Genomic DNA, 56,035 nt, shown 5'->3' with positions numbered 1-56,035 from the left:
CCGCCGCCGGAGTGCCGGTGCTGCGCTCCGACCGCCCGATGGCCGCCGCGGCGGTGGCCGCGGGCCCCCGCATCGTGGTCCTGGCCACGGTGGAGAGCACGCTCGGCCCCACGACGTCCCTGATCGAGGAGGAGGCGCAGCGCGCCGGACGCGAGGTCCGCGTACGGACCCGGCTCGTCGAGGGCGCCTGGGAACGCTTCGCATCCGGCGACACCGACGGCTGCGCCCGCCTCGTCGCCGCCGCGATCGGCACGGTCACGGACGCCGACGCGATCGTCCTGGCCCAGGGGTCCATGGCCCCGGCCGCACGCCTGGCGACGACCGCGGTGCCGGTCCTGTCGAGCCCCCGGCCGGGCCTGGCCGCGGCCGCGGAGGCGGCACGCATCGGCTGACGGCAGGCCCACTTGGGGCCCTCACCGTCCTACGGGCGGGTGAGTGGGGAGACGGGCGTCGGGTACGCGGGGGATTAGTCGAGAGCCGACGTCGACCGACTGGCCGGAGGACCCCATGACCGACCCTTACCCCGAGCCCGTTCCCCCGGGACCCACGCCCGGCGGCCCGGACCCGCAGCCCCCCGACCCGTACCCCTCACCGGTCCCGACCCCGCAGCCTCCCGGCCCGGAGCCCACTCCGCCGCCGCAGCCGCCCTCACCCCCGGCCCCGACCCCGCCGCCGGACCCCTCCCCGTCCCCGGTCCCACCGGGCCCCGAGCCGGTCCCGAACCCGGAGCCGGGCCCACCCCTGAGGTAGCCGGCCGGGAACGAGAAAGCGGTGGGCGGCGTACGAACACCGCCCACCGCAACGCCCTTTCAGGGGCGCGGGGAACCGCGCGACCAGCGACCGACGGCCGTCACTCGCGCAATCACGAACCGCTCCACCCCACTAGGCGGAAACCTCGGACCGATCCCCACCCCACAGCGTGTGGAAGGACCCGTCCTGGTCCACCCTCCGATACGTGTGCGCCCCGAAGAAGTCCCGCTGCCCCTGCGTCAGCGCCGCAGGCAGCCGCTCGGCACGCAGCGCGTCGTAGTACGCCAGCGCCGCGGCGAAGCCCGGCGTCGGCACGCCCTGGCGGGTCGCCGCGATCAGCACCTCGCGCCAGTCGTCCTGCGCGTCCGCGATCTCCTGGGCGAAGGTGTCGTCGGAGAGCAGGCTGGGCAGGTCCGCGCGGGCGTCGTACGCGGCGCGGATGCGGTCCAGGAAGGCCGCGCGGATGATGCAGCCGCCGCGCCAGATCGCGGAGACGGCGCCCAGGTCGATGTCCCAGTCGTACTCCTCGTGGGCCGCCGCGATCTCGTGGAAGCCCTGGGTGTAGGAGACGATCTTCGACGCGTACAGCGCCTGCTCGACGCGGTCGGCGAAGGCCGCCGCCTCGGACTCGGAGAGCGGGGTCGCCTTGGGGCCGGCCAGGCCGCGGGACGCCTCGCGCAGGGCCGCGTGCCCGGACAGCGAGCGGGCGAAGACCGCCTCCGCGATGCCGGAGACCGGGACGCCGAGGTCCAGGGCGATCTGGACGGTCCAGCGGCCGGTGCCCTTCTGCTCCGCCTGGTCCACCACGACGTCCACGAACGGCTTGCCGGTCGCGGCGTCCACGTGGGACAGCACCTCGGCGGTGATCTCGATCAGGTAGGAGTCGAGCCGGCCCGTGTTCCAGGTGCGGAAGATCTCGGCGATCTGGGCGGGGGAGTACCCGGCGACGTCGCGCAGCAGCTGGTACGCCTCGCCGATCAGCTGCATGTCGGCGTACTCGATGCCGTTGTGGACCATCTTGACGAAGTGGCCGGCGCCGTCGGGACCGACGTGCGTCACGCAGGGTGAGCCGTCCTTGGCCTTCGCCGAGATCTTCTCCAGCATCGGGCCGAGCGAGTCGTAGGACTCCTTGGGGCCGCCCGGCATGATGCTCGGGCCGTTGAGCGCGCCCTCCTCGCCGCCGGAGACGCCCATGCCGACGAAGTGGATGCCCTGCTCGCGCAGTTCGCGCTCCCGGCGCCGGGTGTCGGCGAAGTGCGCGTTGCCACCGTCGATGATCATGTCGCCGGGCTCCAGCAGCGGCGCGAACTCGTGGATCACCGCGTCGGTGGGCTCACCGGCCTTGACCATGATGACCAGGCGCCGCGGCCGCTCCAGCGCCGCCACGAACTCCTTGGCGGTCTCGGCCGCGATGAAGTCGCCCTCGTTCCCGAACTCCTCCACCAGGGCGTGCGTGCGCGCCGCCGTCCGGTTGTGCAAGGCGACCGTGTAGCCGTTGCGCGCGAAGTTACGGGCGAGATTGCGGCCCATGACCGCGAGTCCCGTGACGCCGATCTGGGCTGAAGTGCTCATTCGGTTTGGCTCCTAAGGATCCGTTATCGGTGCTGCCGGTCGTGCCCGTCAGTATCGCCCCACCGACCATCCTGACTTGCCGGTACGCCGGGCGCATGTCCGGGGTGCCCGACCTGCCGCAGCCAGATACGCACCATGGACCCCACCCGCCTCAGCCGGTGTGCAACTGGCGTGAATACCTGGGTGCTTGTGTGTTCAGAGCGGCCGATTGCCGCCTTGTCATGGCCTGTTCGCGGCGCTTACTTTTGGCCCTCCTGACGCATGTCGAGGGGGATCTCCATGGCCCTACGCGGCCGGCACCGCCGGTATCAGCCGAACAGGATCAACCGCGCCTCACTCACCGTCACCGCCGGCAGCGCGGGCATGGCGATCCCGCTGATCGGCACCGGCACCGCCCATGCCGCCGACGTGTCCACCTGGAACAAGGTCGCCGCCTGCGAGTCGACCAGCGACTGGAGCATCAACACCGGCAACGGCTTCTACGGCGGACTCCAGTTCACCCAGTCCACCTGGGAGGCGTACGGCGGCGCGAAGTACGCGGCACGCGCGGATCTGGCCACCAAGGACCAGCAGATCGCGGTGGCCGAGAAGGTCCTGGACGGACAGGGGCCGCGCGCCTGGCCGGTGTGCTCCGCGAAGGCGGGGCTGACCCGGGGCGGCGACACCGCCGACATCCACCCCGACGGGAGCGCCCGCAGCACCGGCGGCAGCGCCAGGAAGACCTCGGTGCGGGACGTGCAGCCCGAGCGGACGCCCCAGTCGCGGGCGGGCAGCGCCGAGATGTACACCGTGGTGCGCGGCGACAGCCTCTCCGAGATCGCCGAGACCGAGCACGTGAGCGGCGGCTGGCACCGGCTGTACGCCGCCAACCGCGGCACCATCGGCAAGGACCCCGACCTGATCCTGCCGGGCCAGCGGCTGAACCTGCACGGCAAGGCCACCACCACGCACACGACCGGGACGAGCGACACCTCGTCCACGCACTCCACGCACTCCAAGCGGCACAAGACCAAGACGGAGAAGGCGTCCTCGGCCGGCGAGAAGAAGGCCGACAGCGGCAGCCACTCGCTCGTCGCCCCGGTCGCCGGCCCCACCGGAACCCCGTACCACGAGGCCGGCTCCTCCTGGTCGAAGGGCTACCACACCGGCGTCGACTTCCCCGTGGCCACCGGCACCACCGTCAAGGCGATCGCCGCGGGGCGGGTGGTCTCCGCCGGCTGGGGCGGCTCCTACGGCTACCAGGTCGTCATCCGGCACGCCGACGGCCGCTACAGCCAGTACGCCCATCTGTCGGCGATCTCCGTGAAGGCCGGCCAGGGCGTCGGCGGCGGGCAGCGCATCGGCCGCTCCGGCGCGACCGGGAACGCCACGGGCCCGCATCTGCACTTCGAGGTGCGGACGGGGCCCGGTTTCGGTTCCGACATCGACCCTGTCGCCTATCTCAGGGCCGGAGGCGTCAGGATTTGACGCGTTCGCGGTGCCGGTCGAGGTCCGGCATCGGGACGTACGAGCCGCCGTAGAAGGGGCCGTAGAAGCGGTAGCGGGCCGGGTCGCCCGCCGGGGCGTCGTCCGCTTCGTAGGCCACGGCCAGGACGGTCGGGCCCACCTGGGTGGGGACCAGCGTCTCCTCGTGCGGCACGTCCGCGGGCTGCTCCGGGATCGTGGCGAGCAGCTCCTCCACGGACGTCGGCTCGCCCGCGGGTCCGGCGGCCGCCGGCTCCGGCACGGCCTGGGGCTCGGGCGCGGCGGCGGTGCGCGCGATGCGCTCCGTCGTCAGCAGGATCAGACCGCCGGCCGCCACCACGCCGCAGCTCAGCGCGAGCGCGGTGCCCGTGGTGCCGTAGCGGAAGGTCTCGCCGAACATCGTGATGCCGACGGCCGCCGCGACCACCGGGTTCACGACGGTCAGCGTGGCCAGCGGGGCCGCGAGGCCGGCGCCGCGGTAGGAGGCCTGGGACAGCAGCATGCCGGCCGTGGCGAAGACGCCGATCACGGCCAGGAAGGGCAGGTCCGCCGCGGACACGCCGCCGGTCCAGTCGACCGCGACGGTCTTGGTGAACACCGAGGACATGCCGAACGCTATGCCGGACGCGGTGGCGAGCAGCATGCTGCGCACCGCCGGGTGCCGGTGGGCGGCCCGGCCGGCGACCATCAGCGCCACGACCACACCGCCGGAGACGACCGCCACCGCGACCCGCTGGGCCGTGGACAGCGACTGCGACTCGGAGGAACCCACCAGGGACAGCAGACCGGCCAGGCCCACCGTCGCCATGATCGCGCCCCGCCAGGCGGTCGCCCCGGCCTTGCGGCCGACGAACAGCGCCGCCATCGGCAGCGCGAACACGATCGTCAGGGCGCCGAGCGGCTGCACCAGGCTGAGCGGGCCGTAGGCCAGCGCCACCACGTGCAGCAGACCGCCCAGGCCGTTGAGCGCCACCGCGGCCCACCAGGTCGGCCGGCGCAGCGGCGCGTACTGCTGGTCGGGGGAGGACACCGCCACGTGCTCCTGCACGATCGCCCCGCCCGCGTACGCCACGGCGGAGACGAGCGACAGGAGAACGGACAACGCGAGGGCACTCATGAGCTGCTCCTCTGCGTGTGGCGGGGGCGGTGCGCCCCGCGCGACGAACGGTCGGCCTTCATAACCAACACGATGCCGTGTCGATCTCTTCCCGTCGTCGTCCCTGAGCAGTCAATGGGTCCTACTGCCGATGGAGTACGAATCGGGCGCCGTCCTCCCCAAGGTGGGCGACAACGGGTGGAGACCCCCCAATGGGAACCCTTAGGGCCCCCGGGGATCCACTGCTTTTCGCGGATCGGGTACTACTGCCCTTCGTGGAGCTCGACCAGGATCTCGCCGCCCTCGAACCGCTCGGCGGCTTCTTCGTACTGCGCACCGGCGGGGCGCCGCGGGGGCCGATGACGGCGCTCGCCCGCGCGTACGGGAACCGGACTTCCGACGCTGGAGTAAATCCTATTACTTTTCGGGTCGAAAAGGTCGCCCGAACCCTGAACGCCCCCGAGCCGCGGATCGCGGCCTCGGTGGCCCAGCAGGGCCTCGCGGCCCGCCTGTGGTCGGTCGCGCTGGGCTCAGCCGCCCTCTACGACGCCGTCCCGGACCTCGACCCGGCCCTGCTGCACTGGGACCCCGACGCCGCAGCCCCCGACGACCTGTGGCTGTCCGAGGTCCGTGCGCGGCCCGCGCACGCCGCGAGCGTCGCGGACGTCGTGCTGCTCGGCCACCTCGAGCCGCTGGCGGCGGCCCTGCGCGCCCGCCACCGCATCGCGCCGGGCCTGCTGCGGGGCAACGCGGCCTCGGCGCTGGCGGGCGCCGCCCGGCAGCTGGACCGGTGGGCGGTCGCGCACGGCCGCGGCGAGGCCGCCGCCCACGGCCGCGCGCTCACCGCGGAGCTCCTCGCGCACCCCCTGCTGTCCGCCACCGGCACCCTCACCGGCACCGCCTTCCGGCGCCGCAGCTGCTGCCTCTACTACCACGTACCCGGCGGTGGCGTGTGCGGCGACTGTTGCTTCCTACGCCCGCCGCGCTCTTCCGCACGCGACGCATCTGGGTGACCATGAGGGAACCGGTCGCCGAGAGCTGGGGGTTGCGGGTGCGAGTGGGACTGCTGACCCGGGAGTACCCGCCGGACGTCTACGGCGGCGCGGGCGTCCATGTGGAGTTCCTCGCCCGGGAGTTGAGCTCCCTGGTCGACCTCGAGGTGCACTGCTGGGGCGAGGGCCGCGGCGTCGGCGTCGTACGCCACCGCCCGTGGGCCGCACTGGACACCGCCAACGACGCGCTGCGCACCTTCTCCGTCGACCTCGCGATGACCGCGGGGGTCGAGGGCCGCGAGCTCGTGCACTCCCACACCTGGTACGCCAACCTCGGCGGCCACCTCGCCAAGATGCTCTACGGCATCCCGCACGTGATGACCGCGCACTCCCTGGAGCCCCTGCGGCCCTGGAAGGCCGAGCAGCTCGGCGGCGGATACGCCCTGTCCAGCTGGGCCGAGCGCACCGCGATCGAGTCCGCCGACGCGGTGATCGCCGTCTCCGGAGCCATGCGCGAGGACATCCTCGACTGCTACCCGGCGCTGGACCCCGCCCGGGTCCACATCGTGCACAACGGCATCGACACCACCCTGTACCGCCCCGACCACGGCACCGACGTGCTGGAGCGCATCGGCCTGGACACCAAGCGCCCCTTCGTGCTGTTCGTCGGCCGCATCACCCGGCAGAAGGGCGTGCCCCATCTGCTGCGGGCGGTGCGGGACATCGACCCGTCGGCGCAGGTCGTGCTGTGCGCGGGGGCGCCCGACACACCGGAGATCGACCGGGAGTTCCGCGACCTGTACGAGGACCTGAGCCGCACGCGCGAGGGCGTGCACTGGATCCCGCAGATGCTGCCGCGCCCCGAGGTGATCCAGCTGCTGACACACGCGGCGGCGTTCGTCTGCCCGTCGGTCTACGAACCGCTCGGCATCGTCAACCTGGAGGCCATGGCCTGCGGGACGCCCGTCGTGGCCTCCCGGGTCGGCGGCATCCCCGAGGTCGTCGACGACGGCCGCACCGGTCTGCTCGTCGACGTGGACGACGGCTTCGAGGCGTCCCTCGCGCAGGCCCTGGACTCGGTGATCGGCGACCCGGAGACCGCCCGGCGGATGGGCGAGGCGGGCAGGGAGCGCGCGGTGGAGGAGTTCGGCTGGGACGCGGTGGCCCGCCGCACGGTCCGGCTGTACGAGGAGACCCTCAAACAGGAGCTGAAGTGACCCTCGCCCGGGAACAGAGGTGACCGCCGCACAGGAGTAGATGAACAGAACGGCGGTAGTTGTTCGAACAGGCTTACACCGCCCTGGGCAGGGGCAAGCATGGATCATCCACGGTGAGGGGAGCGGTCATGCGTCGTGGCGGACCTTCGGTGCTCGGGATCGTGCTGGCGGGCGGAGAAGGCAAACGCCTGATGCCCCTGACCGCGGACCGGGCCAAACCAGCGGTCACCTTCGGCGGCACGTACCGCCTCGTCGACTTCGTCCTGTCCAACCTGGTCAACGGCGACATCCTGCGCGTCTGCGTCCTCACGCAGTACAAGTCGCACTCGCTGGACCGGCACATCACCACCACCTGGCGGATGTCCAGCCTGCTCGGCAACTACGTCACGCCGGTCCCGGCCCAGCAGCGGCTCGGCCCGCGCTGGTACCTGGGCAGCGCGGACGCCATCCTGCAGTCCCTGAACCTCGTCTACGACGAAGGCCCCGAGTACGTGGCGGTGTTCGGCGCCGACCACGTGTACCGCATGGACCCGCGCCAGATGCTCGCCCAGCACATCGAGAGCGGCGCGGGCGTCACGGTCGCCGGCATCCGGGTCCCGCGCTCGGAGTCGTCGCAGTTCGGCGTGATCTCCCCGGGCACGGACGGCCTGTCGGTCGAGCGCTTCCTGGAGAAGCCCGCCGACCCGCCGGGTCTGGCGGACGACCCGGACTGCGTCTTCGCCTCCATGGGCAACTACATCTTCACCACCAAGGCGCTCATCGAGGCGCTCCAGCGGGATGCCGAGGACGAGCACTCCGTGCACGACATGGGTGGCTCGATCCTGCCCCAGCTCACCGACCGCGGGGAGGCGCAGCTCTACGACTTCAGCGCCAACCACGTGCCCGGCGAGACCACCCGCGACCAGGGCTACTGGCGCGACGTGGGCACGATGGACGCGTACTACGACGCCCACATGGACCTGATCGCCGAGCGGCCCGCCTTCAACCTCTTCAACCGGCAGTGGCCCATCTACACCCACTCCAACCAGCTCTCCCCGGCCCGCTTCAACGCGGGCGGGATGGCCAGCGAGTCCATCATCAGCGCGGGCTGTCTCATCCGCGGCCAGGTCACCCGCTCCGTCCTCTCGCCGGGCGTCAGGGTCGACCCCGGAGCGGTCGTCCAGGGCTCGATCCTGCACGACAACGTCCACATCGGGCGCGGCGCGGTGGTGCGCGGAGCGGTCCTGGACAAGAACGTCGAGGTGCCCCCGGGCGCGACGATCGGCGTCAACCCGGAGCGGGACGCGGAGCTCTACACCGTCTCCAAGGGCGGGGTGATCTCACTCGGCAAGGGACAGGTGGTGTCGTAGGCGCCGGACCGGTCAGACCCCGGCCGACAGCGACTGGACGTTGTTCATGATCACCTCGCTGGTCCGCCGCAGCTCGTCGGCCGGGCTGAACTGCAGGTGCTCCGTGCCCGGCTCGGTGTGCAGCGGCACGTGGCCGGCCTCGGCGCAGAAGGCGTCTCCTGCCTCGTACGTCTCCTCCCGGTCCGCGTAGCGGAAGACGAGCCTGCCCTGGAACGCATGGCCCCAGTGCGGGCATTGGCAGCGGTCGTCGGGCAGTCCCTTGAGCAGTGGGCCGTGGTCCCCGCCCTGTGCGGCCGATTCCCTGGAAACCTTGGGCATCGCTCTCGCCATCTCCCCGCAGAGGGGGCCCTGTCTTCATTGTCCGCGGGGGCGGCGGCCCGGCCGGCCGACAGTCTTGTCATGTCCCTGGACGCACGCCGGAATCCGTGCTGTCATGCCAACTGCTCTCCGTGACAACGTTGTTATCGGTCATTGACAACGTTGTCCACGCACCCGCACACCCACCTGACGGAGGTCTCCCCGTATGAGATGGACCCGGCGCCTGCGCCTGGGCCTCGCGGGGACGGTGGCAGCGTCCGCGCTGTTCACCGTTCCCGCCGCCCAGGCCGCCGAGCCGAGCGGCACCCACCTCACCGATCTGGTGAACCCGTTCATCGGAACGCAGAACGAGGGCAACACCTACCCCGGCGCGGCCGTGCCCTTCGGCATGGTGCAGTTCTCGCCCGACACGGGCCACAACACCGGTTACGACTACGCGCAGAACCACGTCCGCGGCTTCTCCCTGGTCCATCTGTCCGGCGTCGGCTGCGGCCTGGGCGGAGACCTGCCGGTGCTGCCGACGACGGGCGATGTCACGCAGACGGACTACGCCAAGTACGCGGCCGAGTTCGGCCACGACGACGAGAAGGCGAGCCCCGGCTACTACGAGGTCGGCCTGAAGACCGGCATCCGGGCCGAGCTCACCGCGACCGCCCGCACCGGCGTGCAGCGCTACACCTTCCCGGCCACCGACAAGGCCAACGTCCTGCTGAACGCGGCCCAGTCGCTGCACACCACGGTGTCCACCAAGGTCGAGGTCCTGGACAACCGCACGGTGCGCACCGCCATCACCGGCCGCGGCTTCTGCCAGGACACCAAGCCGTACACCGTCTACACGATCACCCGCTTCGACCGCCCCTTCACCACGTACGGCACCTGGGACGGCTCGACGGTGACCGCGGGCTCGAAGACCGGCTCCGGCGGTGCCTACGTCCGCTTCGACACCACCAAGGACCGCACGGTCGAGGCGACCACGGCGCTGTCGTACGTCGACGCGCACGGCGCCGCGGTCAACCTCCGTGCCGAGGGCGGCCGTTCCTTCGACGCCGTACGCCGTGGGGCGGACCGGGCGTGGGAGGACCGGCTGGACGACGTGCGCGCGCAGGGCGGTGACGACAGCCTGCGGCGGACCTTCTACTCGTCGCTGTACCGGTCCTTCCTGGCGCCGAACGTCGGCAGCGACGTCGACGGCCGCTACACCGGCTGGGACCAGCGGATCCACCGGACCAAGGGCTTCACGTACTACCAGAACTGGTCGCTGTGGGACACCTACCGCACCCAGTCCCAGCTGCTGTCGCTGCTCGCGCCGCGCGAGGCCCGCGACATGGCGATCTCGGTGATCAAGATCTCCGAGGAGAGCGGCTGGCTGCCCAAGTGGGGCTACGGCACGGTCGAGACGAACATCATGACCGGCGACCCGGTCACGCCGTTCCTGACCAACGCCTACCAGCAGGGCCTGCTGAAGGGCTACGAGGAGCGGGCGTACCGGGCGCTGAAGCAGAACGCCGACGGGGTGCCGCCCGTCGACTCGCCGGCGGTGGGCCGGGAGGCGAACAAGGAGTACATCTCCGAAGGGTTCGCGCCGTACATCAAGGACCGCGCGCACGTGAAGCCCGGCGACTCGGACTACGACCACGGCGCCTCGGCGACCCTGGAGTACGCCCTGTCGGACGCGATGCTCGCGCAGATGGCCCGCGACCTCGGGCACGGCGCCGACGCGGCGCGCTACGCCGCCCGCGCCCAGAGCTACCGCCACGTCTTCGACCCCTCGACCGGCTTCTTCCGCGCCCGTGACGCCTCCGGCGCCTTCACCGGTCCGGCCGACCCGGCGCAGAGCGAGGGCTTCCACGAGGGCACGTCCTGGCAGTACCAGTGGCTGGTGCCGCAGGACCTGCCGGGCATGGTCTCCCTGATCGGCGGCGGGCAGGCCGCGAACGACCGCCTCGACTCGTTCTTCGCCTACGGCCAGCTGCTGGCCGACCCCGCGAAGACGGCCCGCGAGGTGTGGGTCAACGGGCCGTACGACTACTACAACGCCGACAAGTACAACCCGCAGAACGAACCCGACCTCATCGCCCCGTACACCTATCTGTCCACCGGGCAGCCGTGGAAGACGACCGACGTCGTGCACGCGGCGCTGACCCTCTTCACGGACACGCCGACCGGCATGACCGGCAACGACGACCTCGGCACCATGTCCGCCTGGAACGTGCTGTCGTCGATCGGCGTCTTCCCGGTCCAGCCCGGCTACGACACCTGGGGGCTGTCCACGCCCGTCTTCGACCGCGTCGACCTCACCCTGGACCGCCGCTACTACCCGCGCGGCGCCCTGACCATCACCGCCAAGGGCACCTCCGGCACCGACCGCTACATCCAGTCGGCCCGGACGGACGGGAAGGCGTACGACCGGACGTATCTGACGACCGGTTCGCTGCGCTCCCTGCGCTCGCTCGACTTCACGGTCGGCCCGCAGCCGTCTGAGTGGGGTACGTCACCAAAGGCGGCGCCACCTGCCCTGAAGTGACCTCAGGAGTCACACGAGTCCCGTCCCTCAACAGGGGGACGGGACTTAATCTGCTGTTAACTGTGCGTAGCCTGATCGTACTTGACCGTAATCTCCCCGGAGAGGTTGACTGCTGGCTCACCCGTCCGTCGACGCGAGGCAAGCCATTGACCACTGACCTGCTCGCTCCACTCGACCTGGCGTTCTGGAACATCGAGTCCGCCGAGCACCCCATGCACCTGGGTGCCCTCGGGGTGTTCTCGGCGCACTCGCCCACCGCCGGCGCCCACGCCGCCGACCTGCTCGCCTCCCGGGCCGCGGCCGTCCCCGGACTGCGGATGCGCATCCGGGACCTGTGGCAGCCCTCGCCGCTCAGGCCGATGTCCTTCGGCAGCGCCAGCCGCGAGCCCGACCCCGGCTTCGACCCGCTCAACCACGTCGTGCTGCACGCGCCCACCGCCGACTTCCACACCGAGGCCGGCCGGCTCATGGAGCGCTCGCTGGTGCGCGGCCGCCCGCCGTGGGAGGCCCATGTGCTGCCGGGCGAGGACGGCGCCTCCTTCGCCGTGCTGTTCAAGTTCCACCACGCCCTGGCCGACGGCCTGCGCGCGCTGACGCTCGCCGCCGCCGTCCTGGACCCGATGGACCTGCCGGAGCGCAAGCCCCGCCCCGAGGAGCCCCGGCGCGGCCTGCTGCCCGACGTGCGCAAGCTGCCCGGCCTGGTCCGGGGCGCGCTGTCCGACGTGGGCCGTGCCCTCGACATCGGCGCCTCCGTGGCCGTGTCCACCCTCGGCGTGCGTTCCTCGTCGGCGTTCACCGCCGAGGCCACCGGCACCCGCCGCACCGCCGGCGTCGTCATCGACCTCGACGACGTGCAGCGCGTGCGCAAGACCCAGGGCGGCACCGTCAACGACGTCCTGATCGCGGTCGTCGCCGGCGCCCTGCGCCGCTGGCTCGACGCGCGCGGCGACGGCAGCGAGGGTGTCGCGCCCCGCGCCCTCATCCCGGTCTCCAAGCGCCGCCCGCGCACCGCCCACCCACAGGGCAACCGGCTCTCCGGCTACCTGATACGGCTCCCCGTCGACGACCCCGACCCGCTCGGCCGGTTCGAGGCCGTCCGCACCGCCATGGACCGCAACAAGGACGCGGGCCCCAACCGCGGCGCGGGCGCCGTCGCCCTGCTCGCCGACCACGTGCCCGCGCTCGGCCACCGGCTCGGCGGACCGCTGGTCAGCCAGGCCGCCCGGCTGTGGTTCGACATCCTGGTCACCAGCGTGCCGCTGCCGAGCATCGGCCTGAAGCTCGGCGGCAACCCGGTCACCGAGGTCTACCCCTTCGCCCCGCTGGCCCGCGGGCAGTCCCTGGCGGTGGCGGTCTCCACCTACCGCGGCCGGGTCCACTACGGCCTCGTCGCCGACGCCAAGGCCGTACCCGACCTGGACGTGCTGGCCGCCGCCCTCACCGAGGAGGTGCAGGCCCTGATCACCGCCTGCGGCTCCTGAGGGTCCGGGTTTGGTGGACCGGCCCGGGGCTCCGTTAAAATTCGCCGTTCGAAAGCGGGCGCGACCGGAGCGCCGCGACGGAAGACCAGGGAACGGCAGCGGCCATGACGGTGACAGACAACGGCTCGGCGATCACGGACGAGATCGTCTTCGGGCCCGGCATCGACCCCGAACGGCTCGCCGTGTGCCTCAGCGTCCTCGAGGAGCTCGACGAGCTGGACGTCGACCACCCGGACGCGATCGCCGTGCGCCGGGCCACCGCGGGCATCTACCGCACCGTCAAGCAGCGCCGCCGCCAGGAGCGCCGGGCCGCCAAGACCGCCCACGACAAGGCGGTCACGGAGGCCACGGCGACCGGCTCCGCCCAGCGCATCGACGACGAGACCGAGGGCCTGCTGCCCTCCTCGGCCACCGAGGAGGGCAGGATCGCGGGGATACTCCAGCGCCCGCGCTCCTGCTACACCTGCAAGACCCGGTACGTCGAGGTCGACTACTTCTACCACCAGCTGTGTCCGGACTGCGCCCGCACCAACCGGGAGAAGCGGGACGTGCGCGCCGACCTCAGCGGCAAGCGGGCCCTGCTCACCGGCGGCCGCGCCAAGATCGGCATGTACATCGCGCTCAGGCTGCTGCGCGACGGCGCCCACACCACCATCACCACGCGCTTCCCCAAGGACGCCATCCGCCGCTTCAAGGCCATGGACGACTCGGCGCAGTGGATCCACCGCCTGGAGGTCGTCGGCATCGACCTGCGCGACCCGGCGCAGGCCGTGGCCCTCGGCGAGCAGGTCGCCGCGGCGGGCCCGCTCGACATCCTGATCAACAACGCGACGCAGACCGTACGCCGCCTGCCCTCCGCCTACGCCGCCCTAGTCGACGGCGAGAGCGCCCCGCTGCCCGCCGGCGAGCTGCCCGCCCACCACGTCATCGGCGCCTTCAACTCCGGCGCGGTCGACGGCCTGGCCGCGCTGCCCCTGGGCACCAGCGGCCTGGACGCGCAGAAGGTCGCCGACCTCGCGCTGGTCGCCGGCAACGCCAGCGTCGCCCGGCACCTCGACGGCACCGCCATCGACGCCGGCGGGCTGGTCCCCGACGTCGTCGACAGCAACACCTGGGTGCAGACCATCGACCAGATCTCCCCGGTCGAGCTGCTGGAGACCCAGCTGTGCAACTACACCTCGCCGTTCATCCTGATCAGCGCGCTGCGGCCGGCCATGGCCGACGCCGCGAAGAAGGCGGCGAGCGGGCGGGCCTACGTGGTGAACGTCTCCGCCATGGAGGGCGTCTTCGGCCGCGGCTACAAGGGCGCGGGCCACCCGAACACCAACGCCGCCAAGGCCGCCATGAACATGGTCACCCGGACCAGCGCCCAGGAGATGTTCCAGAGCGACGGCATCCTGATGACGTCCGTCGACACCGGCTGGATCACCGACGAGCGACCGCACTACGACAAGCTGCGCCTGGCCGAGGAGGGCTTCCACGCACCGCTCGATCTGGTCGACGGGGCCGCCCGGGTTTACGATCCGATTGTGCGCGGCGAACAGGGCGAGGACCTGTACGGCGTCTTCTTGAAGGACTACGCGCCCGGAAAGTGGTGATCCACGGCCGTGCGCGTGGCCCGGCGCCCGTCGGGACCCCGGCTCCTGCTGGCAACCGCGTCAGGGAGTGATCATGGGTAGTCCGCAGAACATCGATCCGCGAGCACAGAACGATCCGCGCAACCGCTACCCCACCGATGAGCAGTTCTACGCGAGCGACCGCACGGACCCGTCCGGGCTGGCGGAGGACCGGCCCCGCGGCGGTGCCACGGGAGATCCGTTCAAGCACCCCCGGACGTGGGGCACGGTCGCCGTGATCGTGTTCGTCATCCTGATCGTCATCCTGGGCATCGCGCTGTTCCCATGAGGGAGCCGTAGCCGCCGTCAGGAGCGAGGTGGTGCGTATGAGCGAAGAAAGTCACCGACGGCGTACCCCGGCCCGGGGTACGCCGTCCTGACGCGTGTCCCCCCGTCCACCAGCAGATCCGCGCCGGTCACCCACTCCGCCGCGTCCGAGGCCAGCCACACCACCGCCCGCGCGACGTCGTCCGGCTCGCCGATCCGGCCCAGCGGCAGCCCCGCCGCCACCTTCTCCTCGCCGGGCTCCCACACGAACCGCGCCATCTCGGTGCGCACCAGCCCGGGGGAGACCGAGTTGACCCGCACCTTCGGCGCCAGCTCCCCGGCGAGCTGCGCCGTCAGGTGCAGCAGCGCCGCCTTGCTCGTGCCGTAGGCCCCCACGTTGGGCCCGACGTGGGCGGCGCCCTCGGTGCAGACGTTGACCACCGCGCCGCCGTGCTCACCCATCCACGCCCGCCACGCGCACTGCACCAGCCGCAGGGGCGCCTCGACGTTCACCGCGAACGCCTCCCGCCAGTCCTCCGGGTCGACGCCCATGAGCGGCCCGTACGGCTGGTTCGTCGCCGCGTTGTTGACCACCACGTCGATCCGGCCGAACGCGTCCAGCGCCAGCTCCGTGAGGGCCCGCAGATGGTCCGGGTCCCCGACGCCGCCGGCCAGTCCCACGCCGTCCAGCTCCGCGGCCGTGCGCCGCACCTCGTCCGCGTCCCGCGCGGTCACGCAGACCCGCGCGCCCGCCTCGGCCAGCCGCCCGGCGATCGCGCGCCCGATGCCGCGCGTCGCCCCGGTGACGACGGCGGCCCTGCCCTGGAGCCCGTACGACGGCGTCATCGCCGTACCGTCTCATGGCGGACCGTCAGTCGACAGCCCCGAGACGGGAGTTGCGTGCGGCGACCAGATCCAGGACTGTGCGCCAGTCCTCCAGCACCCCGGCGTCGACGCCGGGGGCGCGGGCCTCCTCGTCCGCCTGGCGAAGGCGGGCCAGGTCGTCGTCGGCGGGCCTGCCGGAGCGGTGGTGCTCGCGGACCAGCCGGGCCACGCGCTCGCCGAGCAGGCCCCGCACCGCGTCGGCCGCGCCGGCGGGGTGCGCGGCCGCGTCGCCCGGCCGCAGCAGCGGGCCGATGGCGTGCACCAGGCCCGCCACCTGGAGTTCCTTGTCGGCGGGGCGGCGGCGCCGCAGCAGCGCGGCGGTCTGCAGGGCGTGCTGGTGCAGATCGACCCGGCCCCTGAGCAGGCCCGGGGCGTCCCACGAGCCCCGGCAGGCGTACAGCAGATCCATCAGCTCTTCGACACTGCGCAGCTCCATGCGTCAGTCCTCCCGCAGGACAAGCCGTTGCCGTCCGTCAGCAGATCATGGCCGCCTTGCGATTCGGCCAACGGGACTTGAACTGCGCGGCCTGTTCGGAACGCCGGGGCGCGGCTCAGTTCACGGGCACCGGGTCCTCGGGCAGCCGCCGCCCGGTCACGGCGGAGAAGCAGTGCACGTCCCCGGCGCGGATCGCGACCCGCAGCGCGGCCCCCTTGCCGTAGGTGGGGCGCCCCGGGAGGCGGACGACGATCTCGGTGCGGTCCGGGCCGGCGCGTGCGGTGGTGTGGAGGTAGACGACGGCGCCGGTGTCCTCGACCGTGTCGACGACGAGGTCGAGGCCGGGTGTCTCGCGGTCCTCCCGGGAGAGGAACTCGAACTGCTCGGGCCGCACGCCGAGCACGATCTCGCGGGCGCCCGCCGCCCGCAGTGTGCCGCGCGCCAGCGGTATGTCCAGGGCACCGAGCCGGGCCCCGTCCGCCGACAGCGGGAGCCGGAAGAGGTTCATCGCGGGCGACCCGACGAAGCCGCCCACGAAGGTGTTGGCCGGGTGCGCGTAGACCTCCCGCGGCGTGCCCACCTGCTGGAGCAGTCCGTCCTTGAGCACCGCGAGACGGTCGCCGACCGCCATCGCCTCGAGCTGGTCGTGGGTGACGTACACGGTGGTGATGCCGAGGTGGTGCTGCATCCGGGCGATCTGTGCGCGGGTCTCCGCGCGCAGCCGGGCGTCGAGGTTCGACAGCGGCTCGTCCATCAGATAGACCTGCGGGTCGCGTACGAGCGCGCGCCCGGTCGCCACCCGCTGCCGCTCGCCGCCCGCGAGCGTGCCGGGCAGCCGGCCGAGGTACTGCTCGATGTCGAGGACGGCGGCGGCGTGCTGGACCCGCTGCCTCGCCCGAGGTTTGGCCATGCGGGCGATCCTCAGCGCGAACCCGATGTTGTCGGCAGCCGACAAATGCGGGAACAGGGCGTAGTCCTGGAACACCATCGCGATGTCCCGGTCCGCGGGCGGAAGATGGGTGACGTCGCGGACGCCGATGAGGACCGAACCCGAGTCGACGTCCTCCAGCCCGGCGAGCATGCGCAGGCAGGTCGACTTGCCGCACCCGGAAGGACCGAGGAGGACCATGAACTCACCGTCCTCGATCTCGAGGTCCAGCGAGTCCACGGCCGGCCGGTCCATCGCCGGGAAGTACCGGGTGGCCCTGTCGAAGGTGACCGACGCCATGACGTCCCCCTCCCGGACGTGTCTCTCGGACCCAGCATGGAACGGGCGTTGGCCGTTCGGCACGTCTGTAGGCCGAACGAGTGACAGTGAAGAGGGCTGAAACCGAATAACTTAGGACATTGAGCCCAAGATTTCAGCCCCATAGAGCGGTCCTCCGCTCATTTGGTTAATCTGGAGCGGACGGACAGCTCCACCGGGTCCCACCCACACCCACGTCCGTCCCGGGGCAAGCCGGTTCACAGCGGCCTGTTCTCAGACGAGTTGCAGGCGCCACCGCGTCCGAACTGCTTTCGACTCACACCTGAGCGGGCGTCAGGCGCCGGACCGCACAGTGGCTGGCACGCCCCGAGGGTGACCCGACACATAAGGAGTGCGCGGTGACACCAGAGAAGACGAATCGCGAACAGCGCCCCAAGGAACGCACGGAGCGCGCCGGCCGGCGGCCCGGCGAGATCGGCAGCCTGGACGTGTGGGCCCGCTCCGCACCGATCCGCCTGGCAGGTTACGAGGACGACCTGGCCGAGCCCCACATCCTGCCCAGCGTGGACTGAGCCACCCGGCAGGATCCCTCGCGATCGCCGACCGCATGGGCGTGCCAGACTCACGCCCATGCAGATCAGAGAAGCCGCGGCCGACGACTGGCCGCGGATCTGGCCCTTCTGGCACCGCATCGTCGCCGCCGGTGAGACCTACACATGGGACCCGGACACCTCCGAGGAGGCCGCCCGGGTCCTGTGGATGAGCCCCGCCAAGCGGGTCTACGTGGTCGAGGACGACACCGGCGCCGTCGTCGCCTCCGCCTACGTCACTGCCAATTACGGCGGCCCCGCGGCCCACATCGCCAACGCCGGCTTCATGGTCGACCCCGACCAGTCCGGCCGCGGGTTCGGCCGCGCCCTCGCCGAACACATCCTGGCCGCCGCCAGGTCCGACGGCTTCGACGCGATGGTCTTCAACGCCGTCGTCGAGACCAACCCGGCCGTGAAGCTGTGGCTCTCGCTCGGCTTCACGATCCTGGGCACGGTGCCGGACGCCTACGAGCATCCGCGGTACGGGCGGGTGGGGCTGCACGTGATGCACCGGGCGCTGTAGGCGGACCCGCCCGGTCCTTCCGGCCCGGTGCTCGCGGCGGCTCAGTCCTTGCGGCCGGTGACGGCCACGGTCACGCCCAGGCCGATCATCGTCAGCCCGCCGACCCCGCCCACCATCGACAACCGGCGCGGGGAGCGGGCGAACCAGTCGCGCGCGGTGGACGCCGCCAGGCCCCAGACGCTGTCGGAGGCGAGGGCGATGGCGTTGAACACCACGCCCAGCAGCAGCATCTGCAGCGTGACGTGCCCGGCGTCGCGGTCGACGAACTGCGGCAGCACGGCCGCGAAGAACACGATCGTCTTGGGGTTCGTCACCCCGACCGCGAACCCCTCCCAGAACGTGCGCAGTCCGCTGTGGACCACCGTCTCGCCGGCGAACACCGCCCGCAGCGAAGCCCGCGCCCGCCACGCCTTGACCCCGAGATGGACCAGGTAGGCGGCGCCGGCCAGCTTCAGCACGGTGAAGACCAGCACCGAGCGCTCCACGAGCGACCCGATGCCCACCGCCACGGCGACGACGAGCAGATACGCCCCGAGCGTGTTGCCCACGACGGTCGTCAGCGCGGCCCGCCGCCCCTGCGCCAGCGCCCGCCCGATCACGAACAGGACGCTCGGCCCGGGGACGATGATCAGCAGGAAGGACAGCGCCGCGAAGGCGAGCAGTCGGTCGGTGGAGAGCATGCGTCCATGCAAGCACGGGGGCGGGTCCGCCTTCACCCCGGTTTTCCGCGAGGGCGGTCGGCTCGGAGGATGACGCCCGGTCCGGCTCAGCCGTCGGGATGAGGCCGAAGTTCGTCGCGAGTGCGGAAGGACGCGCGGCCGACGGGACCAAGACTGGACGAAGTTCCAGATCGGCGCGGCTCTCCCTTCCCGCGCACCTCCACCGCGAGCGGAGCAGCACCGCATGTCCAGATTCCTCTACCGCATGGGCAGGTTCGCCTTCCGGCACAGGTTCGGCGTCGCCGTCGCCTGGGTCGCACTCCTCGTCCTGGGCGGCCTCGGAGCGTCCGCGGCGACACCTCCCGCCCCGAGCTCGTTCTCCATGCCGGGCACGGAGGCCCAGCGGGCCGTGGACCTGCTCGAGCAGCGCTTTCCCGAAGCCGCCGCCGACGGCGCGACGGCCCGGGTGGTGTTCAAGGCACCCGACGGCCACACGATGACGGAACCGGGCACCCGGGCCGCCGTCGAGAAGACCCTCGGCGCGATCAGGCACAGCTCCCCTCAAGTGGCCGCTGTGACCGACCCGTTCCGGGCCGGCACCGTGAGCGCGGACGGGACCGTCGCCTACGCACCCGTCACCTACCGGGCCCAGGCGGCCGCGCTCGGCGAGCCGGCCAAGGAGGCCCTGCTGAAAACGGTCCGTGAGGCGCGTACCGACGGGCTGACGGTCGAGGTCGGCGGCAGTGCCGTGCAGCAGGACAAGGGGGACTCCGGCACGGAGATCGTGGGCATCGCGATCGCCGCGGTGGTCCTGGTTGCCACGTTCGGGTCACTGGTGGCAGCCGGTCTGCCCCTGCTCACCGCGCTGTTCGGGGTGGGACTCGGCGTCTGCACGATCAGCGCGCTCGCCCACACCCTGGACCTCGGCGACACCACCTCGACCCTGGCGATGATGCTGGGGCTCGCGGTCGGCATCGACTACGCGCTGTTCGTCGTCACGCGCTACCGGACCGAACTGGCAGAAGGACGGGACCGGGAGGAGGCGGCCGGCCGGGCCACGGGCACGGCGGGATCGGCGGTCGTCCTCGCCGGTCTCACCGTGGTGATCGCGCTGGCCGCCCTGTCCGTGGTCGGCATCCCGGTCCTGACGAAGATGGGCCTGGCGGCAGCCGGCACGGTCGCCCTCGCCGTGGTGGTGGCGCTCACCCTGCTTCCCGCGTTGCTGGCGTTCGCGGGCAAGCGGATCGTCGGGCGGCGCGAGTGCCGCAGGCCCCGCGAGCGGCCCGCCGCCCGGTCGTCCCTGGGCGCGCGCTGGGCCCGCTTCGTGCTGCGGCGCCCGGTGATGGTGCTGGTCGCGTCGGTGATCGGCGTCGGCGCGCTCGCCGTTCCGGCCACCTCCCTGAAACTCGGCCTGCCGGACGAGGGCGCGATGCCGACCGCCAGCACACAGCACAAGGCGTACGACCTGATCTCCGACGGATTCGGCCCCGGGGCCAACGGCCCCCTCACCGTGGTCGTCGACGCCCACCGCCACCACGACGCCGACGCCGCGGCACGCCGGGTCGGGTCGCACCTGCGGGCCCTGGACGGCGTGGCCGCCGTGGGCCGGCCGACGTTCGACCCGGGCCGCGACACCGCGGTGATCACGGTGGTGCCGAGCACCCAGCCGGCCGACGCGAGGACGGAGCACCTCGTGCACCGGATCCGCCACACCGGCTCGGAGCTGAGCGAGGTCACGGGAGCCCCGGTCCTCGTCACGGGGCAGACGGGCATGAAGGTCGATTTCTCCGCGAAGATCAACGGCGCTCTGCTGCCGTACCTGGGCATCACGGTCGGCCTGGCGTTCCTGCTGCTGATGCTGGTCTTCCGGTCCGTGCTCGTCCCGCTCAAGGCGGCCCTGGGCTTCCTGCTGTCCGTGGGGGCGGCGCTGGGCGCGCTCGTCGCCGTCTTCCAGTGGGGCTGGCTGGCCGACGTCCTGGGCGTGCAGCAGACCGGACCGATCGTCAGCACCATGCCGATCTTCATGGTGGGCATCGTCTTCGGCCTAGCCATGGACTACGAGGTCTTCCTGGTCACGCGGATGCGCGAGGCCCGAGCGGCGGGACAGACGTCGCGCCAGGCGATCGTGACCGGGTTCCGGCACGGCGGGCGCATCGTGGCCTCTGCCGCAGTGATCATGACGGCGGTCTTCGGCAGTTTCGTCGCCTCCGGCGAGGACTCGGTCAAGATGATCGGCCTCGGTCTCGCCGTCGCGGTCCTCCTCGACGCCTTCGTGGTCCGTATGACGATCGTGCCCGCGGTGCTGGCGCTCCTCGGCGACGCGGCCTGGTGGCTGCCCGCGTGGCTGCGCAGGGTGCTGCCGCAGGCCGACGTCGAGGGCCGCGCGCCGCGGGGCGCACGGGAAGGCGGCGCCACCGACGCGGGCCCGCCCGCTCCGGCTCAGGCGCCGCACGGCGAGACCGTCCACCGGTGACATGGCTGTGGCAGCACATGGCGAAGCGGCAAGGACGGCTCCGGGCTTCCTCACGCGGCAGAGGGCGCGCGGGCGACGCGCCTCCACGGCGGCGACCATGACCTGGCTCGACTCGATCGCGCGGCACCGGATGCCGCGGGCCGTCGTCGACGTGGTGGTGGCCGTGGTGGTCACGGCCGGCGTGCTGGCCGTACCCGAGCGGCTCCCGGACGGGCCGCCGCTGCGGGACCCCGACGTGTGGCGCGTGCTGCTGGCGCTGCTGTCGGGGCTCCCGCTGGCAGTCCACCGCAAGTGGCCGCTGCACACGCTGCTGACCGTCGCGGCCGCCGTGGGCGTGCTGCAGGCCTGCGGATACATCGCGCCGCTGGTCGGGCCCTCGGGCACCTCGGTCGGGGTGCCCGGTCTGGGCGTGGCCGCGGCCGTACTGCTCACCGCCGTGCGGTCCTCGCGGCGCGTCGCCACGGTGGTCGTGACAGCCGTGATTCCCGCTCTCGCCGTGATGGAGGCGCTGATCGAGCCCGGCTTCCGCACGGTGAACGCCGTCACCGCGACGATCCTCCTGGTGGCCGCCTGGGCGCTGGGCCGGCTCTCCGGGGCGCGCAAGGCGCTGGCCCGGGACGCGGTGGAGAAGGCCGCCGCACTGGAACGGGAACAGGGCGCGAACGCCCGGGAGGCCGTGGCCCGGGAACGCGCCCGCATCGCCCGCGAACTCCACGACGTCGTCGCCCACAACGTCAGCCTCATGGTCGTGCAGACCATCGCCGCGGACCGGGTGCAGGACCGCGACGGCGCCAAGGCGCACGAGCTGCACCACATGGTCGAACAGACCGGACGCGCGGCCGTCGGCGAGCTGCGCGGACTCCTCCAGGTGCTGCGCACGGACGATCCGGAGGACGGCGCCGAGCGCCGGCAGACGCCCCAGCCCTCGCTGCGGCAGATCCCACGGCTGGTGGAGTCGGTGCGCGCCGCCGGGCTCGACGTCGACTTCACCACCGAGGGCGGCCCCGCGCAGCTGTCTGCCGTCTCGGAACTCGTCGTCTACCGTGTTGTCCAGGAAGCCCTGACAAACACGCTCAAACACGCCGGCCGCACCCGGACGCGTCTGAGTCTCGTACGGGAACCGGACGGTGACCTCACGGTGCGGGTGTGCGACGAGGGACGGCGGACGGGACACGTCGAGCCGAGGGCCGGAGCGGTGAGCGACGGAACGGGGCACGGTCTGATCGGCATGCGGGAGCGCATCGCCGCGGTCGGCGGCACTGTGCGCACGGGCCGCCGCCCCGACGGCGGGTTCTGCGTCCACGCGTCCGTCCCCTCCGACAACGGATGCGACACGACCGAAGGAGGCCGGCGTCCATGACCTCCATCCGCGTGCTGCTCGTCGACGATCAGCCCATGATCCGCACCGGGTTCCGGCTCATCCTCGAAGCCGAGTCCGACATCGTCGTGGTGGGGGAGGCCGGGGACGGACAGGCAGGGGTCGAGGAGACGCGCGCGCTGCAGCCCGACGTCGTGCTGATGGACATCCGCATGCCCCGTCTCGACGGTGTCGAGGCGACCCGGCGCATCGTGGAGTCCGGCTCGACCGGCCGCGTCGTCATCCTCACCACGTTCGACCTCGACGAGCACGTGCACGACGCCCTGCGCGCGGGTGCGAGCGGCTTCCTCGTCAAGGACGGTCCGGCGGACTCGCTGGTCGAGGCCATCCGCACGGTCGCCCGGGGCGACGCGGTGATCTCCCCCCGGATCACCCGCAGGCTCCTCGACCGCTTCTCACGCCTCGCCGACCGGGCCGCGCCCGCCGTGCCCCAGAGCCTGGACGCGCTCACCGCGCGGGAACTGGACGTCCTGCGCGTACTGAGCCGGGGCCTGTCGAACGCCGAGGTCGCCCGGGAACTGCAGGTCAGCGAGGCCACCGTGAAGACCCATGTCGCGCACATCCTGGAGAAGTACGAGCTCAGGGACCGGGTGCAGGCGGTCATCCTCGCCTACGACACCGGCCTGGTCCGCCCCGCCGCGGGCGCCTGACACACGTCGGCCGGGGAGCCGTCCCGTGCGGACGTCTCCCCGGCCGACGCGTACGCCCGCCCGTCCCGGCGTACGCGCTGCTACGCCGTGGACGCGCGGGCCGCACTCATGAACGCGCGGGGTGGGGGGCCGGGATGTCGTAGACGTTCCCCGGCGTGACGATGCGCGTGACCGCGTTGGCGAACTTCGTGCCCGGCCCCTTCCCCTGGGAGGCGACATCGCTGGTCGTGTGGATCACGAGGGTGGCCCCCGCCTCGGGCAGGCGGATCACCACGGTCTGGTAGCCGGGCAGCGAGCCGTTGTGTCCCAGCCACCCGTGGTTGGCGAAGATCCCCAGGCCGTAGCTCAGCCCCGGCTCGCCCGTCGGCTCGAACTTCATCCGCTCCGCCTGCGTCGCGGGCGACAGCAGGCTTCCGCCGGTCAGCACCGACGCCCAGGACCGCAGGTCGCGCAGGTTCGAGATCATCGCCCCGGACGGGCCACCCGGCGGGGTCCGGTCCGTCGCGTCCTGGAGCGAGCCGTCCGCGGTCTGGTCCGTGTACCCGTGCGCGTGCGGGGCCGGGAACTCGGGGCCCGCCGGCATGAACGTGTGGTCCAGGTGGGCGGGCTTCAGCACATGCCGCGCCACGTAGTCGTCGAAGGGCCGGCCGGTCACCTTCTGCACCACCATCGCCAGCAGAACGGTGTTGGTGTTGCTGTACTCGAACCTGCTGCCCGCGGGGAAGCCCGCCGGGTGCTTGAAGGAGTACGCCAGCATCTCGTGCGGGGAGAACACCCGGCGGGGGTCGGCCATGTAGGCCTTGCCGTATCCGGGATCGAGCAGGTAGTTGAACAGGCCGCTGCGCATCTCGGCGAGGTGGCGCAGCGTGATGCGGTGGCCGTTCGGAACGCCGCTCACGTACCGGGAGATCGGATCGTCCAGGTCCACCCGCCGGTCGTCCACCAGACGCAGCAGGGCGGTGACGGTGAAGGTCTTGGTGACGCTGCCGACGCGCATGTTGAACCCCGGGGACATGGGCGCCTTCGTCGCCTTGTCGGCGGTCCCGAGGGTCCGTACGTAGCTGCCCTTGCCCGGCGCCCACAGGCCCACGGTGACGCCGGGCGTCCTGGTGGTCGTGAGGACGTCGCGGAGGGCCCGGTCGAGCCGGTCGCGTACCTCCGGCGTCAGTTTCCGCATCACCGGCTGGTGCGGGCGGGAATGTGCCGGTGCGGCGGGGGAGGACCACGAGGCGGCATGCGCCGCGGCGCCGCTCGCCAGGAGCGTCCCGGTGACGAGGACCGTCCCGACCGCCGCGGACGTCCGGCGCCGGATCCTGGGGCGACCGTGGTCGACGGCCGTGGAACTGCGAGGCATGATGCACCCTTTCAACGTGCGGGGCGGCCCTGTCGGCCGCCCCGCTCCGGTTCCCCAGCGTGCTCGGGTCCGCCGTCCGTGGCCTCGGTCTCCCGGGCGGTTCCGCGCCTCGGCCGCAAGGGTGAGATCGCCGCGTCCTCTCCGCACCGAGGGCCGGGTGCGACCCTGACGGCCCGATCCGAGGGTCGCCCGTCCCTGTGGCCCGTGGTGGGCGCCGGCACCCGAGGCGAGCATGAGGGGCATGAGCACGTCGAACGACCGCAGCACCACGGATGATCAGCGTTCCCGCCACACCGTGGTGATGGTCCTCTTCGACGGGATCGCGGCCCTCGACGTCACCGGTCCGCTGGATGTGCTGGCGGCCGCCAACCACTACGGCGGCCGGTACCGCATCGTCACCGTGTCGCCCGGAGGCAAGCAGGTCGGCACCACCTCGGGCCTGGGCCTCGCGGTGGACATGCCCCTGGAGGAGTTCACCGGCCGCGTCGGAACCCTTGTCGTGCCCGGCCGCCCCGACTGGTGGGCCGCCGTCTCGGACCGCGACCTGGTCGGCCATCTCGCGCGGCTGGCAGGGTCCGCCCGGCGGGTCGGCGCGGTCTGCGCCGGAGCCTTTCCGCTGGCGGCGACCGGGCTGCTGGACGGACGCCGGGCCGTCACCCACTGGCAGCTGATCGACGACCTCGCCACCCGTTACCCCGAGGTGCGCGTGGACCGGGAGGCGATCTTCGTACGGGACGGGCGCTACGTCACGTCCGCCGGCGTCACCTCGGGGATCGACATGACCCTGTCCCTGGTGGAGGAGGACCTGGGACCCGAGGCCGCCCGGGCCGTGGCGCGTTTCCTGGTGCTCTTCATGGCCAGGCCCGGCAGCCAGCCCCAGTTCAGCGTGCGGATGCAGGCCCGCTACCGGCGCAGCGCCACGGTGCGCGCCGTCCTGGACGCCGTGACCGCCGATCCGGCCGCGGACCACCGTCTGTCCGCGCTCGCGGCACGGGCCGGTATCAGCGTGCGCCACCTGACCCGCCTGGTCCGCAAGGAGACGGACACCACGGTCACCCGCTTCGTCGAGCAGATCCGCGTCGAGGCCGCGCGGGGGCTGCTGGAGTCCGGGACGGATCCGCTTGACCTGGTCGCCCGCAGAAGCGGGTTCGGTTCCGCCGAGACCTTGCGCCGGGCCTTCGTGCGGGAGCTCGGCATGACGCCCGGCGCCTACCGGGCCCGCTGCCCCGGCGGCCGGCCGGCGCTGCCGAGGGGGTCCGACGTTCCCGCCGGGCGCTGATCCGGCGCCGTGCCGGGATGCCGCCGCCTTGCCCGTCGGAGTCGGTGGACGGACGCTTTGGTCATGGAAGGTCGCACCGGACGGCGCCGGCCGCACCTCGTGGTGATGGTGCTCTTCGACCACGTCCAACTGCTCGACGTCACCGGACCGCTGGAGGTCTACGCCTCGGCCAACGACCACGGGGCCGACTACCGGCTGCTCACCGCCTCGTGCCGCGGCCGGGAGGTGCGGACCACGGCCGGGGCGCGGCTCGCCGCGGACGTGGCGCTCGAGGACGTCACCGGCCGGATCGGGACACTGATAGTCCCGGGGCGGTTCGACTGGCGGGCCGCGGTGACCGACCGCGAGCTCATCTCCGGGATCGGCCGGCTGCTGGCGCCCTCCCGCAGGGTCGCCTCGGTGTGCGCCGGGGCCTTCCCGCTCGCCGCGACCGGCGCCCTGGACGGACGCCGGGCGGCCACGCACTGGTGCCTCGCGGCGGACCTCGCGCGGCACTTCCCCGCGATCGACGTCGACCGGGACTCGATCTTCGTGCGGGACGGCAAGACCATCACCTCGGCGGGTGTCACCTCCGGGATCGACCTCACCCTGTCCCTGGTCGAGGAGGACTTCGGGCCGGAGGTGGCACGCGCGGCGGCGAAGTACCTGGTCGTCTTCATGGCCCGCCCCGGAGGCCAGTCGCAGTTCAGCGTCCGCCAGGCGGCGCGGCAGCCGCGGCACGAGACGGTGAGGGCGGCACTGGACGCGGTCGCCGCGGACCCGGCCGGTGACCACAGCCTGGAGGCCCTCGCGCGCCGGACCGGCGTGAGCGTGCGCCAGCTCACCCGCCTCTTCCGTGCCGAACTCGGCACGAGCGCCACCCAGTTCGTGGAGCAGATCAGGGTCGAGGCGGCCCAGGCGCTCCTCGAGGGCGGCATGGACCCGCTGGACGTCGTCGCCAGGCGCTCCGGCTTCGGCTCCGAGGAGACCCTGCGCCGCGCCTTCCAGCGCCGGCTCGGTGTCACACCCGGGGTCTACCGCGCACGGTTCCGGACCACGCGTACCGCCCACACCGTGGAGCGCGACGGCGCCGCCGGAGGCTGACCGACGGGGCCGGATCGGCAGATCGGGCCGCCCTTCCCTCGCATCCGGCAACCAGGGCCTTCACCAGGAATGCCGGTGTTCTTCCACGGCATTTCGGAGACAGCGCCGCGCGGGTGCCGAACGCCCGCATGGGCCGGGAAGCTCCGGATCTCTGCGGAAGGGGAGTGTGCCATGACGGAGAGGACCAGACCGAGACCGGTTGCCACCGAGGAGGGCCCAGGGCGGGAACAGGTACCCGCCGACCCACCGGGGCGACGGCACAGGGCCCGCACCGCTGCCGAGGCCCTGCTCGCGCTGTCCCTCGTGGGCGCCGCGACAGCCGTGCACGCACTGTCCCGGCCGGCCACGGGCGCCGCCGTCTCCCTCGCCCTGGCGGTGGCCGCGGCCGGTGTTCCCACGGTGGCGGCATGGATCCTGGGCTGCCGGGCCCGCGCCCGCCGGACCCTGGCGGCCCGGACGCGGGAACGCGCCCACGCGCAGGAGCAGCAGGAGGAGAGGACCCGGGCCGTCCTCGCGGCCGAACGCGCCCGCATCGCCCGCGAGCTGCACGACATCGTGGCCCACAACGTCAGCCTGATCGTCATTCAGGCCGCCGCGGCCGACCGGGCCCTGGAGCGCGACCCCGGCAGGATCCCCGAACTGCACGCCACCATCGAGCAGACGGGCCGTGCCACCGTCGTCGAACTCCGCGGGCTGCTCGGGCGGCTGCGCACCGAGGAGGAGAGCGGCGCCGAGCAGCACCGGGAACGCGGCATCGCGGACATCCCGTATCTGCTGGACGCTGTGCGCGACGCCGGAATGGACGTCCGGTGGTCGTCGGCCGGTACGCCCCGGCGGGTGCCGGCCGGCACCGGGCTCGCGGCCTACCGGATCGTGCAGGAGGCCCTGACCAACAGCCTCAAGCACGCCGGCCTCACCCGCGCCGCCGTCGTCCTCGACTGGCAGGACGGCCGGTTGACCGTGACGGTGCGCGACGACGGGCCCCTCTGCGGTGGCGACGGGCGACCTCCTTGCGATGCCGAGGCGCCCGTACTGCCGGGCGGAGGCAGCCACGGACTGGTCGGGATGCGCGAACGCGTCGCCGCGGTGGGCGGATCCCTGCACACAGGTCCGTGCCCCGAGGGCGGCTTCGCCGTCCGAGCCGTGCTGCCCCTGGACACCGCTGCGTCCTGAGGCGAGGTCAGGGAGGAGCCGCAGCCCGGCCTCATCCTCCTGAGCGAGCCGCCGAATCGGCGGCTCGGCCGATGCCCGGCGGACGAAAACGGAAAAAACTGGGACATGTGAGCGGCCCACATCCCCAGAGCGCCGCAACGACGCGCGGACCGGAAGCAAAGCGCGGACCGAACCAGAGGAGACACGTGACCGCCACCGCCATCGACCCCGTGCTCGATCCGCCCGCCGGGCCCACGCACCTCCCGCAGGAAGCGGAACACCTGCGGATCAGCCTGTCCCACACCGGCGGCGGAGCCATGGTCCGGCTCGCGGGCGAGCTCGACATCGCCGGGGCGCCGGCGCTCACGGCCCTGCTGGCGCACTGCGTCGAGCAGGGCCGGGACATCGCGGTCGACGCGGCCGACCTCACCTTCATCGACGCGGCGGGAATCCGTCCGCTGGCGGACGCGCAGGCGCGCTGCCGCCGGCAGGGACGGAGCTTCCGGCTGCGGACGGCGAGCGCCGCGGTGCGCCGAGTCGTCACGCTCACCGGGCTCGCGGACCGGCTGTTCGGCACCGCGGACGCCGCGCGCACGGTCCTGGCGTGACCCTTGAAGCAGCAGAACGGGCCGACCGGCCACGGCACTTCCGGTACCGGCGTGGCGCATCGGCGCTACGCCGGCGCGGGGCGCCCGGAGTCCAGGGCCTGCCGTAGCGTCCGGCCGACCTGGTCGTATGCCGCCCGTGTGACCGGGCTGGCGGCGAGCGGGTTCTGCGCCGTGAAGGAGTGGATGGCCCCCAGATAGCGCACCGCCACGGCCGGCACGCCCGCGTCGAGGAGGGAGCGGGCGTACGCCTCGCCCTCGTCCCGCAGCACATCGGCCTCCGCCGTGACCACCAACGCGGGCGGCAGCCCGGCGAGTTCGTCCCTCGACGCCCTCAAGGGCGAAGCGGTGGGATCGCCCCGGACACCGGTGTCCGGGGCATAATGGTCCCAGAACCAGGCCATTTGGGAGCGCGTGAGGAAAGGACCCTCGGCGAACTCGTCGTAGGAGGGCGTGTCGAGCCCGGCGTCCAGCGCCGGGTAGAGGAGCACCTGGTGCGCGAGCCGGGGACCTCCGCGCCGCTTCGCCAGCAGCGCGGTGACGGCGGCCAGATTGCCGCCCGCGCTGTCGCCCGCGACCGCCAGCCGCGTGCCGTCCAGACCGACGTCCGCCCCGTGCTCGGCGATCCAGGCGGTGGCGGCGTAGGCCTCCTCGACGGCCACGGGATAGCGGGCCTCCGGAGACCGGGTGTACTCCACGAAGACCACGGCCGCGCCGGACGCGTGGGCGAGGTCGCGGGTGGCGCGGTCGTAGGTGGTCCGGTCGCCCAGCACCCAGCCGCCGCCGTGGAAGTACATCACCGCCGGCAGCACCCCGGCCGACGGCCGCGGCCGGACGATGCGTACCAGCACCTCGCCGCCCGGCCCGACCGGGAGCCTGCGTTCGTCGGCGTCCACGGGCAACATCACCACGTCCGCGGCGAGTTGCCCGGCCAGGTCACCGGCCCTGGCCTCCTGCGGCGTCTGCTCCTCCAGAGGCGGACCGCCCTCGGCCTTCAGGCCTTCCAGGAACCGTTCGACGAAGGGGTCGAGGCGGACGCGTGACTGGCTCAAGGGGACCTCCTGCGGCCGGCGGGAGCACGTCCGATGCCGGGGTGAAGTTCCATCCCAGCAGACTGGGCCGGGCGTCGTACACCGCAAGTCGCCCGATGGAGGCAGTGCGCAGGGCCAGGTGCGCGCCCGCGCCGGCGGGCAGGCCGAGCCACCGGGCGGTCAGGATGCGGATGAAGTTGCCGTGCGTCACGAGCACCACGTCCCGGCCGTCGGCCAGCACGCCGCGGGCGCGATCGAGCACGCGGTCGGCCCGCGCGGCGACCTCCGGCAGGCACTCGCCCGCACACGCCCCGGGCAGCAGCGCGCTGTTCCACACGTCGTGGCGGCACGGCGCGAGCCGGCAGCCGTCGTCCACGGTGTGCCCGTCACGCAGCCGGAAGCTCCACTCCCGGAGCTCCGGGCCGACGTCCGCGCGGAGCCCCGCGAGCTCCGCCGTACGGCGGGCGCGCAGCGCCGGGCTGCACAGCACGCGCGCGTCGCGGTACGCGGCCAGGTGGGGGCCCAGCAGGGACGCCTCCATCTCGCCGGCGGGCGTCAGCGCGGGGTCGTCCCGGCCGGTGTAGTACCTGCGAACCCGGTTCCACGCGGTCTCCGCATGGCGGACCATGATCACCTGGTGCATCGCGCGTCGCCCCCTTCCTCGGTGGGCACGGTGACGATCGGCACCGGTGAGCCGAGGAACCGGTGGACCGGGCAGCGGTCGGCGACCGAGACGAGGGCACGCCGCTGGTCGTCGCGCAGGTCGCCGTCGAGGGAGATCTCCGTGACGACGGCCGGACCGTCCAGGCGCAGCCGGACCCGGACCTCGCGCAGCGGCCAGTCGTGGCGCTCCGCGTACATCCGCAGGGTCATCGAGGTGCAGGCCCCCAGACCGGCGAGGACGAGCTCGAACGGAGCCGGTCCCGTGTCGGCGCCGACCGGGACCGGCTCGTCCGCGATCACGCGGTGCGGACCCACGGTGACCGAGCGTGCGGCACCCGCCCGCTCGGTCACCGCCACGGGCCGCGCGGCCACGTCAGTTCCCTCCGGGAGCGAGCAGCACGGCGATCTCGCTGGTCCGGGCGATCGCGTCGCTGACGCTCGGCGTGAACCAGGCCGCGAGGCGGCGGCGATGGTGCGGGCCGACGACGATCAGGTCGGCGCCGAAACGCCGCGCGGCGTCCTCCACGGCGGGTGCCACGTCGGACACCAGGCCGTCGAGCAGCTCGCCGTCCGCCTCGACGCCTGCCTGACGCAGCGCCGAGAGGGCGTTCCGGACGGTCCGGTGCGCGGCCGGATCGTCCTCCAGCGGCACCACGGTGTCGTAGACGACGTCCGAGGTGTCGATGTGCAGGACCCGTACGGTCGCGCCGGTCAGCGAGGCGAGCTCGGCGGTCGTCTCCACGGCGCCGCGGCCGGCGGGGCTGCCGTCGACGGCGACCAGGATGCGGTGGAACATGGCGGTACTCCTTGGATACGCGGCGCGGTCAGCGCCCGGTGGTGGACGGGTCGGCGGACACGGCGACGGCGGCCGGAGCATCCTGGTGCGGGTGCTGCACGGCCCGGCGCTCGCGCTGTACGAGGGCGGCCGCGGTGGAGACGGCCAGCAGGACGACGGACAGCCACAGGCCCTTGGCGATGCCGCCGGAGGAGTCCGACAGCAGGCCGGAGACGAGCGGGCCCACCGCCTGGCCGACGCTGAACGCGACCGTCAGCAGGGCGATGCCGGAGGTCCAGGCGTGCTGGGGCAGCATCCGGCGGGCGAGCACGGTCACGGCCGTGGGTCCGGCCATGAACGAGCCGCCGAAGACCACCGCCGAGACCAGCGCGGCGACCGTGCCGTGCCACAGCAGGACGGGCAGCACACCGGCGAGGACCACCGCGGAGACCAGCGCCGGGGCGGCGCCGCCGCGCAGCCGGCCGATGAGCCGGCCCCACACCAGCAGGGTCGCGACCGCGGAGGCCGCCCCCAGCACGATGAAGAAGCTCGCCAGACCCCAGGTCGTCATCCCCTGGCTGTGCAGCAGGGCGATGACGAAGGTCATGTACGACACGTAGCCCGCGCCGAACAGCACGTACCAGACGAAGGTCGGTGCCAGCACCTTCAGGCCGGACCCGCCGCGCTCGCCGGACGCGGCGGCGGGCGCCTCGGCCACATGGCGCGAGGCCCAGACCGCGGGACCGATGGCCACCAGGGCGAGGACGCCCATCAGCAGCCAGCCGGCCTGCCAGCCGGAGACCCCCCAGGCGGTGAGGGCCGCGGGCACCACGACGCCGGAGAGGACCACACCGACGCCCACGCCCGTCATGTAGACGGCCACCAGCGCCGCGGACCTGGACTGCTGCCCGCCGGTGTGGACGCGGGAGGCGAGCGCCGAGCCGACCACGAAGGTCACCGCGGTGCTCAGACCGCCGACGAACCGCAGGACGCCGAGCCCCGCGAAGTCCCCGGTGGACGCGGACGCCAGCAGGGCGACCGCGCTGATCACCATGGACCACAGGAACACCGCGCGGGCGCCGAAGCGGCGCGACCACCACGCGGCGGTGGCGGCGCCGATGATGTACCCCAGGGCGTTGGCGGTGTTCAGGCCGCCCGCCGAGGCGTAACTCCAGTGCAGCTTCTCGCGCATGGCGGGAAGCAGCAGGGCGTAGGCGAACCGGGTGAAGCCCAGTGCGACCACGGGACCTGCGGCCAGCCCCAGGGCGACCAGGAACTCCGGCCGCGCCCGCGTGGCGGGCGGGGCCGCGGAGGCTGTCGCGGGACCCCGGGGGATCGATGAAGTCGAGTCGGACATGGCAGAGCCTTTCTCGCGTGCTGGGGACGGTTCGGACACGGGGGCCGTGAGGTGGTCCCGACGCGCACGCCGGTTCCAACGCCCTGTCCCGGGGGCCGATGGCCGGTCGACGGGCCATGACTCCCACGGATCGGGCCATCGGGCCGGCCCCCGGTGACAGGGGATGCCGCTACGGCCTCACCACCGCCGGAGGGGTAGGGGTTCCGGTGCCGGGCCGAGGGTCGGGTGGGTGGCAGAAGTGCCGCTCGCACAGCGGACAGGGCAGCCTGGGTGCGTTCCGCAGCCGGCGTCGGACGAGGGCGAAGGCCGCTGCTCCGGCCGGCGGTGCCGTGAGGTAGACCCACAGCCACCCGAGGTCTCCGGAGAACAGCTCCGGGCCGAACTGCCGCGCCGGATTGAAACTGCCGCCGGCCCCCTGGCCGACCACGAGGATCAGTACGGCGACGGCGGTGCCCGCGACCACGGGCACCGGAAGGAGCGACCGCGGCCGGGCCGCGACGAGGACCGCCACGGCGAGCATCACGGCCGCGGCGGCGGCCTCGGCGGCGAACACGACGGTCCACGGCACTCCGTGGGCGGCCCGGACGGTGGCGTAGCCGACCTCCGGCGCCGCCACCTGCCCGCCCCACAGCGCCCGCCCCGCGGCCACGCCGGCCACGGACCCCGCCAGCTGGGCCACCCCGTAGGCCACCGCGTCACGTCCGGGCAGGGCGCGCAGCAGCCAGAAGGCCAACGACACGGCCGGGTTGAGATGGCCGCCGGAACGCCTTCCGAGCGGAGACGCGATCAGCAGGCCGACGGTCGCCCCGCTGACCAGGGCGTCGATCACGAGCCTCGGCTCCGCCGAGGGAATCGCCTGCGCCACGGCGCTGTCCGGGCCGAAGAGCAGCCGGAACAGCGAGACCGTCACGAACAGCAGGATCGCCGTGGCGGCGAACTCGCTGAGCCACTCGGTCCAGGGGCAGCCGCGGCGCCCGCCGTTCGGGTTCACAGGGTCCTCCGCATCGACAACAGGGATGGTCCGGCCAGGATCGGAGGAGGGCTTGCACAGGCATTGCACGAGCTGCGGAGACGTGCAGAGGTACGGCCTCCCGCGACTCCCGTCGGCGCACCGGTCGTGGCGCCGGCGCTCGCGACGCCGTACGGCCATGGCCCGAACCGAGGGAGTCCCGTCCCGGGGGCCCCTGGCGGGAGGCCGACGGCCCGGGTGACCGTGGGGCGCGGGTGTGACCGTCACCCGCCCCCGCAAGGAGCCACCATGTCCTCGCTCTCGCCCCGCCGTCCGTGCCACCGCGACGTCCGGCTGAACCTGATCGGACCGATCACCCTCGTCGGAGGGCCGGCGCAGCCGCTGCCGGACGTTCCCCGCGGCCGGGCAGCCACTCTGCTCGGGTTGCTGGCCGCCCGTCGCAATCGGGTCGTCGGCCTGCACACCGTCATCGACACCCTCTGGCCCGACGAGGCACCGCCGAGCGCCGTGCAGACGGTCGCCGCGCTGATCAGCAGGCTGCGTCGGCTGGTCGGGCAGTGCCTGGAGCGGGTGGGCCCGGGTTACCGGCTGGACACCACCGGCTGGCGGGTCGACCTGGACGAGGCCGCACAACTGCTGGACACCGCCGAGCGGCGGCTGGCCGGCGGGGAACCCGCACTCGCCGAGGTGGCGGCGTGGCGCGCGCTGGACACGCTGACGGCCGGTCAGGCCGCGGAGGGGCTGCCGACGGCACCGTGGACCGATGCGCTCGAACGCGAGGTGGAGCAGTTGCTGCGCCGGGCCCGGCACGCCGCCTGGTCGGCGTCGGCACGCGTGGGCGACCACCGGCGGTCGGCCGAGGCGGCAGCCGCCGCCCTGCGGGTGGACCCCTACGACGAGTCGGCGTGCCGTGCCCTGATCGGCGCCCAGCTCGCGATCGGCTCCCCGGGCGCCGCGCTGCGCACCTTCGACGCGCTGCGTCGCAGACTCCGCTCCGAACTCGGCACCGAGCCCGATCCCCGCACCATGGCGCTGCACCAGGCGTTGCTGGGCAACCCCCTGACGGGGCGGCAGGACCCGCCCCGCCCGGCCGTCGCCTCGACGCGGCGGACCTCGGGCATCCTCGTCGGCCGCGACGCCGAACTCGACCGTCTGCACGGAGCATGGCGTGACGCGCTCGCCGGCCGGTCGACGGCCGTGCTGGTCCGGAGTGCCGACGGCATGGGCAGGACCGCCCTGCTCGCCGAGTTCGGTGACCAGGCCGCCCGGCACGGCGCCGCCGTCCTCCAGGTCCGCTGCGCCGACGCCGCGCATCTGGAGGACGGCACGGCGCTGACCCGAGCCGTGTCCCGGTACGGCGCGACAGCGCACCCGCGTGACGTCCGCGAGGCCGCCGCGGGACTGGAACAGCCGTTGCGGGAGCGCATCCCTGAACTGAGGCCGCTGCTCGGCCCGGTGGACACATCGGCCCGGGTCGCCGCCGGGATCCCGGACGCCGAGCCGGACGTCGTGGCGGCCTTCGTCCTGCGGACGGCCGTCCGTCGGCCGGTGCTGCTGACCGTCGACGACGCACACCTCGCCGACGGGGCCACCCTGGCAACGGTTCGCAAGCTGTACGCCGCCGCGGCCGCACACCGGCTCCTGCTTGTCGTTGCAGTCGGCGCGGAGGGCGCCCCCGACGGCCTGCTGCCGGTCATCCGGGAGGCCGAGTCGATGGTGCTCGGTCCGCTGTCAGCCCCGGAGGTCGCCGAACTGGCCGCCCGCCACGACCTCACCGACGCCGTGCCGGACCTCCTGCGCCTCACGGCCGGGCGCCCCGCGCTGCTGACCGAGGCGCTGTCCGCCGCGGCGCGTGGGCCGCTGGACCCCGCCCGTCCGCCCGACGGCCTGCTCCGTGTCGCCGGCGACCTGGTCCGACGCCTCGGAGAACCGGTCGCCGACCTGCTGCGCCAGGCCGCGATCACCGGCCCGCGGTTCCGCTTCGAGGAGGTGGCGAACACCAGCGGCCTGCCCGCGCGAGAAATCGCCCGACGCCTGGAACGCGCCCTGCGCGCCGGTGTGCTCCGCGCCGAGGGCGAGACGCTGGCCTTCGCGTGCGACGCCCTGCACACGGCCCTGTCCACCGCCGTACCCCCACCACTACGCGCGGCGCTGACGACCCCTCACCGCCCGGCTCCTCACGACCTGGCACCCCACCACCCGGCGCCCGCCGGCAGAGCCCGCGCCACGCGCTCCGCCGCACAGCCGGGCCACCGCCGTCGGGTCCCGCGGTGCGGTTGCCGGCCGCGCTGACCCGGGGCGGGAAGGATGGCGTGCCCTCCATCGCGCGGCTGACATGCCCGAGCCGAGTCGCGCCTTTCAGCGCCTCGTCTCGTACCTGGTCAGGATCACGCCGCACGGAAGCGTCCGCGTTTCCACCAGGTTCAGGTTCACCCAGCTGTCCAGCGCGGAGAAGAACGGCGTGCCGCCGCCCACCAGGACCGGTGCGGTGGCCAGTACGTACTCGTCGATCAGCCCGGCCCGCATGGCCGCCCCGGCGAGCGTCGCGCCGGCGATGTCCATCGGGCCGCCGTCCTCGGCCTTGAGCCGGGTGATCTCGGCGACCGCGTCGCCGGTGACCAGGCGGGTGTTCCAGTCGACCTTGTCGACCGTCGAGGAGAACACCACCTTCGACATGTCACGCCAGCGGTGCGCGAACTCGACCTCCGCCGGGGTGGCGTCGGGCTGCTGGTCGGCGGTCGGCCAGTGGGAGCTCATCGTCCGCCACAGCTTGCCTCCGTACAGCGACAGGTCGGTCGCCTGCAACTGGTCGGACCAGAACTGGAACAGCTCGTCGCTCGGCACGCTCCAGCCGATGTCGTCGCCGGGCGCGGCGATGTAGCCGTCCAGACTCAGGTTCATGCCGTAGATCAGTTTCCGCATGGCGCCAGCCTTCCGCGAGTCGGTCTCGCGCGTACAGACCGGCGCGGCGCGGGAAACTCATCGGTGCGCGATCTGAACTCGCATGGAGTCCTCGCGGTGAGACACGCCCTGGGACAACGGAGATGATCGGCCGGACCGGCCCTAGTCGAGCGGAGCCGTCCGCTGCCACGGGTGCAGCGTCTCCAGCTGTTCCGCGAGCTCCAGGAGCATCGCCTCCGTGCCCGGGCGGCCCACCAGCTGGACGGCGGTGGGGGCGCCGGAGGGGAGGGTGCCGAAGGGGACGGCCATGGCGGGCCAGCCGGTGAGGTTCCAGGGCGGGGTCAGCGGCGAGTAGTTGGTGTTGGCGAGCAGGTTGGGCAGCCAGCCCCGTTCGTGCCAGGCCACGGACTTGGGCGAGCGGCGGGCCAGGGCCGGGGTGAGCAGGACGTCGTACTCGGCGAAGAACGGTTCCATGCGCCGGCGCAGCTGTTCGCGGCTGTCGCTGGTGCGGACGTGGTTGACGAAGCGGCGGCCGATGGTGGCGTGCACGCGGGTGCGCCGGGTGAGCAGGCGCGGGTCGAGATCCTTGGCGTCGACCGCGGTGCCGGCCGTCCAGTGGGTCAGGGACATCGTGCTCAGGGACAACGGGTAGGGCGGGTCCGCGCGGCGGACCTGGTGGCCGGCCTTGATCAGGACGCCGCCGGCGTCCCGGGCCGCGGCCGCGTACGGGCTGCTGATCGTGACGCCCAGCAGCGGGCTGCGCAGCGAGACGGCGATCCTGCGCATGGCGGCCGGCTCGGACGGCCGGACCGCGTCGGTGTCCGCGAGGACCGTCAGCATCAGGCGCACGTCCTCGACGGTCGTGGCGAGCGGGCCGTTCTCGGACATGCCGAACCAGTCGCCCTCGCCGATGCCCGCCGGGACCACGCCGTGCCCCGGCTTGATGGTGACCAGGCCGCAGTTGGCGGCCGGTATGCGCAGCGAGCCCATGCCGTCGTTGCCGAGCGCGATCGGCACCAGGCCGGCGGCGACCGCGGCCGCGCTGCCGCCCGAGGAGCCGCCCGCGGTGCGGGTCAGGTCCCAGGGGTTGCGGGCGGTGCCGTGCACGCCCTCGGTGGTGCCGAAGACGCACAGCTCGGGCACGTTGGTCAGCCCTACGACCACCGCGCCCGCCGCCCGCAGCCGGGCGACCGTGACGTGGTCCTCCTCGGCGGGCGTGACCGGCGTCGCTGCTGAGCCGACCCGGTTGGACTCGCCGCGCACGGCGAGGTTGTCCTTGACCGCCACCGGCACGCCGGTCAGGGGCAGTTCGGCCAGATCGCCGCGGTCGGCCACCGCGTCCGCCTCGGCGAGCGCCGCCCTGGCCCGCACCACCCGGAACGCCCCCACGCGCGCGTCGAGCCGCTCGATCCGGTCCAGGTGCTCGGCCACCACCTCACGGGGCGTGGCCCGCTTCTCGCGTACGGCGGCGGCGATCTCGGCGGCGGTCCGGCCGACCCAGCTGGTCACGGGTGCTCCTCGGGGATGCGATGCCTGGGCTTACTCGTCAGTACGCACAGCACTCTGCCCCGCGCCGGGCCGCACGTCGAGAGCGCCTGCCCTTGGACATTCGCGGCGCTGTTGTTGGACTTTTGGCGAGGACCTTTCGGGCACCACCCCCAGGACCGCAGCTCATCCGATCACTGACTCAACTCTGGCCGATCCTGGCCCCATTGACATGCTTCTGGGCCCGCTCAATCATCAGACCTCCGATGAATTGGGAGCCGCTCATGAGCATGAGTCCGTATCCAAGACGTCAGGTCCTCGGTGCGGCCGCCACGGTCGCCGCCGCGGCCGCCCTGCCCCTCGCGCTGCCCGGCGAGGCGCACGCCACCGACACCACGGCCTCCACCGACACCACGGCCTCCACCGGCGGCGACGAGGCCGCGCCGCCCGGGTGGGTCCCCGTCCCCGATCCGGTCCCCGTCCCGCTCGACACGCTCTACGACAACGACGGCCTCGACACCGCCACCGCCCGCGGCGGCGACTTCGACGGCTCCGGCTACACCTTCCCCGGCGAGGAGCTCCCCGCGGGCCGCGTCGAGGTCGACGGCATCCCCTTCGACTTCCCGGCCGCCACCGCGGGCGCCAAGAACAACGTCGTCGCCCTCGGCCAGCGTGTCGACCTGCCCAAGGGCCGCTACCTGTCGGCCGTCTTCCTCACCGCCGGCAGCTACGGCGACGCCTCCGGCAAGGCGACCGTCCACTACGCGGACGGCTCGACCAGCACCGCCGGCCTCGGCGGCGCCGACTGGTACGCGGCGGGCGGCCCGCTCTCGGCGCCGTACCGCTACAAGCCGGACGGCACCAAGGACGAGCACAGCGTCGGCATCGGCACCTCCGAGGTCTGGCTCGACCCGGCGCGCGAGGCGGTCGCCCTGACCCTGCCGGTCACCAACCCGGCGCAGGAGAACAAGACTGCGCTGCACGTCTTCGCGCTCTCGCTCCAACCCGCCGCCCAGGGACGGGCGTTGGCCCTGCGCGACGCCCACTCCACCGCCTCCCTGCTGGAGCGCACCGGCGCCCAGAGCGTCGAGGCGACCGTCGTCAACGCGGGCACCGTCGCGATCCTGGCCGCCGACGAGGTGACCGTACGCGTCGACGTCCCCGGCGCCCGCACCGTCGAACCCGCCCGCATACGGCGCCTGGATTCGGGCGAGCAGGCGCGCGTGCGCGTCGGCATCCGCAACCGCGCGGGCACCGCCCCCGGCACCCGGCAGGACGGCGCGGTGACCGTCCGCGGACGCGGAGCCCAAGCCGCCACCGCCAGGCGCACGTTGACCCTGGGCACCGCCGACTACCAGGCCACCGAGACCTCCCTCGCCGGCCACCAGGCGCCGTACTGGTTCAACGGCGCCAAGTTCGGCATCTTCATCCACTGGGGCGTCTACTCGGTGCCCGCCTGGGCGCCGGTCGGTGTGCAGTACGCCGAGTGGTACTGGGACCAGATGCAGGACCCGTCCAACCCGACGTACGCCTACCACCGCGACACCTACGGCGCCGACTTCGCCTACGACGACTTCATCCCGCGCTTCACCGCGGAGAAGTTCGACCCGCGCGCGTGGGTGGAGCTGTTCCGGGACGCGGGCGCCCAGTACCACGTGCTGACCTCCAAGCACCACGAGGGCTTCGCCCTGTGGGACACCAAGGTCTCCGACCGCAACGCCGTGCGGCTCGGCCCGAAGCGGGACCTGGTCAAGGAGCTGTTCGCCGCGTCCCGCCGGTACACACCCGAACTCCACCGCGGCCTGTACTTCTCGATGCCCGAGTGGTTCAACCCGGACAACCCGTGGATGGGCCACGCCCCGCGCAACCCCTACACACTGGAGCCGGTGCCGTACACCGGATACACCGCGGGCAAGGACTACGTGAAGGACTTCCAGGCCCCGCAGATGCTCGAACTGATCCACGGCTACGACCCGGAGATCATCTGGTGCGACATCGGCGGCGCGAACGACAGCCTCCACGTCCTCGCCGAGTACTTCAACCACGCGAAGAACCGGGCCCGTCCGGTCGACGTCACCGTCAACAACCGCTCGGGCATCGGCTTCCACGACTTCACGACGCCCGAGTACACGACGTACGACAACACCGTCGTCGCCAAGTGGGAGTCCAGCCGTGGCCTCGACCCGTTCAGCTACGGCTACAACCGGGCGACCCCGGACGCCTCCTACATGAGCGCCGAGGAGGTCGTGCACAGCCTCGTCGACATCGTCTCCAAGAACGGCAACTTCCTGCTCGACATCGGCCCGCGCGCGGACGGGACCATCCCGGAGGTCATGCAGAGCAGGCTGCGCGAGACGGGCGCCTGGCTCGCGGTCAACGGCGAGGCGATCTACGACACCACGTACTGGTCGCGCATGGCCCAGCTCGGTGACGACCTGCGCTTCACCATCCGCCCGGACGAGGCCTTCTACATCCACTCCCTGGCCGAACCCGGAGCCCGGCTCACCGTGGAGGCGCCGGTGCCGATCCGGCCGGGGGACAAGGTGACGATGCTCGGCCACGACCGGCCGCTGAACTGGACCGTCGGCAAGGGAGCACTGGTGATCGACGTACCCGAGCCGGCCCGCAGGGCGGGGCAGCACGTGTGGGTGTTCAAGGTGGAGTGGCATGGCTGAGTTCAGGAAGAGACTGCTGCGGCTGATCGGCGTCACCGCGGCGCTGACGCTGCTGATGGCGCCGACGTCGGCCCTCGCACAGGCCGAACGGTCCACGACACCGCTCACGGTGCCCGCACTGGCCAACTGGACTGCAGAGCCAGGTAGTTACACCTACAGCGGGAGCACGCGGCTGGTCGCCGGCAGCGCGGCGGAACGCCGGGTCGCCGACACGCTCGCCGGCGATCTGAAGGCGGCCGGCCACGGCAGCGTCCCGGTCGTCCGCGGCGGCGCCCGCAACGGCGACATCGTGATCGACGTCCGGCCGACCCGGAGCTCCCTCGGTGCCGAGGGTTACGAACTCCGCGCCGGCACACGGCTGTCGGTCACCGGCGCCACCGAGACCGGCGCCTTCCACGGCACCCGCACCGTCCTCCAGCTCCTCGCGCAGGAAGACCGGATACCCGCCGGCCGCACCGTCGACGTACCGCGCTACAAGGAACGCGGCGTGGGCGTGTGCGCCTGCTACATCCACATCACGCTGCCCTGGCTGGAGAACCTCGTCCGCGAGATGGCGTACAACAAGCTCAACCAGCTGCTCGTCGAGCTGAAGGTGAAGAGCGACGCCCACCCCGAGGCCAACACCTGGGGCTACTACACCAAGGACGAGATCCGCCGGCTGGTCGCCCTCGGCGACAAGTACCACGTCGAGATCATCCCGGAGATCAACTCCCCGGGGCACATGGACCCCTGGATCGAGAACCGCCCGGATCTGCAGCTGACCGACTCCGACGGCAACAAGCAGCCCGCCCGGCTCGACGTCACCCAGCAGGCCGCCTTCGACCACTACACGGGCCTGATGGACGAGTACGCCCAGGTCTTCACCGCGAAGTCCTGGCACATGGGCGCCGACGAGTACATGCTCGGCTCCGACTACTCCAAGTACCCGCAGATGCTGCGCTACGCCCAGGACAAGTACGGCGCGAACGCCACCCCGCAGGACGCCTACATCGACTTCATCAACCGCGTCCACGCCTACGCCGCGAGCAAGGGCAAGCGGCTGCGCATCTGGAACGACGGCCTGACCGGCGCCAACACCGTCCCGGTGGCCGCCGGCACCACCGTCGAGCACTGGCTGAACGTGACCACCAAGCCCAGTCAACTCCTCGCCCGGGGGTACCCGTTGATGAACGCCGCCTACTCGCTCTACCTCGTCCGCGGCGGCTTCCACAGCAACACCAGGTCCCTGTACGACCAGAGCTGGGACCCGCGCAGCTTCGAGGGCGAGAAGGTGACCTCCGGCAAGGGCATCACCGGCGCGAAGATCAGCCTGTGGCCGGACAACGGCCGCGGCGAGACCGAGAACGAGGTCGCCGTCGAACTCTGGCCCGCCCTGCGGCACATCGCGCAGGCCACCTGGGGCGACCCGCATCCCGACGCCACCTACGACGACTTCACCGCGCGCGGCACGGCCGTCGCACACGCACCCGGATGGCGCGACCTCACCCGGCTGCCGGTGGCGGACGGCACCTACACCTTCCGTACGGCGGGGCGGTCCTTCGACGCCCAGGTCACCCGCACCGCCGACGGCTACGCGAGCATCCGGAACGCCGACGGCTGCCTGGAGATGAGAGGCGGCAAGCTCACCCTCAACGCGCCGCTCCAGCCGGGCCTCGCGGCGAGCCGGCAGCCGTGCGACGCCACCAGCACCGTCCAGCGCTGGCAGCTCGTCCGCGCGTCCGGCGGCTACCGGCTCGTCCACGCCATCACGCAGATGGCGCTGAGCGTGAGTGACGACGGCCGTCTCGCGCAGTACCCGCCGGACCAGCGCCCGCCCGCCGTCTGGCACCTCACCGCCCACTGAACCCCCTCCGAACCCTCTTCCGACTCCGAGGACTTTGATCACATGGCCCTCTCCAGACGCCTCTTCGTCACCTCGGCCGTCGCGTCGGCCGCGGCCCTCGCCGCACCCGGACTGCCCGCGGCCGCCGCCGCGACGGCCGCCCCTGCCGACCGCTCCCGCATCCCCGTCAGCCCTGCCGACAGTCCGGACGACCTGGTCCGCAAGGCGGCCCAAGTCCGGCCCACCGCACGGCAGATCGCCTGGCAGGCCCTCGAACGGACCGCGTTCCTGCACTTCGGCGTGAACACCTTCACCGGCCTGGAGTGGGGGACCGGCGACGAGGACCCGAACGTCTTCCAGCCCACCGGCCTCGACATCGACCAGTGGGCCCGCGCCCTGCGCGACGGCGGCTTCAGGCTCGCCATCCTCACCGTCAAGCACCACGACGGCTTCGTCCTCTACCCCTCCCGCTACACCGACCACACGGTGGCGTCGAGCAGTTGGCAGGGCGGCCACGGCGACGTGCTGCGCTCCTTCGCCGACTCCATGCGCCGGCACGGCCTCAAGGTCGGCGTCTACCTCTCGCCCGCGGACGAGAACCAGTACCTGCACGGCGTGTACGCCAACGGCAGCGCCCGCACCGCCCGCACCATCCCCACCCTGGCCGAGGGCGACGACCGCACACCGGAGCGCTTCTACCGCCTGGACGCCACCGACTACGGCGCCCACATGCTCAACACGCTCTACGAAGTGCTCACCGAGTACGGGCCGGTGGACGAGGTGTGGTTCGACGGCGCCCAGGGCCGGATCCCGCCGGGCAAGGTGGAGGACTACGACTGGGACAGCTGGTACAGCCTGGTCAGGTCGCTCGCCCCGGACGCGGCGATCGCCGTCACCGGACCCGACCTGCGCTGGGTCGGCAACGAGAGCGGCCTGGCGCGCGAGAACGAGTGGAGCGTCGTCCCGGTCAAGGAGAACCAGTACGGCCGCACCGACTGGGCCCTGTCCTACGACACCCCGGACGAGGGCAGCCGCGACGCGCTGGTCACGGCGCAGCCCGCGACCGACTACCTGCAGTGGTGGCCCGCCGAGTGCGACGTGTCCATCCGCGACGGCTGGTTCTACCACGCGGACCAACTGCCCAAGAACGTCGACACGTTGACGGAGATCTACTTCGGCTCCGTGGGCCGCAACGCGGTGCTGCTGCTGAACGTCCCGCCGGACACGGACGGCCGGCTGCACGACACCGACGTCACGCGGCTGCGCGAGTTCCGTGAGCGGATCGAGCACGAGCTGCCCGAGGACCTGGCCCACGGGGCCCGGGTCACCGACTCCTCCCGGGCGCGGACCGTGGACCTCGGCGCCGCACGCGAGGTGGACCGCGTCCGGCTGGCGGAGGACATCCGGCACGGCCAGCAGATCGAGGGCTGTGTGGTCGAGGCGTACCGCGACGGTGCCTGGACGGAGGTCACCCGGGCCGGCACGGTCGGCGCGAGCCGCATCCTGCTCCTGCCCGCGCCCGTACGGGCCCGCCGGTGGCGGCTGCGGATCACGGCGGCACGAGGGGCCGTACGGCTCGATCGGTTCCAGTTGTACCGTTCACGGATCTAGGGGTACCCGCGGGACAGACGGTCACCAGGGGGTCGTCGCTCTGGTGACCGTCGCCTCATCCGGTGACCGTGTCGGGTGCGCGAGCGGCGGTGCCGGCGGATACACCAGACGACCAGTGCGACGACGACCAGTGCCGCCGAGGCCAGGGCGCCGGTGTTGCCGACGACGCCCTTGACGCGCGGGAAGGCGGCGCCCGCGGCATGGCCGACGGCGACGTCGCCGACGCCCCAGAGCAGGCCGCCCAGGGCGTCCTGGAGCAGGAAGCGGCGGTAGGCCAGGTTCGACGCGCCCGCCGGCGCGGGCATCAGCGAGCGCAGCAGTGCGACGAAGCGGCCGACGAAGACCGCCGCGGGGCCGCGCCCGCGCAGCAGGTCACGCGCCCTCTCCACGCGCTCTGCCCGCCGGCCGGGTGCGCAGCAGCGGCGGGCCCAGGCGCCGGCCGATCTCGTAGCCGACGCTGTCCCCGGCGACCGCCGCGAGGACGACGGTGACCGTCGGCCGGACCGGGTCCACGCTGCCCCGCCGGGCCGGCACGCCGCCGACGATCACGGCCGTCTCGCCGGGCGGCACGAACCCGAAGAACAGCGCGTCCTCGGCGAAGACCAGGGCGACGACGACGGCGTGGACCACGGGCCCGGACAGGCCGGTGAGCCGGCCGACAGGAGCGTGCGGCCACCGGCTCCCTTCTCCGCCCGCGCCGGATCCTTTCCGCGCCGGGTTCCCTGGAGACGCCCGGCGGACCATGTGCGAATCTGGCAGTCGGTGCAGGCAGGCTGGGGACGGGACGGTGAGGGACGGATGCGAGAGACCTACCACAAGGAGCTGGAGTCGATCAGCGAGGCCCTGGTGGACATGGCGAACCTGGTGGGTTCCGCCATGGGGCGTGCGACCAGTGCTCTGCTGGACGCGGATCTGCCCCTCGCGGAGAGCGTGATCTCCACCGAGGAGCAGGTCGAGGCCATGCAGCGGGACCTGGAGGAGAAGACGATCACCGTGCTGGCCCGGCAGCAGCCCGTGGCCACCGACCTGCGGGTGGTCGTCACCTCACTGCGGATGAGCGCCGACCTCGAGCGGTGCGGAGTCCTCGCCCAGCATGTGGCGAACGTGGCCCGGCGCCGCCACCCCGACCAGGCGGTGCCGCGCGATCTGCGCCGCACGATCCTGGAGATGGGCCAGCTGGCGCAGCGGCTGATGGCGCAGGCCGCCGAGGTGATCATGACTCAGGACGTCGAGGCCGCACTGCAGTTGGAGCGCGACGACGACCGGATGGACGAGCTGCACCGCCTGATCTTCCAGCACCTGATGGACGACCGCTGGCACCACGGCGTCGAGACGGCCGTCGACGTAACCCTGGTCGGCCGCTACTACGAGCGCTTCGCCGACCACGCCGTCTCCATCGCCCAGCGCGTGGTCTACCTGGTCACCGGCGAGCACGCCGAGGACCTGATCGACAACCCGCCCACACCTGTGTGATCACCGGCCGCCGCCCCGGTCCCCGGCGGCGGCCCGCCCCGGCGGGCTCAGGGCTGGGGGAGGAACCGCCTCCGAAAGGGAAACAAATCCACGGCCGGGGAGGAAAAGACGATGAAGCGGTCCATGACCGCGAGGTAGTGGTCGACCTCCTCGGGCTTGTCCAGGTACAGGGCGCTGGAGAGCTGCTCCAGGTAGACCACGTCGGGCAGGTCCGGCACGGGGAAGCGCAGCACCGTGACCGGGCCGCCGGCCGCCGCGTGGCCGCCGACGTGGAAGGGCAGCACCTGAAGCGTGACGTTGGGCCGGCCGGCGATCTCGATGAGGTGCTCCAGCTGGGCGCGCATCACGCCGGTCCCGCCGAGCGGGCGGCGCAGCGCGGCCTCGTCCACGACGACCCACAGCTTCGGCGCACCCGGGCGGGACAGGAGTTCCTGCCGGGTCATGCGCAGCTCGACGCGGCGCTGGATCGCCTCCGGTGAGCTGATGGGGTGGCCGAGCCGGATGACGGCCTCGGCGTAGGCGGGGGTCTGCAACAGGCCCGGGATGAACTGGACTTCGTAGGTGCGGATGAGGGAGGCGGCCTCCTCCAGGCCCAGATGCTGCTCGAACCAGCTCGGGAAGGCGTCTCCGTACGCACGCCACCAGCCGGGTTCGTTGGCCCGCTGCACCGACTCCAGGTACTCCTGGCGTGCGTCGGGGTCCTGGACGCCGTAGAGGGTCAGCAGGTCGGCGACGTCGCGCTGCTTGAAGCCGACGCGGCCGAGCTCCATGCGGCAGAGCTTGGCGTCCGAGGCGCGTATCGCCGAAGCGGCCGTGTCCCGGCTGATGTTGAGGGACTCCCGCAGCCGGCGCAGGCGCGTGCCCAGCATGATGCGCTGCACGGTGGGCCCGCCGCGCCGGAGGCTGAGAACGTCGGAGCCGGTGGCGATCGGATCGGGTCGAACTGCCGTCATGGTCATCCCCTCGGCCGCCGAGCCGGCTGCGTCTGCATATTTTCGGGACTCAACCAAGGAGAGTAGCACCGTGGTGCCGAACGGCTGCGGTGCGTGAACTGGCCGGAAGGCGCACGGCGTTGACCTGCGCCTTCCGGCCGCCCGCGGGTGAGCGAAACCTCAACGACCGGGGAGTAGGCCGTCGAAGTCGCCGTCCTTCACGCCGCGGACGAAGGCGGAGATCTCGGCGCTGGTGTAGACGAGGGCCGGACCTTCGGGGTGACGGGAGTTGCGCACGGCGACACTTCCGTCGGGGAGTGCGGCGAGTTCGACGCAGTTGCCCTCGGGGTTGCTGTGATGGCTCTTGCGCCAGATCGCCCCTCTCAGCTCGGTGGCAGGTATGCCGTTGCTCACGTGCTGCATCTGAAGCCTCTTTGAGATGAAGTCGCGCTGCCGGCTCTGCAATTGCATCCTCAATTGCATCCACGGGTGATGCCGGGACGATAGCGTCCGGCTCGCGCCGCGTGCAAGATCGTCTGCAATTGCAGCGGTAATTGCCGATGCACTTGCGTACAGACTTACGGGCGTAGCACGATGCTTCGCACAGGTGTAGCGCTCGTCAGTTCTCTCCGCAGGGGTCCCAGGGGTCGCGATGTCCGCAGAGCAAGTCGCAGAACCGGCCGACCCCCCACGTATCGAGGCGACTTGGCAGTGGCTGTGCCAAGCCGTGGATCACATAGGCCGACCCGGACCCGGGATCACCTTCCCCCTCGCACCCGCCTCCGAGGACGGTCACGGCCCCGCCCGCTGCTCGGTCCTCGTCGTGCCGCCCCTGCCCCAATCCGCGCACATCGCCCGCGACTTCATCAGGACGACGCTCGCAGGCCGTGCCGGCCGCGACCGCATCGACGACGTCGCGGTCACCGTCTCGGAGCTGATCAGCAACGCCCTGCGCTACGGCCGGCCCCCGGGCGCCGACACCGAGTTGCAGCCGGCGCTGTGGCTCGCCTACTGGGACCGCTGGTCCTGCGCGGTGTGCGGCGTCACCGACGAGAGCGATCTGGGACCGGTGGCGGTGGAGGCGGAGGACCTCGCGGAGTCGGGACGTGGACTCCAGGTCGTCTCGGCGCTGAGCGACGGCTGGGGCTGGAATCCGCGCGCGGACGGCGGAAAGATCGTCTGGGCGCTGTTCCGGCTCTGACCCGGCCTCAGGCCCGGCAGCGTCCACGCGGCTGCCGACTCAGCAGCGAAGCGTCAGGGAGTCCGGCGGCGCGGCGTCGGGTTCGGCGCGCAGACGGGTCGCGTCCCGGCCCGGCGGCAGGCCGAACCGGCGGCGGTACTCGCGGCTGAACTGGGACGCGCTGTCGTAGCCGACCGCGAAGCCGACGGTCGCGACGTCCTCGGTGCTGCTCATCAGGCGCAGCCGGGCCTCCTGGAGGCGGATCTGCTTCTGGTACTGGATCGGCGTCATCGAGGTCAGGGCGCGGAAGTGCCGGTGGAAGGGGGACAGGCTCATCCCCGACATCCGGGCCAGGTCCTCGACGCGCAGCACCTCGGTGTAGTGGTCGCGGATCCAGCGCAGCGCCCGGCCGACCTGGGTGACGCGGCTGTCGGCCAGGCCGATCTGCCGTACCAGCGCGCCCTGTTGGCCGGTGACCAGCCGCCACAGGATCTCCCGCTCGAGCATCGGGGCGAGCACCGGGATGTCGGCGGGGCGGTCGAGCAGCCGGATCATACGGACGAAGGCGTCGACGAGATCGGCGGAGGCGTCGCTCACCGCCAGGGCCGGGGTGGGGGGTCTGCCGGGCGGGGCCCCGTCCGTCTCCAGCAGCAGTGAGGCGATCGCCGCGGGCCGCAGCGCGAGCCCCGCGCCGAGCAGCGGGCGCTTCGGGCTCGCCTCCGTGGCGTGGCCGGTGACGGGCAGGTCCAGCGGCACGACCAGGTACTGCCCGGCGCCGTAGTCGTAGACGCGGTCGCCCAGGACGATCCGCTTGGCGCCCTGCGCGACGACCGCCAGCACGGGGTCGGCGATGCCCGCCTGCGGCGGTGTCGGCCGGTACTCGGCGGACAGCAGCAGGCCGTCGACGGCGGCGGTGGACCGGCCGGCGTGCCGGGCGATCAGGGTGCGCAGCTCCTCCAAGGACACCCTTCGATTGAAGACCGGGGACGGGCCACGCCGCAAGGCCGGTCCGGGCAACTTCGACAGGATCGTGCAAGAGGCCGACGGGATCGCACTAACAACTGCCCTGCTCAGGCTGCTTTCCTCGAAGAGACCCATTCCTTTGCGTCTCCCACGGAGCATTTCATGGCACTCGATTCGTACGTCGGTCTCGGCCGCAGCGGACTCAAGGTCAGCCCCTTCTGCCTCGGCGCGATGAACTTCGGCGAGGACGGCGGCTTCGGCTGCGGCGTCGAGGAGTCCGAGAAGATCCTCCAGGCCTATCTCGACCGGGGCGGGAACTTCGTCGACACCGCGAACTTCTACACCAACGGCCACTCCGAGGCGATCCTCGGCGACTTCCTCGGCGCCCGCCCCGGCCTGCGCGACCGCCTGGTGCTGGCCACCAAGTTCTACGGCAACCTCCACCTCGGCGACCCCAACGGCGGCGGCGCGAGCCGCAAGGCGATCATCGGCCAGCTGGAGGAGTCGCTGCGCCGGCTGCGCACCGACTACGTCGACCTGTACTGGCTGCACAACTACGACCGCTCCACCCCAATCGAGGAGACCCTGCGCACCCTGGACGACCTCGTCACCGCGGGGAAGATCCGCTACGTCGGCTTCTCCGACACCCCCGGCTGGTTCACCGCCAAGGCCCACACCACCGCACTGCTGCGCGGCTGGACCCCCGTCACCGCGCTGCAGATGGAGTACTCCCTCCTGGAACGCACCATCGAGGGCGAGTTGATCCCGCTCGCGCAGGACGCCGGCATGGGCGTGCTGCCGTGGAGCCCGCTCAAGAGCGGCTATCTGTCGGGCAAGTACCGCCGAGGGCAGGCGGATCCCGCCGACACCAGGCGGTCGGCCGTCCTCGGGCGGCCCAGCGAGGCGCAGTTCACGGTGATCGAGGCGCTCGCCGCCGTCGCCGAGGAGACCGGCGCGAGTCCGGCGGCCGTCGCGCTGTCCTGGGTGCAGAACCGGCCCGGCGTCAGCTCCACCCTCATCGGCCCGCGCACGCTGGAGCATCTCGAGTCCAACCTCGCCGGTCTCGACGTGGAACTGACGGCGGAGCAGACCGCGGCCCTGGACGAGGTGTCGGCGCCGGCCCTCAACTTCCCGTACGACCTCAACCGGCAGGTCGGGCCCATGCTCAAGTACGCGGGCGCCACCGTGGACGGCGTGGCCAGCCCGGTGTACCCGCCGCTGCTGCAGAGCGCCGCCCGCTACTGAGGAATGCCGCTCGGCGACCGGGGTATCAGGGTGCTTGCCGGACACTTCCGTCCGGCAAGGGCCAGGACTGAACCGACCGGGAGGGCGCAAGATGACGGCGACGACCGCGCAGACTGCGGAGCAGACGGTGGACGTGCCGGTGATCGCGGACCCCTCGAAGGTCGCCCCCAAGGACGCACGGGAGCTGTCGAAGCTGTTCTTCGACCAGCTCTCGCTGCTCGAGGAGGGCACGCAGGAGTACCAGTACGCCCGCAACACGCTGATCGAGATGAACATGTCCCTCGTCCGCTTCGCGGCCGGCCGCTTCCGCAGCCGCGGCCCGGAGGAGATGGAGGACATCGTCCAGGTCGGCATGATCGGCCTCATCAAGGCGATCGACCGGTTCGAGCTGACCCGCGAGGTCGAGTTCACCTCCTTCGCCGTCCCCTACATCGTCGGTGAGATCAAGCGGTTCTTCCGCGACACCACCTGGGCCGTGCACGTCCCGCGCCGGCTCCAGGAAGCCCGCTTCCAGCTCGCCCGCGCCAGTGAGGAACTGCGCAGCCGGCTGGGCCGCACCCCGACGACCAAGGAGCTCTCCGAGCTGATGAGCCTCCCGGAGGACGAGGTCGTCGAGGCCCAGCTCGCCTCCAACGGCTACAAGTCGGCGTCCCTGGACGCGGCGATCAACAGCAGCGAGGACGGCGAGGCCGCCCTGGCGGACTTCATCGGCGACGAGGACGCCGCGCTCGGCCTGGTCGAGGACTTCCACGCCCTCGCGCCGATGATCGCCGAACTCGGCGAACGCGACCGCAAGATCATCCACTGGCGCTTCGTCGAGGAACTCACCCAGGCCGAGATAGGCGAGCGCCTCGGCGTCTCCCAGATGCACGTCTCCCGGCTGCTCGCCCGTCTGCTGGCGGGCCTGCGCGAGGGCATGCTCACCACCGGCTGAGCGCCGCGCGACCCCAGGTCGGCCCCGCCGCATCCCCTTGCCCGCCGGGTCTCCGGCGGCCGGACCGCCGCCGGTTCGAGAGGTTCCCCACAGCCGACTCCGGGTGTTCCGGGGTACCCGTAAGGAGACAGGCCGCGGCCGCAACAGTTGTCGTTTGACAACTATGGCCGTGAGGCAACAAAGTATGCGAGTCGTACTGCACGGGGAAGGATCTGCAATGTTCCGGTGGGCGGAGGCGGCTCCGTGCGCCGGCCGTCCGGGCCCCGTCGCGTCGGGCCGCTCGGCGGTCCGGCCCGTGGTTCAGGCCGACCGGTCCCGAGAGGTGTGCGAGGCGGTGTCGTGTATCTGCAGCGCCGCGGTGTCGCAGAACGCCTCGAGGCCCTCCAGGAGCGCGGTCCGCTTGGCGGCGGGCATCAGCTCCAGCACCGCCTGCAACTCCCGCTCCCGGCGCGCTCGCAGGTCGTCGAGGAAGGCGCGGCCGTGGCTGCTGAGGTGCAGCCGCACCTCGCGCCGGTCGGCCGGGCTGACGACGCGCTCCAGGAAGCCGGCCGCCACCAGCCGGTCGCAGAGCCTGCTGGTGGACGGGGGAGTGGAGGCGAGGGAGTCCGCGAGGGTGCGCAGGTTGATGCCGTCCTGGTGCTCGACCATGAACAGCACGCGCAGCTGGGACGGGGAGGCCGGTGCGGTCGAGGCCCTGCCCCACAGGACTTCCAGCAGCTCCACCGTCGTCAAGGTCAGGCGGGCGACCTCGGCGGGCTCGGGGCGGGGGCGGAAGACAGTCACCGTCACACTCTCGCAGGTACTGGGACGGTCGTCAGCGTACTAGGTGCCGCAAGCGGCAAGAGATGGCACGCACGGCCGATGCGGCTCGATTCGGGCCGGCTCGTCGCCCTGGCCCCTCACGTGTGTGTCCGACGAAGGAATGGTGTATCTCCCATCGTGAACAGATTCGTGACCGCCGAGCGCGCCCTGCGCACGGCGGCCCCCCATGAGTTGCTCGACGCCGTGAGACGGGTGCTCGTCGAGGAGTACGCGGCGCAGTCCGTCGAGCTGTTCCTGGCCGACTACGGCCTGACCGTCCTGCAGCCGGTGTCCGAGCTGCCCCGGACCGAGGATCCGGTGTCGGTGCACAACAGCCCGGCCGGCCGCGCCTTCGGTGCCCAGGAGCCCTTCCTGGAGGGCGTCCGCGACGACGCGGTGCGCGTCCACCTGCCGGTGACCGTGCGCGGCGACCGGCTCGGCGTGCTCTCGGTCACCATGCGGGACCGGGAGGCCGTACGGGAGCTGCTGGGCGAGCTCTCGGACGTCGCCGAGGTGCTGGCGCACGAGGTGCTCGTGGCCGAGCGCGACACGGACCTGTATCTGCGGGCGCGGCGCAAGGACCGGCTGACGCTGGCCGCCGAGATGCAGTGGCAGCTCCTGCCCGGCCGCTCCTGCTCGCGGCCCGAGTACGACCTCGGGGCGCAGCTGGAGCCGGCGTACGCGATCTTCGGTGACAACTTCGACTGGTCGGCCGACGCGGACCGCCTCATGCTCTACGTCACCAACGGCATGGGGGAGGGCATAGAGGCCTCCCTGCTGACGAACCTCGCCATCAACGCGCTGCGCAACGCCCGCCGGGCCGGCATCGGCCTCGCCGACCAGGCCGCCCTGGCCGACCAGGCGGTCTACGCGCATTACCGGGGGCGCAGCTACCTCTCGGTGCTGATGCTGGACTTCGAGCTGTCCACGGGCCGGGTGAAGGTCGTGGACGCCGGCTCGCCGCAGCTGCTGCGGCTGCGCGACGGCGTGGTCGAGCGGGTCGGCTTCGACGCGCAGCTCCCGCTGGGGATGTTCGAGGAGACCGACTACGTGGCCCAGGAGTTCCAGGTCGAGCCCGGCGACCGGCTCGTCTTCGTCAGCGACGGGGTGTACGCCGTAGCCTCGCCCAAGGGTGAGGCGTACGGCGACGCCGCGCTGGCCCGGGCGATCATGTCGACGCGTCTGCTTCCCGCCGCCGAGGTGCCCCGGGCCCTGCTGCGGGAGCTGACCGGCCATCGCGGCCAGTCCGCCCCGCAGGACGACGCGCTCGTGGTCTGTCTGGACTGGCGCGGGCACTGAGCCGCCGGCGCGAGCCGCGGATGTGTCGATGCGGTGTCGTTTGCGCGGCAGGCGCAGCATCAATAATTGTCATGTGGCAATAATTGCCGCAGTGTGCCGGACGTGATGTCACGGTGCAGGGTGAAAGGAGTCGATGCAGGGTGTCGGAGCAGGAAGCGGCCGAGGTGGCGGCGCGGGAGGTGGCGGCCTTCCTGGGGCGCTGCCGTGAGCAGATCGCCCAGCGGTGGGCTGACGCGCCTCTGTTCCGCACGGTCTTCACGGTCTCCCGCGACGAGGCCGTGGAGGCCTGCAAGGCCGTCGTGGACGCCCTGCGCGAGGTGGCGGCGAGCGGCCGGCCGGAGGACGTCGCGGCGCCCGGCTTCGACTCGGTGCGCGAGCAGCTGGGGCGGATGGCCGCCTCCCGCGCACGAAGCGGAGTCGCCCCCGCCCAGATCGCCGACGAGGCCGCCGGTCTGCGGGCGGCGGCCGCCGAACTGCTGCGCCACGAGAGCCGCGGGCCGGCCGGCGGTGAGGCGCAGGAGACGATGCTGGCCCTGACCGTCCTGATGGGGACGCTGCGGCTGGTGTTCATGCAGACGACGCTGAACGCCGGCGAGGAGCTCATCGCGCGGCAGCGGCTGCAGCTCCTCGAGGTGGCCACCCCCGTGATCAACCTGTGGGAGGGCATCGTCGCCGTGCCGCTGATCGGCACGCTGGACAGCGCCCGCAGCCAGGTCGTCATGGAGTCGCTGCTCCAGGCGATCGTGGAGCAGCGGGCCAGCTACGCCATCCTCGACATCACCGGTGTGCCCACGGTCGACTCGCTCGTAGCGCAGCACCTGATGAAGACCGTCGCCGCGGCCCGTCTGATGGGGGCCGAATGCATCGTCTCCGGCATCCGCCCGGCCATCGCGCAGACCATCGTGCACCTGGGCATCGACCTGAGCCCGGTGCTCACCCGCGGCTCGCTGGCCGACGCCCTGGCCTACGCGCTCTCCCAGCAGGGCATCGAGGTCTCCCACCGTGTGGCGGGTGCGACCCCGCGATGACCTCCCCGTTTCCGGCCGACGTGGCCACGGTGCCGGTCCTGGCACTGGGGGACGTCCTGCTGGTCTCCCTGCAGGGGGAGCTGCACGACGGCATGGCCGAGCAGCTCCAGCAGGACATCGCCCGCCGCGTGGCCGGCAGTGCGGCGACCGGCGTGGTCATCGACGTCTCCGGAGTCGAGATCGTGGACTCGTTCCTGGGCCGGATCATCGCCGAGATCGCGGCGAGCGCCCGGCTGCTGGCCGCCCGCACCGTCCTGTGCGGGATGCGGCCGGCGGTGGCGATCACCCTGGTCGAGCTCGGCCTGACGCTGCCCGGCCTGGTGACCACGCTCGACGTGGAACGCGCCTTCGACCTGCTGCGGCAGCCCGTCCCGGGCCGTGCTGAGGGGGGCGTGTGACACCGACGACCGACCCCGCCACCACGACGAGCCTGCCGATCGGCTCGGACGCGGATCTCGCCTGGCTGCGTCACCAGGTGCGGCAGGTCGCGGCCGAGCTCGGCTTCGGGCTCGTGCAGCAGACCAAACTGGTCACCGCGGCCAGCGAGCTGGCCCGCAACACCCTGGTCCACGGCGGCGGGGGCCAGGTGAGGATCAGCCTTCCCGTCGACGGCCCGCGGCGGGGGCTCCGGCTCGCCTTCGTCGACTCCGGCCCCGGTATCGACGACGTCGAGCAGGCGCTGGCCGACGGCTACACCAGCGGGGGCGGCCTCGGGATGGGGCTGGGCGGGGCCAAGCGGCTGATGGACGAGTTCGCCGTCGACAGCACCCCCGGCCAGGGCACCGTCGTCACCGTCACCGCCTGGATCACCGGCGTACCCGCGCCCCGCCCAGGGGAGGGATGACCCCGGCGCCGGGCGCAGCACTCCGCCCCGTCCCGGCACCGGAGCCCGCGCGATAGCGTGGAGATGGCAAGGGGAGAGGATGGAGACTTCGTGAACAGCTCTGACGCCGTCCCGTCCGTGGAAGCCCAGCTGCGGGCGGCCCCGCCCCACGCGCTGGTGGCCACCGCGGGCCGGCTGCTGGCGGAGCGCTTCCGTGCGCTGGACGTGACGCTCCTCCTTGCCGACTACGCCCTGTCGGTGCTCCAGCCGGTCACGCACCTGCCGGACACCGGGGACCCGGTGTCCGCCCACGACGGCCCCGCCGGCACCGCCTTCACCACCCAGAAGCCGGTGCTGGAGGTCACCACCGATCCGGCCACGGAACTGGTGCACCTGCCCATCACGGTCCGCGGCGACCGACTCGGCGTGCTTTCCGTGCACGTGCCCGACACCGCCGCCGACACGGCCTCGGTGCTCCGGCTCGGCGAGTTCGCCACCGCACTGGGCCACGAGCTGGCCACGGCCTCCCGGGACACCGACCTCTACCTCCAGGCCCGCCGCACCCGAAGGCTCACGCTCGCCGCCGAGATGCAGTGGCAGCTCCTGCCGGGCCGGGGGTGTGCCCGCGACGAGTTCGTCATCGGCGCCCATCTGGAGCCGGCCTACGCGATCGGCGGCGACAACTTCGACTGGTCCACGACCGCCGACCACCTCACGCTCAGCGTTACCGACGGCATGGGCGAGGGCATCGACGCCTCGCTGCTCACCAGCCTCACCGTCGGCGCGCTGCGCAACGCCCGCCGCGCCGGCGTCGACCTCGCCGAGCAGGCCTGCCTCGCCGACCAGGCCCTCTTCTCCCAGTACGGCGGCAAGAGGTACGCCTCCACCCTGCTGCTGCGCTTCGACCTCGCCACGGGTTCGGTCTCCGCCGTGGACGCCGGGTCCCCGCAGTTGTACCGGCAGCGCGGCACCACCGTCGAACGCGTCGGCCTGGAGGCCCAGATGCCGCTCGGCATGTTCGAGGAGACCCCCTACGAGGAGCAGAGCTTCCAGGTCGAGCCGGGCGACCGGCTGGTCGTCCTCAGCACCGGTGTGCACACCCCCCGGTCGGAGTCCGGGGACATGTTCGGGGAGAACGTCCTGCGCC

Annotated in this window: 53 protein-coding genes (1 of these 53 cut by a window edge); 31 read left to right on the top strand and 22 right to left on the bottom strand. The window is 72.5% G+C overall.

The annotated features are described in order from the left end of the window. Positions 1-392, top strand: the 3' portion of a protein-coding gene (locus ACFU97_RS30170; RefSeq protein ID WP_384262814.1) for an aspartate/glutamate racemase family protein. It extends 241 nt beyond the left edge of the window; only the last 392 of its 633 coding nucleotides appear in the window; the start codon falls outside the window, past its left edge; its stop codon occupies positions 390-392. A 490-nt stretch (positions 393-882) separates the two neighbouring features. On the opposite strand, the gene gndA is transcribed toward ACFU97_RS30170, so the two are convergent. Further along, a complete protein-coding gene (gndA, locus tag ACFU97_RS30165; protein WP_384262811.1) occupies positions 883-2,322 on the bottom strand; it encodes an NADP-dependent phosphogluconate dehydrogenase in 1,440 nt (479 codons plus the stop codon). Positions 2,323-2,601: 279 nt separating this feature from the next. On the opposite strand from gndA, the gene ACFU97_RS30160 reads away from it, so the two are divergent. After that, the gene (locus tag ACFU97_RS30160; RefSeq protein ID WP_384262809.1) at positions 2,602-3,789 is read left to right on the top strand and encodes a transglycosylase family protein; all 1,188 of its coding nucleotides are present in this window, start codon (positions 2,602-2,604) and stop codon (positions 3,787-3,789) included. On the opposite strand, the gene ACFU97_RS30155 is transcribed toward ACFU97_RS30160, so the two are convergent. Further along, positions 3,779-4,903 (bottom strand): DMT family transporter, encoded by a 1,125-nt coding sequence (locus ACFU97_RS30155; RefSeq protein ID WP_384262807.1) that lies wholly within the window; start codon positions 4,901-4,903, stop codon positions 3,779-3,781. The two genes, ACFU97_RS30160 and ACFU97_RS30155, sit on opposite strands and share 11 nt — an antisense overlap. 254 nt (positions 4,904-5,157) lie before the next feature. On the opposite strand from ACFU97_RS30155, the gene ACFU97_RS30150 reads away from it, so the two are divergent. The 3 genes from ACFU97_RS30150 (at position 5,158) to glgC (ending at position 8,440) form a co-directional block, all read left to right on the top strand. Further along, complete coding sequence (locus tag ACFU97_RS30150) at positions 5,158-5,895, top strand: (2Fe-2S)-binding protein (RefSeq protein ID WP_384262804.1); 738 nt, start codon at positions 5,158-5,160, stop codon at positions 5,893-5,895. 38 nt (positions 5,896-5,933) lie between these two features. After that, positions 5,934-7,091 carry a glycogen synthase gene (glgA, locus tag ACFU97_RS30145; RefSeq protein ID WP_384263023.1) on the top strand — a complete coding sequence of 386 codons (1,158 nt, stop codon included), beginning with the start codon at positions 5,934-5,936 and terminating at the stop codon, positions 7,089-7,091. A 128-nt stretch (positions 7,092-7,219) separates the two neighbouring features. Continuing rightward, entirely contained in the window at positions 7,220-8,440 is a 1,221-nt protein-coding gene (gene glgC, locus ACFU97_RS30140) for a glucose-1-phosphate adenylyltransferase (protein ID WP_384262801.1), read from the top strand. Positions 8,441-8,452: 12 nt separating this feature from the next. Here the strand turns inward: glgC and ACFU97_RS30135 are convergent, their stop codons facing one another. Beyond that, positions 8,453-8,758, bottom strand: coding sequence for a hypothetical protein (locus ACFU97_RS30135; RefSeq protein WP_384262798.1), 306 nt, complete (start codon positions 8,756-8,758; stop codon positions 8,453-8,455). A gap of 205 nt (positions 8,759-8,963) precedes the next feature. Here ACFU97_RS30135 and ACFU97_RS30130 point away from each other — a divergent pair, with 205 nt between their 5' ends. The 4 genes from ACFU97_RS30130 (at position 8,964) to ACFU97_RS30115 (ending at position 14,668) form a co-directional block, all read left to right on the top strand. After that, the gene (locus ACFU97_RS30130; RefSeq protein ID WP_384262796.1) at positions 8,964-11,282 is read left to right on the top strand and encodes a GH92 family glycosyl hydrolase; all 2,319 of its coding nucleotides are present in this window, start codon (positions 8,964-8,966) and stop codon (positions 11,280-11,282) included. Positions 11,283-11,428: 146 nt separating this feature from the next. Beyond that, positions 11,429-12,763: a wax ester/triacylglycerol synthase family O-acyltransferase gene (locus tag ACFU97_RS30125; protein ID WP_384262794.1), complete on the top strand. Its 1,335-nt coding sequence runs from the start codon at positions 11,429-11,431 to the stop codon at positions 12,761-12,763. A gap of 104 nt (positions 12,764-12,867) precedes the next feature. Further along, positions 12,868-14,361 (top strand): SDR family NAD(P)-dependent oxidoreductase, encoded by a 1,494-nt coding sequence (locus ACFU97_RS30120; RefSeq protein ID WP_384262791.1) that lies wholly within the window; start codon positions 12,868-12,870, stop codon positions 14,359-14,361. Between the two features lie 73 nt (positions 14,362-14,434). Further along, the gene (locus ACFU97_RS30115) at positions 14,435-14,668 is read left to right on the top strand and encodes a hypothetical protein (protein WP_384262788.1); all 234 of its coding nucleotides are present in this window, start codon (positions 14,435-14,437) and stop codon (positions 14,666-14,668) included. Between the two features lie 17 nt (positions 14,669-14,685). Here the strand turns inward: ACFU97_RS30115 and ACFU97_RS30110 are convergent, their stop codons facing one another. The 3 genes from ACFU97_RS30110 to ACFU97_RS30100 all read right to left on the bottom strand — a co-directional run bounded on the left by ACFU97_RS30110 (position 14,686) and on the right by ACFU97_RS30100 (position 17,195). Continuing rightward, a complete protein-coding gene (locus tag ACFU97_RS30110; protein WP_384262785.1) occupies positions 14,686-15,492 on the bottom strand; it encodes an SDR family oxidoreductase in 807 nt (268 codons plus the stop codon). A gap of 25 nt (positions 15,493-15,517) precedes the next feature. Next, on the bottom strand, positions 15,518-15,967 hold the full coding sequence (locus ACFU97_RS30105; RefSeq protein WP_384262782.1) for a hypothetical protein: 450 nt from the start codon (positions 15,965-15,967) through the stop codon (positions 15,518-15,520). 115 nt (positions 15,968-16,082) lie between these two features. Beyond that, positions 16,083-17,195, bottom strand: a complete 1,113-nt coding sequence (locus ACFU97_RS30100) for an ABC transporter ATP-binding protein (protein WP_384262779.1) — start codon at positions 17,193-17,195, stop codon at positions 16,083-16,085. Between the two features lie 377 nt (positions 17,196-17,572). Between ACFU97_RS30100 and ACFU97_RS30095 the strand changes: the two genes are divergently transcribed. Together ACFU97_RS30095 and ACFU97_RS30090 are read left to right on the top strand one after the other, a co-directional pair. Then, positions 17,573-17,746 (top strand): hypothetical protein, encoded by a 174-nt coding sequence (locus ACFU97_RS30095; protein WP_107082809.1) that lies wholly within the window; start codon positions 17,573-17,575, stop codon positions 17,744-17,746. 58 nt (positions 17,747-17,804) lie between these two features. After that, positions 17,805-18,287, top strand: a complete 483-nt coding sequence (locus ACFU97_RS30090) for a GNAT family N-acetyltransferase (RefSeq protein ID WP_384262776.1) — start codon at positions 17,805-17,807, stop codon at positions 18,285-18,287. Positions 18,288-18,328: 41 nt separating this feature from the next. Here the strand turns inward: ACFU97_RS30090 and ACFU97_RS30085 are convergent, their stop codons facing one another. After that, a complete protein-coding gene (locus ACFU97_RS30085; protein WP_384262773.1) occupies positions 18,329-18,967 on the bottom strand; it encodes a LysE family translocator in 639 nt (212 codons plus the stop codon). A 223-nt stretch (positions 18,968-19,190) separates the two neighbouring features. Here ACFU97_RS30085 and ACFU97_RS30080 point away from each other — a divergent pair, with 223 nt between their 5' ends. From ACFU97_RS30080 to ACFU97_RS30070, 3 genes are all read left to right on the top strand, one after another. Next, complete coding sequence (locus ACFU97_RS30080; RefSeq protein ID WP_384262770.1) at positions 19,191-21,419, top strand: MMPL family transporter; 2,229 nt, start codon at positions 19,191-19,193, stop codon at positions 21,417-21,419. Positions 21,420-21,516: 97 nt separating this feature from the next. Further along, positions 21,517-22,779, top strand: a complete 1,263-nt coding sequence (locus tag ACFU97_RS30075) for a sensor histidine kinase (protein WP_384262766.1) — start codon at positions 21,517-21,519, stop codon at positions 22,777-22,779. Then, entirely contained in the window at positions 22,776-23,447 is a 672-nt protein-coding gene (locus ACFU97_RS30070) for a response regulator (RefSeq protein WP_384262763.1), read from the top strand. The genes ACFU97_RS30075 and ACFU97_RS30070 overlap by 4 nt, the downstream gene beginning before the upstream one ends. 106 nt (positions 23,448-23,553) lie before the next feature. Here the strand turns inward: ACFU97_RS30070 and ACFU97_RS30065 are convergent, their stop codons facing one another. After that, positions 23,554-24,801 (bottom strand): serine hydrolase domain-containing protein, encoded by a 1,248-nt coding sequence (locus tag ACFU97_RS30065; protein WP_384262760.1) that lies wholly within the window; start codon positions 24,799-24,801, stop codon positions 23,554-23,556. Between the two features lie 241 nt (positions 24,802-25,042). Here ACFU97_RS30065 and ACFU97_RS30060 point away from each other — a divergent pair, with 241 nt between their 5' ends. From ACFU97_RS30060 to ACFU97_RS30045, 4 genes are all read left to right on the top strand, one after another. Beyond that, the gene (locus ACFU97_RS30060; protein ID WP_384262756.1) at positions 25,043-26,080 is read left to right on the top strand and encodes a GlxA family transcriptional regulator; all 1,038 of its coding nucleotides are present in this window, start codon (positions 25,043-25,045) and stop codon (positions 26,078-26,080) included. A 63-nt stretch (positions 26,081-26,143) separates the two neighbouring features. Then, positions 26,144-27,163 carry a GlxA family transcriptional regulator gene (locus tag ACFU97_RS30055; RefSeq protein ID WP_384262754.1) on the top strand — a complete coding sequence of 340 codons (1,020 nt, stop codon included), beginning with the start codon at positions 26,144-26,146 and terminating at the stop codon, positions 27,161-27,163. 171 nt (positions 27,164-27,334) lie between these two features. After that, positions 27,335-28,336 (top strand): sensor histidine kinase, encoded by a 1,002-nt coding sequence (locus ACFU97_RS30050; RefSeq protein ID WP_384262751.1) that lies wholly within the window; start codon positions 27,335-27,337, stop codon positions 28,334-28,336. Positions 28,337-28,521: 185 nt separating this feature from the next. Then, complete coding sequence (locus tag ACFU97_RS30045; protein ID WP_384262749.1) at positions 28,522-28,923, top strand: STAS domain-containing protein; 402 nt, start codon at positions 28,522-28,524, stop codon at positions 28,921-28,923. Positions 28,924-28,988: 65 nt separating this feature from the next. Here the strand turns inward: ACFU97_RS30045 and ACFU97_RS30040 are convergent, their stop codons facing one another. The 6 genes from ACFU97_RS30040 to ACFU97_RS30015 all read right to left on the bottom strand — a co-directional run bounded on the left by ACFU97_RS30040 (position 28,989) and on the right by ACFU97_RS30015 (position 33,737). Continuing rightward, complete coding sequence (locus ACFU97_RS30040; RefSeq protein WP_384262746.1) at positions 28,989-29,972, bottom strand: alpha/beta hydrolase; 984 nt, start codon at positions 29,970-29,972, stop codon at positions 28,989-28,991. Beyond that, complete coding sequence (locus ACFU97_RS30035; RefSeq protein WP_384262744.1) at positions 29,857-30,594, bottom strand: histidine phosphatase family protein; 738 nt, start codon at positions 30,592-30,594, stop codon at positions 29,857-29,859. The genes ACFU97_RS30040 and ACFU97_RS30035 overlap by 116 nt, the downstream gene beginning before the upstream one ends. Further along, on the bottom strand, positions 30,582-30,986 hold the full coding sequence (locus ACFU97_RS30030) for an OsmC family protein (protein WP_384262742.1): 405 nt from the start codon (positions 30,984-30,986) through the stop codon (positions 30,582-30,584). Before ACFU97_RS30030 ends, ACFU97_RS30035 begins: the two co-directional genes overlap by 13 nt. Position 30,987: 1 nt before the next feature. Then, a complete protein-coding gene (locus ACFU97_RS30025) occupies positions 30,988-31,410 on the bottom strand; it encodes a universal stress protein (RefSeq protein WP_384262740.1) in 423 nt (140 codons plus the stop codon). 28 nt (positions 31,411-31,438) lie between these two features. After that, positions 31,439-32,746, bottom strand: coding sequence for a YbfB/YjiJ family MFS transporter (locus tag ACFU97_RS30020; RefSeq protein ID WP_384262738.1), 1,308 nt, complete (start codon positions 32,744-32,746; stop codon positions 31,439-31,441). Between the two features lie 169 nt (positions 32,747-32,915). Continuing rightward, complete coding sequence (locus ACFU97_RS30015) at positions 32,916-33,737, bottom strand: aquaporin (protein ID WP_384262735.1); 822 nt, start codon at positions 33,735-33,737, stop codon at positions 32,916-32,918. 267 nt (positions 33,738-34,004) lie between these two features. Here ACFU97_RS30015 and ACFU97_RS30010 point away from each other — a divergent pair, with 267 nt between their 5' ends. Next, the gene (locus tag ACFU97_RS30010; protein ID WP_384262733.1) at positions 34,005-36,008 is read left to right on the top strand and encodes a BTAD domain-containing putative transcriptional regulator; all 2,004 of its coding nucleotides are present in this window, start codon (positions 34,005-34,007) and stop codon (positions 36,006-36,008) included. 66 nt (positions 36,009-36,074) lie between these two features. Here ACFU97_RS30010 and ACFU97_RS30005 read toward each other — a convergent pair whose 3' ends face one another. Continuing rightward, positions 36,075-36,638 (bottom strand): dihydrofolate reductase family protein, encoded by a 564-nt coding sequence (locus ACFU97_RS30005; RefSeq protein WP_384262731.1) that lies wholly within the window; start codon positions 36,636-36,638, stop codon positions 36,075-36,077. A 141-nt stretch (positions 36,639-36,779) separates the two neighbouring features. Continuing rightward, positions 36,780-38,126 carry an amidase gene (locus tag ACFU97_RS30000; protein WP_384262728.1) on the bottom strand — a complete coding sequence of 449 codons (1,347 nt, stop codon included), beginning with the start codon at positions 38,124-38,126 and terminating at the stop codon, positions 36,780-36,782. A 266-nt stretch (positions 38,127-38,392) separates the two neighbouring features. Here ACFU97_RS30000 and ACFU97_RS29995 point away from each other — a divergent pair, with 266 nt between their 5' ends. Genes ACFU97_RS29995 through ACFU97_RS29985 form a run of 3 tightly spaced genes read left to right on the top strand, consistent with a single transcriptional unit; the run spans position 38,393 to position 44,210 of the window. After that, positions 38,393-40,777 carry an alpha-L-fucosidase gene (locus tag ACFU97_RS29995; protein ID WP_384263021.1) on the top strand — a complete coding sequence of 795 codons (2,385 nt, stop codon included), beginning with the start codon at positions 38,393-38,395 and terminating at the stop codon, positions 40,775-40,777. Then, entirely contained in the window at positions 40,770-42,620 is a 1,851-nt protein-coding gene (locus ACFU97_RS29990; protein ID WP_384262726.1) for a family 20 glycosylhydrolase, read from the top strand. Before ACFU97_RS29995 ends, ACFU97_RS29990 begins: the two co-directional genes overlap by 8 nt. Positions 42,621-42,662: 42 nt before the next feature. Then, on the top strand, positions 42,663-44,210 hold the full coding sequence (locus ACFU97_RS29985; protein WP_384262723.1) for an alpha-L-fucosidase: 1,548 nt from the start codon (positions 42,663-42,665) through the stop codon (positions 44,208-44,210). Here the strand turns inward: ACFU97_RS29985 and ACFU97_RS29980 are convergent. Next, positions 44,207-44,599, bottom strand: a complete 393-nt coding sequence (locus tag ACFU97_RS29980; RefSeq protein ID WP_384262721.1) for a DedA family protein — start codon at positions 44,597-44,599, stop codon at positions 44,207-44,209. The genes ACFU97_RS29985 and ACFU97_RS29980 overlap by 4 nt on opposite strands. Then, complete coding sequence (locus ACFU97_RS29975) at positions 44,583-44,840, bottom strand: DedA family protein (protein WP_384262719.1); 258 nt, start codon at positions 44,838-44,840, stop codon at positions 44,583-44,585. Before ACFU97_RS29975 ends, ACFU97_RS29980 begins: the two co-directional genes overlap by 17 nt. A 168-nt stretch (positions 44,841-45,008) precedes the next feature. On the opposite strand from ACFU97_RS29975, the gene phoU reads away from it, so the two are divergent. Then, the gene (gene phoU / locus ACFU97_RS29970; RefSeq protein WP_384262716.1) at positions 45,009-45,683 is read left to right on the top strand and encodes a phosphate signaling complex protein PhoU; all 675 of its coding nucleotides are present in this window, start codon (positions 45,009-45,011) and stop codon (positions 45,681-45,683) included. Positions 45,684-45,730: 47 nt separating this feature from the next. On the opposite strand, the gene ACFU97_RS29965 is transcribed toward phoU, so the two are convergent. Continuing rightward, positions 45,731-46,636: a helix-turn-helix domain-containing protein gene (locus ACFU97_RS29965; protein WP_384262714.1), complete on the bottom strand. Its 906-nt coding sequence runs from the start codon at positions 46,634-46,636 to the stop codon at positions 45,731-45,733. Between the two features lie 159 nt (positions 46,637-46,795). Beyond that, on the bottom strand, positions 46,796-47,038 hold the full coding sequence (locus ACFU97_RS29960; protein WP_384262711.1) for a DUF397 domain-containing protein: 243 nt from the start codon (positions 47,036-47,038) through the stop codon (positions 46,796-46,798). Between the two features lie 229 nt (positions 47,039-47,267). Here ACFU97_RS29960 and ACFU97_RS29955 point away from each other — a divergent pair, with 229 nt between their 5' ends. Further along, positions 47,268-47,816, top strand: coding sequence for an ATP-binding protein (locus ACFU97_RS29955; protein WP_384262709.1), 549 nt, complete (start codon positions 47,268-47,270; stop codon positions 47,814-47,816). 39 nt (positions 47,817-47,855) lie between these two features. On the opposite strand, the gene ACFU97_RS29950 is transcribed toward ACFU97_RS29955, so the two are convergent. Continuing rightward, positions 47,856-48,761, bottom strand: a complete 906-nt coding sequence (locus ACFU97_RS29950) for an AraC family transcriptional regulator N-terminal domain-containing protein (RefSeq protein ID WP_384262706.1) — start codon at positions 48,759-48,761, stop codon at positions 47,856-47,858. 159 nt (positions 48,762-48,920) lie between these two features. Here ACFU97_RS29950 and ACFU97_RS29945 point away from each other — a divergent pair, with 159 nt between their 5' ends. Further along, positions 48,921-50,003 (top strand): aldo/keto reductase, encoded by a 1,083-nt coding sequence (locus tag ACFU97_RS29945; RefSeq protein WP_384262704.1) that lies wholly within the window; start codon positions 48,921-48,923, stop codon positions 50,001-50,003. Positions 50,004-50,094: 91 nt separating this feature from the next. Continuing rightward, positions 50,095-50,937 (top strand): RNA polymerase sigma factor SigF, encoded by an 843-nt coding sequence (locus ACFU97_RS29940; protein ID WP_384262701.1) that lies wholly within the window; start codon positions 50,095-50,097, stop codon positions 50,935-50,937. Positions 50,938-51,237: 300 nt separating this feature from the next. On the opposite strand, the gene ACFU97_RS29935 is transcribed toward ACFU97_RS29940, so the two are convergent. Further along, the gene (locus ACFU97_RS29935) at positions 51,238-51,675 is read right to left on the bottom strand and encodes a MarR family winged helix-turn-helix transcriptional regulator (protein WP_384263019.1); all 438 of its coding nucleotides are present in this window, start codon (positions 51,673-51,675) and stop codon (positions 51,238-51,240) included. 201 nt (positions 51,676-51,876) lie between these two features. Between ACFU97_RS29935 and ACFU97_RS29930 the strand changes: the two genes are divergently transcribed. The 5 genes from ACFU97_RS29930 to ACFU97_RS29910 all read left to right on the top strand — a co-directional run. After that, positions 51,877-53,037, top strand: a complete 1,161-nt coding sequence (locus ACFU97_RS29930) for a PP2C family protein-serine/threonine phosphatase (protein WP_384262699.1) — start codon at positions 51,877-51,879, stop codon at positions 53,035-53,037. Between the two features lie 140 nt (positions 53,038-53,177). Further along, positions 53,178-54,065, top strand: coding sequence for an STAS domain-containing protein (locus ACFU97_RS29925; RefSeq protein WP_384262697.1), 888 nt, complete (start codon positions 53,178-53,180; stop codon positions 54,063-54,065). After that, complete coding sequence (locus tag ACFU97_RS29920; RefSeq protein WP_384262694.1) at positions 54,062-54,463, top strand: STAS domain-containing protein; 402 nt, start codon at positions 54,062-54,064, stop codon at positions 54,461-54,463. The genes ACFU97_RS29925 and ACFU97_RS29920 overlap by 4 nt, the downstream gene beginning before the upstream one ends. Then, positions 54,460-54,909: an anti-sigma regulatory factor gene (locus ACFU97_RS29915; RefSeq protein ID WP_384262692.1), complete on the top strand. Its 450-nt coding sequence runs from the start codon at positions 54,460-54,462 to the stop codon at positions 54,907-54,909. The genes ACFU97_RS29920 and ACFU97_RS29915 overlap by 4 nt, the downstream gene beginning before the upstream one ends. A gap of 90 nt (positions 54,910-54,999) precedes the next feature. Further along, on the top strand, positions 55,000-56,035 hold a 1,036-nt coding region (locus tag ACFU97_RS29910), incomplete at its 3' end, for a PP2C family protein-serine/threonine phosphatase (protein WP_384262690.1).

The organism is Streptomyces sp. NPDC057616 (assembly GCF_042800575.1).
In the GTDB taxonomy this organism is placed as follows: Bacteria; Actinomycetota; Actinomycetes; order Streptomycetales; family Streptomycetaceae; genus Streptomyces.
Note: the sequence above shows the minus strand (reverse complement) of the source record. Positions and strands in the feature narration are given on the sequence as shown.

Excerpts from the sequence above, each read along its gene's own strand:
- ACFU97_RS30130 (WP_384262796.1), top strand. The coding sequence starts at position 8,964 with ATGAGATGGACCCGGCGCCTGCGCCTGGGCCTCGCGGGGACGGTGGCA.
- ACFU97_RS29965 (WP_384262714.1), bottom strand. The coding sequence starts at position 46,636 with ATGACGGCAGTTCGACCCGATCCGATCGCCACCGGCTCCGACGTTCTC.
- ACFU97_RS30160 (WP_384262809.1), top strand. The coding sequence starts at position 2,602 with ATGGCCCTACGCGGCCGGCACCGCCGGTATCAGCCGAACAGGATCAAC.
- ACFU97_RS30105 (WP_384262782.1), bottom strand. The coding sequence starts at position 15,967 with ATGGAGCTGCGCAGTGTCGAAGAGCTGATGGATCTGCTGTACGCCTGC.
- ACFU97_RS30080 (WP_384262770.1), top strand. The coding sequence starts at position 19,191 with ATGTCCAGATTCCTCTACCGCATGGGCAGGTTCGCCTTCCGGCACAGG.
- ACFU97_RS30055 (WP_384262754.1), top strand. The coding sequence starts at position 26,144 with ATGGAAGGTCGCACCGGACGGCGCCGGCCGCACCTCGTGGTGATGGTG.
- ACFU97_RS30110 (WP_384262785.1), bottom strand. The coding sequence starts at position 15,492 with ATGACGCCGTCGTACGGGCTCCAGGGCAGGGCCGCCGTCGTCACCGGG.
- ACFU97_RS30010 (WP_384262733.1), top strand. The coding sequence starts at position 34,005 with ATGTCCTCGCTCTCGCCCCGCCGTCCGTGCCACCGCGACGTCCGGCTG.
- ACFU97_RS29990 (WP_384262726.1), top strand. The coding sequence starts at position 40,770 with ATGGCTGAGTTCAGGAAGAGACTGCTGCGGCTGATCGGCGTCACCGCG.
- ACFU97_RS30100 (WP_384262779.1), bottom strand. The coding sequence starts at position 17,195 with ATGGCGTCGGTCACCTTCGACAGGGCCACCCGGTACTTCCCGGCGATG.
- ACFU97_RS30025 (WP_384262740.1), bottom strand. The coding sequence starts at position 31,410 with ATGTTCCACCGCATCCTGGTCGCCGTCGACGGCAGCCCCGCCGGCCGC.
- ACFU97_RS29995 (WP_384263021.1), top strand. The coding sequence starts at position 38,393 with ATGAGTCCGTATCCAAGACGTCAGGTCCTCGGTGCGGCCGCCACGGTC.
- ACFU97_RS30035 (WP_384262744.1), bottom strand. The coding sequence starts at position 30,594 with ATGCACCAGGTGATCATGGTCCGCCATGCGGAGACCGCGTGGAACCGG.
- ACFU97_RS30065 (WP_384262760.1), bottom strand. The coding sequence starts at position 24,801 with ATGCCTCGCAGTTCCACGGCCGTCGACCACGGTCGCCCCAGGATCCGG.
- phoU (WP_384262716.1), top strand. The coding sequence starts at position 45,009 with ATGCGAGAGACCTACCACAAGGAGCTGGAGTCGATCAGCGAGGCCCTG.
- ACFU97_RS29960 (WP_384262711.1), bottom strand. The coding sequence starts at position 47,038 with ATGCAGCACGTGAGCAACGGCATACCTGCCACCGAGCTGAGAGGGGCG.
- ACFU97_RS30120 (WP_384262791.1), top strand. The coding sequence starts at position 12,868 with ATGACGGTGACAGACAACGGCTCGGCGATCACGGACGAGATCGTCTTC.
- ACFU97_RS30085 (WP_384262773.1), bottom strand. The coding sequence starts at position 18,967 with ATGCTCTCCACCGACCGACTGCTCGCCTTCGCGGCGCTGTCCTTCCTG.
- ACFU97_RS29940 (WP_384262701.1), top strand. The coding sequence starts at position 50,095 with ATGACGGCGACGACCGCGCAGACTGCGGAGCAGACGGTGGACGTGCCG.
- ACFU97_RS30090 (WP_384262776.1), top strand. The coding sequence starts at position 17,805 with ATGCAGATCAGAGAAGCCGCGGCCGACGACTGGCCGCGGATCTGGCCC.
- ACFU97_RS30060 (WP_384262756.1), top strand. The coding sequence starts at position 25,043 with ATGAGCACGTCGAACGACCGCAGCACCACGGATGATCAGCGTTCCCGC.
- ACFU97_RS30005 (WP_384262731.1), bottom strand. The coding sequence starts at position 36,638 with ATGCGGAAACTGATCTACGGCATGAACCTGAGTCTGGACGGCTACATC.
- ACFU97_RS29985 (WP_384262723.1), top strand. The coding sequence starts at position 42,663 with ATGGCCCTCTCCAGACGCCTCTTCGTCACCTCGGCCGTCGCGTCGGCC.
- gndA (WP_384262811.1), bottom strand. The coding sequence starts at position 2,322 with ATGAGCACTTCAGCCCAGATCGGCGTCACGGGACTCGCGGTCATGGGC.
- ACFU97_RS30020 (WP_384262738.1), bottom strand. The coding sequence starts at position 32,746 with ATGTCCGACTCGACTTCATCGATCCCCCGGGGTCCCGCGACAGCCTCC.
- ACFU97_RS30070 (WP_384262763.1), top strand. The coding sequence starts at position 22,776 with ATGACCTCCATCCGCGTGCTGCTCGTCGACGATCAGCCCATGATCCGC.
- ACFU97_RS30135 (WP_384262798.1), bottom strand. The coding sequence starts at position 8,758 with ATGCCCAAGGTTTCCAGGGAATCGGCCGCACAGGGCGGGGACCACGGC.
- ACFU97_RS30155 (WP_384262807.1), bottom strand. The coding sequence starts at position 4,903 with ATGAGTGCCCTCGCGTTGTCCGTTCTCCTGTCGCTCGTCTCCGCCGTG.
- glgC (WP_384262801.1), top strand. The coding sequence starts at position 7,220 with ATGCGTCGTGGCGGACCTTCGGTGCTCGGGATCGTGCTGGCGGGCGGA.
- ACFU97_RS29945 (WP_384262704.1), top strand. The coding sequence starts at position 48,921 with ATGGCACTCGATTCGTACGTCGGTCTCGGCCGCAGCGGACTCAAGGTC.
- ACFU97_RS30050 (WP_384262751.1), top strand. The coding sequence starts at position 27,335 with ATGACGGAGAGGACCAGACCGAGACCGGTTGCCACCGAGGAGGGCCCA.
- ACFU97_RS30075 (WP_384262766.1), top strand. The coding sequence starts at position 21,517 with ATGACCTGGCTCGACTCGATCGCGCGGCACCGGATGCCGCGGGCCGTC.
- ACFU97_RS29920 (WP_384262694.1), top strand. The coding sequence starts at position 54,062 with ATGACCTCCCCGTTTCCGGCCGACGTGGCCACGGTGCCGGTCCTGGCA.
- ACFU97_RS29955 (WP_384262709.1), top strand. The coding sequence starts at position 47,268 with ATGTCCGCAGAGCAAGTCGCAGAACCGGCCGACCCCCCACGTATCGAG.
- ACFU97_RS30115 (WP_384262788.1), top strand. The coding sequence starts at position 14,435 with ATGGGTAGTCCGCAGAACATCGATCCGCGAGCACAGAACGATCCGCGC.